Raw genomic sequence first — 43,419 nt, 5'->3', positions numbered from 1 at the left:
CGGTTTAATTTACTTGCTGGCATATACAATTTAGATTGGGTGAAAGATAAACAATTAAATTGATTGAAAAATGATTTATGAAGGAAGTCTAGTTAAAACACTTAGAACTCTATGTAGTAGACGATGAAACTGACCTGAAGCATATCTTGCAACCTGACCCAAGTGCCTTGGCCGATGAAATCCTGGACGTATTTGATTTCGATGCGTCGCTATAGGAGTAAATGTGATGAAACGACCTGTCGAAGTTAAGTTTTATGATGGAATTCTCGCTGAAGCCCGTCGTGCCTGGATTGTGCCGGATCAGCAACAAGGAATTGCCTTGAAACTTGATGAGGATGTTCCAGCACAAGTTAGCGATGCAGATTTTTATTTTGCTTATCCGGACATGGCTTATATTGGGGGTGTCGGTGGTCGTAAACCGATTATTGAGTTGCCTGAAGAGCGTCGGATTGAGTTTTTAAGCAAAGCGCCGCATTGGCTCGGGATTAAACATAAAGATATTTATCATGCGATCTGGAAGTTTGAACGTTCACCAATCCTGATTTTCTTTTCCATGATCATCGTGATTAGTGTAGTAATTGTTATTTTAAAATGGGGGATTCCTTATAGCGCCAAACAACTGGCAAAACTTCTTCCGGAGCAGATTCTGGTTGAAGTAGGCAACCGGACAGAGCAGCAATTAATTGCCCAGACCCAGCCAAGTACACTTCCGGCAGAACAGCAGACACGATTAAAAACTTTGTATGAACAAAAGATTGCCGTTGGACCACCGGCAAAGATTATTTTCCGTCAAGGCGGATCAAGCATGGGCATGAATGCCGCAGCCATCCCGAATAACACCATTATTGTGACTGATGAACTGGTGAAAATCAGCGGTACCGATGAAGAAGTCCTTGCAGTACTGGCCCATGAACAAGGCCATCTGGTACAGAAGCACAGCATGCAAAAAGTGATTTCCAATCTGGGGGCGGCGGGACTGTTTGCCTTGGTGACCGGAGATTTAAGTGATGTGGTCACAGCCTCTGTAGTCGTGTTGACTGATGCTGGATACTCACAAGCGATTGAACTGGATGCCGATGACTATGCCATGCAGCATTTGCATCAACAGCAGATTTCCAGTATTCACTTGTCTAACTTTTTGCAGCGGGTGGAAAATGCCAGAATACTGGCAGAGGAATCGCAAACTATAAAAATGAAAAATTTCACTCTCAATATCGATGGAAAAGACCGACACCTGACAGAAACCGAACTGAAATGGATTCGCCTGATCGGGAAGTTTAAAAAATATCTGAAATCTCACCCCGAACTGGATAAAAGAATTGAGCGTATTCATGCCTTTAATGAACAGGCGAATCATCGTATTTAGTTTCTGATCATTGCTATGCCTTGATCATCAAGGCTTTTTAATACCTATCTTTGCCAGTTAGCAGTCAGATTTTCCTGTCCCATACGGATCAGATGATCCAGTACTACATTTTCAAGTTTATTCAGGTCAGTGGATTCATCATTACTTTGAATCGTTACGGTTAGATGATCCTGTTCAGGAGCCAATATCACTTCAGCATTTGGAAAATGAATCAGGAAATTTTGTTCGGCTTCATCAATATTAAATTTATGTTTCCAGTGATTGGCCAGGCGTTTGGCAATTCGTGAAGCTTGTTGCGTCTGGATATGGGCAATACTTTTCATCAGTCTTCTACACTATTCATCATTATCCTGCACTTTAAACCAGGCGGTGATGCCGGCATAAGCCTCAAAGCGTTACACAGCGTTTTAATCTTGCAACATCGAATCACAGTAGCCGGAGCGGATTTGATATAATGGGAAAAATCCAATTTCAACAAGCCAGGTTCTCCCATGTCCAAGCCTTATTTAATTGCCCCTTCTATTTTATCTGCTGACTTTGCCTGTTTAGGTGAAGAAGTCGAGAATGTGTTGGAAGCAGGTGCAGACGTTGTCCATTTTGATGTCATGGATAACCATTATGTACCGAATCTGACTTTTGGTGCGGGTGTTTGCAAGGCCTTGAAAAATTATGGGATTAAAGCACCCATTGATGTGCATCTGATGGTTAAGCCGGTAGATCGCATGATCGGAGATTTCCTTGAAGCGGGTGCTGATATTATTACTTTCCATCCGGAAGCGTCTGATCATATTGACCGTTCTTTACAGTTGATCAAATCAGGTGGTGCAAAAGCAGGTCTGGTATTTAACCCGGCAACGCCACTGCATTACCTGGACTATGTGCTGGATAAAGTCGATCAAATCCTGCTCATGAGCGTGAACCCGGGCTTTGGCGGACAGAAATTTATTCCCATGACTTTGGATAAATTACGTCAGGCACGCAAACTGATTGATGCCTCAGGTCGTGATATTCGTCTGGAAGTTGATGGCGGCGTTACACCAAGCAATATTCGTGAAATTGCCGAAGCGGGTGCCGATATGTTTGTGGCGGGTTCAGCTATTTTTGGCAAGCCAGATTATAAAGCTGTGATTGATGAAATGCGTGCAGAATTAGCGAGAGTGGGACAGGTTCAACTGTAATCGTTAAAAACTTATAAGTGCATAAATATGTGGATAACTTTATGGATAAGTGTGTAGATATCTATGTTGATAACCATATGGATATGTTGCATAAAATGTAATCATTTTTAGCTTGGTTGATTGCTATTTAAACAAAATTTGTATAAAAAGAACTCAAATTGGGTTCTTTTTTATCGCTTATAACCCTTGTGTTTGGTGGTTGTTTATTCACCACAGGTTAATAGTGGAACCAAGCAAAAAGTGATCAATGTCTCGCATATTTGTGTTTCATTATGTAATTTCTCCAGACAAAGTTTAAATTTAATTGATGTGTATAACTTAATATTCTGAGCTGATTCTCATGTAATTGTTGTGGATGAAGTGCCCGATTATTAGAACTATTTCTGACTTGGCATTTTCAACATCTACCATAACCAGAGTAGCCATGAATGTCGTGAAGATTTGAGTAAGGCAAAGTTAAGTTGTATCTCGAAAAGTCATGTTTTGTAAAAATAGCCAGATTGCTGCAACGCGGTTTTATAAAATTTTTACACCTAGGAGGAACGACCTCCCTTGTGAATTGCGTGTCGGAATTTACAGGAAAAATCGTCAGGACGGCCTGATTCTTATATAAAAAGGAGGAGGGCTGCATGGCCTGGATCGTACTTATTCTTGCGGGTATTTTTGAAATCGTTTGGGCATATTCGATGAAGCTGTCCGAAGGCTTTACCAGACTCACTCCAAGTATTATTACCATTGTTTTCATGGTACTGAGTTTTGCTTTGCTGGCTTATGCGATGCGTACTTTGCCGCTAGGGACAGCTTATACGATCTGGACCGGGATTGGTGCAGTGGGTTCATTTCTCATTGGTATTTGGGTTTTGGGTGAACCCGCTACAGCGTTGCGTATGCTGGCTGCTGTACTCATCATTTCCGGTCTGGTTTTGATGAAAGTATCCTCTTCATAATTTGTTTCTGCCTGTCTCGGTGAACTGGGTTAATATAGAAAATGAACTCCAGTGATTGGGACAGGGCGCCATCATGAACTTAAGTTATCTCTATATGGATTCTCCCGTAGGTCAGTTACGACTGGTCGCGAGTGAAACCGCGCTGGTGGCTATGCTTTGGGATTGTGAACAGCCGAATCGGGTGAAACTGGCGACCTTGGTTGAAGATCCGCAGCACCCGGTATTGATTGAAACCAGACGTCAGCTTCAGGAATATTTTGCTGGTCAGCGCAATGTTTTTGACCTGCCTTTGGACTTTGCCGGTACTGATTTTCAGAAAAAAGTCTGGCAGGCTTTACTGAACATTCCTTATGGACAGACGCGGAGCTATCGCGATATTGCTGAACAAATCGGCAATATCAAGGCGGTACGTGCCGTGGGTGCTGCCAATGGCAAAAACCCGATTTCGATTATTGTACCCTGTCATCGGGTGATTGGTCACAGTGGCAAGCTGGTAGGATTTGCCGGTGGTTTGGATAAAAAACAAATTCTGTTAAATATTGAGCGGACGCATTAATATTTAAGCACTTAAAATAAATGAAAATTAGAATATGGAAAATTCTATCATACAGATATTAGGCCCACTTTGGTCCAATTTAGGGTGGATTCTTCTGCTTTTCTTTGGCGTGATGATTTTTAAATTATTCAAGCCATTTTTAAAAGGGAAATTAGGAGAATTTGCGGTTGCTGCCCATGTCAAACTGTATTTAAAAGATCCTCAATATATTCTGCTCAATGATTTGACTCTTCTAGACAGGACGGGCGCGACCACGCAAATCGATTATCTGTTATTAAGTCCTTACGGAATATTTGTGATTGAGACCAAAAACTATAAAGGCTGGATATTTGGAAACGAGCGACAAAAAACCTGGACCCAGAAAATCTATAAAAACAGTTATAAATTTCAGAATCCAATTCATCAAAATTATAAGCACATCAAAGTCCTGGAACAATTTCTGGCAGATATCATGGAGCCAGATCTGCTGCATTCTGTGATTGTATTTATGCCGGATGCCGTGTTTAAAACACCGATGCCGAATCATGTATTTCGGGGTGCAGGTTGGACCGACTATGTAAAAAGTTTTGATCAGCAGATGGTTTCTGAAACGAAATTAAAACGGATACAACTGCGGCTAGAAAAAGAAGTTTTAGAAAAATCCTGGAAAACCAATCGGGAACATGTAGAAAATTTAAAACAGCGTAAGAAGTCATAAGCTTTTACGATCCCATAAAAAAGCCTTTGAATGACTCAAAGGCTTTTTGGTTTTAAATATTTGAAGCTTTCAGTTTTTCGGTAATCTCGGCCAGAACTTTAATCCGTTTGACTTCATCCCATAAGGCTTTGGCTTCAGGATAATGTTTTGACATCATGCCGAGCCACTGTTTGTAACGGCCAACCATGCCGATCTCGGTTTTGGCTGGGCCATTGATAAAACGAATTTGCAGTTGTAGCAGTTCATTCCAGTTCATCAAAGGTGCATCCGAATTTTGGCGGATACATTGGGTCAGGTCGGGTGTGGTCACTGCACCACGGCCTATCATCAGGTCTTCACAACCAGATTCCAGACGGCACTGTTTGGCATCAGCATTGTTCCAGATTTCACCATTGGCGATTACATTGATCTTGAGTGCTTCACGAATCGGTTGTAACTGATCCCAGAATGCGGGTGGAGTATAACCATCGGCTTTGGTGCGTGCATGCACGGTCACCCAGGAAGCTCCCGCATCTTCAATGGCATGGGCATTTTCCAACATGAAATTGCGGTCCATATAACCCAGACGCATTTTTGCGGAAACTGGAATATGCGCAGGCACTGCATCACGCACGGCTTTAACCAGCTCATGCACCACTTCAGGTTCATCTAAAAGGACTGAGCCACCACGATGACGGTTGACGGTTTTGGCCGGACAACCAAAGTTCATGTCAATTGCCGGTGCGCCCATTGCCACCACTTTGGCGGCATTCGCTGCCAGCATCTCCGGATTATTTCCCAGAAACTGCACATGTACCGGCGTACCTGCCGCCGTCTTGCCATCATTCAACAGTTCAGGGCAGTAAGTATGATAAACATGATCGGGTAGAAGGGAATCGGTGACACGGATAAACTCGGTCACGCACCAGTCAAAGCTACCTACGGATGTCAGCACATCACGCATAATCGGATCGGTTAAGCCTTCCATGGGAGCAAGCACAAGTTTCAACGGTGCACACCTGTAAATTTAAAACGGTGTTATACGTTTTTTTAGGCAGCATGTCTAGGCTGGATCTGAATTGAATGATGAGTACCTGAAAAGTGAATTTTTTGGGCTGATATAAAAAGGCCCTTAATGTGGATTAAAGGCCTTTAAAAGTGAAACTTAAGAAGGTTTATCGATATCCAGCCATTTTAGTCAGCCAATTTTTCGACTTTCATACTTTCACGATAATACTGACAGCCCTTGTACAACAGGAAGCAACCAATCAATCCAGCAATCGCATTGACGATCGAGATCGAGTTACCGACCATCAGAGTATTCTGGAAATATTTATCCGTGATTAACGCCACAGCAGTGGTTCCGACGCCTAAGGCAATCAGGTTTGAAACCAGCAGGAACTTGGCAGATACCTGTGCGCGTAGCTGATTCGGTGTCAGCATTTGCGTAGCAGCAGCCGATGCAGGAATCGGGAAAGTGGAGAAGAACATCGCCACAAAAATCAGCGCAAATGAAAGCTGCATATTATCGACCTGAGTAAACAGCACACTCGGAATAATCAGCGCCGCACAGCCAATGGCACCGGTACGAATTGCAGCATCGCTATAGCCACGTTTCGAGAAGAAGTCGATCAGCCAGCCACAGAACAAGGCGCCCGAAGTATTTGCGACCAAAATAATCGTACCAAGGATATAACCGGTTTGACTCGCATCCAGACCGAAATTACGCATGTAATAGGCAGGTGCCCAGCCTAGCAGCGAATACAGCATCATGGTGTAAAAAGAAAAGCCAATAAAATGACAGAAAAAGGTCTTTTTATGTGTCTTGATAAAACCGATCGAGTTTTTGAAAGATGCTTTAATGACCTGGCCATCCTGACCGACTTTCATACCCTTACGTGCAGGTTCACGCACCGTCAGCACCATGAGTAGGGCCAGCAATACGCCCGGTAGACCGACAATCATAAAGGTGAGTTGCCAGGTTTTTACTTCACCAATAAGCGGTAAAGCCACGAAGCTGACATCTTTGAGCAGGCCAATCACATAGCCGCCAATCAGGAAAGCTAAGCCCGAACCAATAAAGGCACCAATGGCATATACCCCGAGTGCACGACCTAATTTATCTTTCGGAAATAAATCGGCAACGATCGAATAAAAGGCAGGGGAAAGCGCAGCTTCGCCGGCACCCACACTCAGACGTGCAATAAACATTTGAATAAAGTTTTTACTGAGGCCGCAGGCTGCTGTGGCAAGACTCCAGAAAGCAATCCCGGTCGCAATGATTTTAATCCGGGACTTTTGATCCGCCAGTGCGGCAATGGGCAGGCCCATAATGGCATAAAACAAGGAGAAGGCCAGACCTTGTAATAGGCTGAACTGGGTGTCGCTCAGCATTAAATCGGCTTTAATCGGTTCAATCATGAGCGATAAAATTTGACGGTCTACAAATGACAGAATGTAAGCCCCCATACAAATGACCACCACATACCATTGGTAGGTGCTGCTTTCCGGTGGCGGTTCAATCTGTTCAGACAGCGGCACGGCCGATTCTGCTGGTGTAGGCTCAAAACTTTGATTTGGCGGTTGAATCGTCCTTTCAACCATTTCTAGGTTCAGCGATTTATCATTCATCATGCAACATCCTGTGCTGATCGTTTGAGATATTTATTTGATACTTTTAATTTGATTGTTATTTTTATATTGTATCGCATTTAATTAATCTAGAGGCTAAATGGATAGGCGTCAATCTGTTTTTAAGAATAGATACAAATAATTTTTAAAGACTAAAAAAAGGAATCATAATGATTCCTTTTTTTAGTGTGCATTTTTAGCCACGTTCAACCAGGGTTAAAATATCATAGGTTGCAACCAGTTCATCGCGCTGGTTTTTCACTTTAATATCCCAGACCACCACACCATGTGGCTTCTGTGCCGGATCGCGCAGTGCTTTTGGAGTTTTCTGCTTACAGGTCAGTTCTACCTGAATGGTGTCGCCAATTTTTACTGGCTCCACAAAGCGTAAGTTGTCCATGCCATAGTTGGCAATGACTGGACCCTGAGCGGCATCAACGAATAAACCGGCCGCAGCAGACACCACGAAATAGCCATGGGCAACACGCTCACCAAACAGCGATTCTGCTGCAGCAATCTTGTCCATATGCGCATAGAAATGATCACCGCTCAGGCAGCCGAAATTCACCAGATCTGCTTCGGTCACGCTACGTCGTGCAGTCAGTAAACGTTCACCGATACGCAATTCATCAAATGATTTTTTAAAAGGATGCACTCGGTCTTCAAAGACCTGAGCTCCGGCAGTCCAGCTATGGCCGACTTGGGTCATGACATTTGGCGAGCCTTGAATCGCAGTACGTTGCATATAATGTTTGACTGCGCGCAAGCCACCGAGTTCTTCACCACCACCGGCACGTCCTGGCCCACCATGCACCAGTAAGGGCAATGGCGAACCATGTCCGGTACTTTCTTTGGCACTTTCAGCATCCAGAATGTGTACACGACCATGCCATGGCGAAATTTTGCTGAGCAGTTGTTCAATATTTTCATCGGTATTGCGTACGATGGATGCCACCAGACTACCTTCGCCACGTGCCACCAGGTCAGCAAGTTGAGCCAGGTCAGTATATGGCATTAAAGTCACTACAGGTCCAAAGGCTTCAATCTTATGGATATTTTCTGCCTGAGCTGGCACTTTGCATACCAAAACTGTCGGTGGATAGCATGCAGACTTTTCAGCGTTTTGTACTTGAATCTTAAAGTCCTGACGCAAGTGGCTACCGAATACGATCTCTGCATCCTGGCTGAGCTGTTCAACTTTTGCCGCGACATCATATTTCTGTTTGACGCTGGCCAAAGCACCCATCGTCACGCCTTCCTGAGCCGGATCACCCACAACGACTTTTTTCAGTTTTTCAATTAGGCGACTCTGTACGGTGTCCAAAAGTTCAGCCGGAATGAATGCACGACGAATTGCGGTACATTTTTGTCCGGCTTTAGAGGTCATTTCACGGAAGACTTCACGGACAAATAAATCAATGCTTTCGTCATTGGCTTGTTCAGTCAAAATCGCGCTGTTGACTGAATCTGCCTCCATCGTGAATGGAATAGAGTAGGCATTGAGGTGCGGATGAGAACGGAGTTTTTGTCCTGTTGATGCTGAACCGGTAAAGGTGACCGTATCTTGAGGATTTAAATGATCAAATAAATCATAAATCTGACCGCAAATCAGCTGAAGTGAACCTTCTGGTAAAAAGCCGCTTTCATGAATAGCTTTGACCACGGCGTGGGTCAGCTCGGTACCTTCTGTTGCCGGTTTGACAATACAGGGTACGCCTGCTAGTAGCGTCGGTGCGATTTTCTCCAGCATGCCCCAGATCGGGAAGTTAAAGGCATTGATATGCACTGCGACACCGGCTTTAGGACTCAGTATATGTTTGGCGCCAAAGTTGCCTTGCTTGGATAGCGGAATCCATGCATCTTCAACCCATGCGGTTTCATCACTCAGTTCGCGACGCACCAAACTCGAATAGGCATATAAGGTCCCAATCCCGCCTTCAATATCAATCCAGGCATCTTTACGGGTACAGCCGGTTGCCTTGGCAAGTTCATAAAAGTCTTCTTTGCGTTCCATCAAATACTGTGCCACTTGCTTCAGTGCATTGGCACGTTGATGAAACGTCCATATGGCGATAGTCGCGCCTTTTTGTTTGGCATACTTCACTACGGCTTGAGTATCGATGCCCTGACTGCCGACCTGATAAACCGCTTCACCGCTAATGGCATGATAAACCCTACGTAAATCGGCTTGCGCTGTGTATTCCTGGCCGTACACCAGTGAAGCTAAGCTTTTGATGGCAATAGGATTATGGGTTGATGCAGTATCTTGATAATCCATTGTGCTTGAGCTGCTGTCTAACTCTAACATTGTAAAAACTCCATTTATGATACGTTTTGAGGGGTATTTTTAATTTTGATGTTTCATAATTTGTGTTGAAAAATTGAAAATGTCAATCATAAATCTGTGTTTAAAAATGAATAACAATAAAATAAAAAATATTAAATGATGTAAAACATATATTTACAAAAAATAAGGGATAAAAATTAAATGATACCAATAAATAGATATTGATTTTAATTACGTATCGTTTTAATTTGGGTGTATCAACACTTGGGATAAGTGAGGGAACAATGAATAACCAACAACAAATCTTCGATCAAAAGATTGAAAAGGATATTTCCATAGAGCCGAAGGACTGGATGCCGGATGCTTATCGTAAGACCTTGATTCGTCAGATCGGTCAGCATGCACACTCTGAAGTGGTGGGCATGTTGCCGGAAGGCAACTGGATTACCCGTGCACCGACCTTGAAGCGTAAAGCTGTGCTGATGGCAAAAGTTCAGGACGAAGCCGGTCATGCTTTGTATCTGTACAGTGCTGCAGAAACCTTGGGTGCGGATCGTGACGACATGATGGATAAACTGATTGCCGGTCGCATGAAATATTCTTCAATTTTCAACTATCCAACCCTGAGCTGGGCCGATGTTGCCGCGATTGGCTGGCTGGTAGATGGTGCAGCAATTGTCAATCAGGTTGCGCTGTGCCGTACATCTTATGGTCCTTATGCCCGCGCTATGGTGCGTGTGTGTAAGGAAGAAAGTTTCCATCAGCGTCAGGGCTTTGAAGCCATGATGGAACTGGCCAATGGTACGCCGGAACAAAAGCAGATGGCACAAGATGCAGTGAACCGTTTCTGGTGGCCGGCCCTAATGATGTTTGGTCCAAGTGACGATAATTCACCGAACAGTGCACAAAGCATGCAGTGGAAAATTAAATTATTCAGTAACGATGAGCTGCGTCAGAAATTTGTCGATAACACCGTGTCGCAAGTTTTGCAGCTGGGTTTAACCGTTCCAGATCCAGACCTCAAATTCAATGAAGCCACCGGACATTACGAATTTGGTGAAATCAATTGGGATGAGTTTTTTGCGATTCTTGCAGGCAAGGGGCCGTGTAACCATGAGCGTATTGAAGCACGCCGCAAAGCTTGGGAAGGCGGCAAGTGGGTACGTGATTCCGCAGCTGTCTATGCTCAAAAACAGCAGCAACAGTCAGCAGCACAAAAAGTCGCTTAAAAAATAGTTTGATCAATATAGGGAATTTTGCTCATGAATAACAAAAACAACTGGTCACTTTATGAAGTGTTTGTCCGGAGTAAACAGGGTCTGAGTCACCGTCATGTCGGCAGCCTACGCGCACCGGATGATGAAGTCGCACTACAAAATGCCCGTGATGTCTATACCCGCCGCAATGAAGGCATCAGTATCTGGGTGGTGAAGTCTGAATTGATTACTTCTTCACAACCAGATGAAAAAGCGGAATTTTTTGAACCTGCTTTGGACAAGGTTTATCGCCATCCGACCTTTTATAACATTCCAGCTGGCATCGAGCACATGTAAGGGAAGGATGAAGATGATGACAAATCAAGTATTGGCAGAATTTCTTTTACATGTGGGTGACAGTCAACTGATCCTGTCACATCGTTTGGCAGAGTGGTGTGGTCATGCACCTGAACTGGAGCTGGATATTGCCTTGGCCAATATCGGACTGGATTTATTGGGTCAGGCACGTACTGCCCTCAGTCTGGCAGGTGAAGTGGAAGAACAGGGCCGTGATGAAGACAGGCTGGCTTATTTCCGAACCGAGCGTGAATACCGCAATTTACTGCTGTGCGAACAGCCGAATGGTGACTTTGCCCAGACTCTGGTGCGCCAGTGGTTGATGGATCACTATCACGCTTTATTGTTTAGCGCCTTAAGTCAAAGTCAGCATGCTGAGTTGGCCGCCTTTGCAGTGAAGTCACTCAAAGAAGTGAAATATCACCAGCGTTTTTCCACCACCTGGATGGAGCGCCTAAGTTTAGGTACAGCAGAAGCCCACGAGAAAACCCAGCAAGGTTTAAACCAGTTATGGCGTTTTACCGAGGAACTTTTTGTCCTGACGGCTGATGAAAGACAGCTAGTCGATAGCGGTGTAATTCCAGATATTGAAAATTTAAAAGCACAGTGGCTGGAAACGATTACAGCCGAGTTAGCGCGATTTGAATTAAGCCTGCCAGAGCTGGGCGCTTATCGCAGTGGGGCTAAACAGGGTTTACATACAGAGCATCTCGGTTTTGTTTTGGCCGAACTGCAATATATGCAGCGCTCATATCCAAACATGAACTGGTAATTCGGCACAATCACAGGGAGTGAGTCGCATGAATCTGATTCGACACGTAGAAGATCAATGTTGGGACGTTTTGCAGCAGGTTTCTGATCCAGAGATTCCAGTATTATCGGTGATTGATCTGGGCATGATTCGTGGCGTCGAGCTGAATCAGCAGGATGAAATTGTGGTGCGACTCACGCCGACCTATAGCGGCTGTCCGGCCACGGATTTATTAAAAGCAGAAATTACCCAGGCTTTCGAGGCGAACGGTTTGACGCCAGTCAAAGTGATTGTCGATCTGTCTGAAGCCTGGACTACGGACTGGATGAGTGAATCGGGCAAACACAAATTACAGCAGTATGGTATTGCCCCGCCGCAAGGCCAGTCACATAGCTGTGGTACGCATGTGGCATTGACCGATGGCATCACCTGTCCACAGTGCTTAAGTCATAACAGCAAATTATTAAGTGAATTCGGTTCAACCGCCTGTAAAGCTTTATATCAATGTCGGGACTGCTTAGAAACTTTTGACTATTTCAAATGTATTTGATTGTAACGATTGCTCGGTGGTCAGGGTAAACCAATAACAAGCCTGAACACCGCCACCTAAAAGAAGGATTTTGCCATGAGCCAATTTATACCGTTAACCATTAAATCGATTCAGCCACAAACCGAGCAGGCGATCTGCATTGCCTTTGATCTCGCGCCTGAACAATTGGATGCTTTCCAATATCAGCCAGGTCAGCATCTCACCATCCGCCATTTAAGCGATGACGGCGAGCTGCGCCGCTGTTACTCCATTTGTAGTGATACTCAGGAAGATATGAGTATTGCAATTAAAAAAATTGATCAGGGTCAGTTCTCGATCTGGGCCAATGATCATTTGAAAGCAGGCGATGTTTTAGAAGTGATGCCGCCGCAAGGGGTGTTCTTTCAAAAAGCAGCCAAGGCAGGCGGTCAACATTATTTAGGTTTTGCAGCAGGCAGTGGCATTACCCCGATCTTATCCATTGTGAAGTCGGTTTTAAACCGTCAGTCGGAAGCCACCTTTACTTTGGTCTATGGCAATCGTTCTTGGAAACAGACCATGTTTTCTGAACAGATTATGGATCTGAAAGATCGTTTTAAAGAGCGTCTGCAACTGGTGAATATTTTTTCCCGTGAATTGAATGATAGCGAGATTTTTAACGGGCGTATCAACGCAGATAAATTGCAGCAGCTGTTTCAGGCCAATCTGATTTCTGCTGAAGCCGATCACTGTTTTGCCTGTGGCCCTGAAGAAATGATGACGGCGGTGGAAACGGTATTACCGACTTGGGGCATTCAGCGCAGCAAGATTCATACCGAACGTTTCAATACCGGGACTGCACCACGAGCAACCGCCCAGCAGATGGAAAGCCGCAGTGAAGAACGCGTCAATATCATCCTCGATGGTCGCGAGCTGATTGTTGAAGTCTCTAAACAGGATGACAGTATTTTAGATGCTGCGCTACGTGCCGGAGCGGACTTACCTTATGCCTGTAAGGGCGGTGTTTGTGCCACCTGTAAATGTAAGGTGCTGGAAGGTCAGGTTGAAATGGCGGTGAATTACAGTCTGGAAGAAGACGAAATCCAGAAAGGTTATGTGCTGAGCTGTCAGGCACGTCCGACCACAGCCAATGTACGTCTGAGTTTTGATGAATAAGTACGGAATCAATTGCTGAGCATAGCAGGAGTTCAAGGATGACTTACATTAAAACCAGCTCACCCAAGCCAGGTGTGGTACTGATTGAGCTGAATCGCCCGGAAAAGCGTAATGCCTTAAACAATGCCACCTTGCAAGACATTGCAGCCTGTTTACAAGACTTGGAAACAGATGCTGCTGTGAAAGCCGTGGTCATCACCGGAAATACACAATGCTTTGCTGCTGGTGCCGATTTAAATGAGCTGGCGCAGTTAGATGTGGTTAGCATCCAGCAGGATCAGCGGCCACTGCTGTGGAAAAAAATTGATGAATTTTCCAAGCCTTTAATCATGGCCGTAAATGGCTATGCTTTTGGTGCAGGTTTCGAATTGGCTTTGCATGGTGACATGGTGCTGACCGGAGAAAATGCCCAGTTTGCCTTGCCTGAAATTGGCTTAGGCATGTTGCCGGGTGCCGGTGGAACACAGCGTCTGGCCCGTCTGGTCGGTCAGCAATTGACGATGCGCTGGGCCATGACCGGTGAAATGATTTCGGCACAGACCGCATTGCAACATGGCATTAGCAGCCAGGTTTGTCCGGCAGAACTGACCGTGCAATACGCACTGGAGCTGGCAGAAAAAATTGCCAAGCAGGCACCGCTGGCTATTCGTGCCATCAAGCAATCCTTAAAGTCGATTCATGAAGTGACTTTAAGTCAGGGATTGAAGCTCGAGCGTCAACATTTTGTCTGGCTGGCGGCGACCCAAGATCGCCAGGAAGGCATCAATGCATTTTTAGAAAAAAGAAAACCAGAATTTAGAGGTGTGTAATGGATTATCAAACAATTATTGTCGAAGAAAAAAATGCAGTGGGCTACCTGACCTTTAACCGTCCAAAACAGCTCAACAGTTTTAATGAAACCATGCATCAGGAAGTGTCCAGTGTCATGAAAGCCTGGGCCAAAGACAGCCAGATTCGTGCAGTGGTGATTTCAGCCGAAGGGCGTGGTTTCTGTGCTGGTCAGGATCTGAATGATCGTGTGGTCGATCCGAATGCCGATGCACCGGACTTAGGCCTGTCAATTGAAAAATATTATAACCCTTTGATCAAACTGATTACCGAGATGCCAAAACCAGTGATCTGTGCGGTGAATGGCGTGGCAGCAGGTGCTGGCGCCAATATCGCCTTGGCTTGTGACATTGTGGTGGCAGCAAAATCGGCTTCTTTTATTCAGGCTTTTTGCCGTCTAGGTTTAGTGCCAGATTCAGGCGGTACCTGGTTCCTGCCGCGTCTGGTCGGGCGTGCCCAGGCGATGGGCTTAGCGATGCTGGGCGATAAAATTCCGGCTGAGCGCGCAGTACAACTGGGCATGATCTGGCAGGTGGTTGAAGATGAGCAACTGCAAGCAGAAGCGAAAAAACTGGCAGAGCATCTGGCGCAGCAACCGACCTATGGTCTGTCGCTGATTAAAAAAGCCATTCATGCCGCAGCTGACAACAATCTGGATGAGCAGCTGATTCTGGAGCGTGACCTGCAACGTCTGGCTGGACGTTCAAGCGATTATAAAGAAGGTGTGCAAGCCTTTATGCAGAAGCGCACCCCTGAATATAAAGGATGCTAAATCATGCAACAGATCAATTTAGAACAAGTCAAAGTTGCTGTGGTGGGTGCTGGGACCATGGGGATTGGTATTGCACAACTGGCAGCCATGCACGGGCATCCGACCTATGTATTTGATCTCGATCGCAGCAAGGTTCAGAGTGCCTTGACTGTTTTAGAGGCGCAGCTCAGCAAGCGCGTACAGAATGGCAAAATGAGCCAGCAACTGCTCGATAGCACTTTGGCCAATCTGATCGTGGCAGAGGACATTCAGCAGCTTGCCGATGTGGGCCTCATTATTGAAGCCATTGTCGAAAAGAAGGAAGTGAAGCAAACCCTGTTTCAGCAGCTGGCTACCATTTGCCCGGAACAGACGATTTTTGCGTCCAATACCTCATCGATTTCCATTACCGCAATTGCCTCGGCTATTCCGCATCCGGAGCGGGTGATTGGACTGCATTTCTTTAATCCGGCACCGGTAATGAAGCTGGTCGAGATTATCCACGGACTGAAAACCTCAGCAGTCCTTGCCGATGCAGTATTTGAGCTGATGAAGGATTGGAACAAAGTCCCGGTACGGGCCAAATCGACCCCCGGCTTTATCGTGAATCGTGTCGCGCGGCCTTATTATGCCGAAGCCTTTCGTGCCTTGCAGGAAAATGCCACCACCCCGGAACAGCTCGATTACATCATGCGCGAATGTGGCCGTTTTGCCATGGGACCGTGTGAACTCACGGACCTGATTGGTCAGGATGTGAATTTCTCGGTGACACAAAGTGTCTACCAGGAGTTTTTCTATGAACCACGCTACCGCCCGTCCTTGATTCAAAAAGAGCTGGTCGATGCTGGCTGTTATGGCCGAAAGTCCGGTCAGGGTTTTTATGATTATATGCAGGCCAAGCCTGCACCAGTGTATGAATTGCCAGTATGTTATGCCAAGTCGCTGAATAAGCTCAAAGTCACGGTAAAAGGTGAATGGCTGCATTCCTCAGCATTGATTGCACGCTTAAAACAGGCAGCCCATGTGGAACTGAGTTTTCAGGCAGCAGAACAGAATGAAATCCTGATTGGTGATCTTTCTCTGCGAATGTCGCTCGGTGAGTCGGTTGAACTGGCTTATCCGCATGAGCCTGTAGTGTTGATGGACTGGCATGCAGATTGGACAAATGCCGAGGCAATTCCAGTCGTTGCATCACCGGCGTGTAGTACTGAACAGCGCCAGGCAGTGGAGCTATTCTTCATAGGTATGGATATGATACCTATTTGGTCTAAGGATCATCCGGGTCTTTATGTTATACGTAGTATCGCCATGTTGGTGAATGAAGCCTGTGAAGCAGTATTGCATGATATTGCATCAGAGCAAGATATTGATTCTGCTATGAAATATGGAGTGAATTATCCTTGTGGTCCATTCGAATGGGCAGATAAAATTGGGTATTACACAATTTTACAAATTTTAGAAAATATGTATTGTATCTATGGTGAAGATCGCTATAGAACTAGTATATATTTAGCAAAGAAAGCGGTGCAGGGACATGCACAGAAAACTCAGCAGCAACCATTACGTGTTGCTGGCTAAAAGGAAGAATCATGGAACAGGTTTATATTTTTGATGGAATTCGCACCCCGATCGGACGCTATGCCGGTGGACTGAGCAGCATTCGTGCTGATGATCTGGCAGCGCTACCGATTCAATATCTGAAAGATCAGCATCCGGCCTTGCCATGGGCAGAACTGGATGAAGTGATCTTGGGCTGTGCCAATCAGGCCGGTGAAGATAACCGCAACGTGGCGCGTATGGCTGCTTTACTTGCAGGACTACCTGAATCTGTTCCAGCACTTACCGTAAACCGTTTATGTGCCTCAGGTCTGGATGCGATTGGACTGGCAGCCCGTGCCATCAAATCGGGTGAAGCCCAATTTGTTTTGGCTGGTGGCGTAGAATCTATGAGCCGAGCGCCTTTCGTGCAATCCAAACCTACAACTGCCTTTAGCCGTACCCCTGAAATTTATGACACCACCATTGGCTGGCGTTTTATCAACCCAAAATTTAAAGCGCAGTTTGGCATCGACAGCATGCCGGAAACAGCCGAAAACGTCGCTGAAAAGTATCAGATTAGCCGTGCAGACCAGGACCTGTTTGCCTATCACAGCCAGCAGAAAACTGCTGTAGCCCAGCAGAAGGGTATTTTTGCCGAAGAAATTCTGCCGGTAGAGGTCAAAGGTCCGAAGAAAACCACCCTCACCATTTCCCAGGATGAACACCCGCGTGCAGAGACAACGCTGGACAATCTGGCCGCCTTAAAAACCCCATTTCGTAAAGAAGGCGGTTCGGTCACTGCCGGCAATGCTTCAGGTGTCAATGACGGTGCAGCTTGCGTCTTGCTGGGCAATCAGCAGTTTGCCGAGCAGTATGGTTTGCGCCCGAAAGCCAAAGTGATCGGGATGGCCAGTTCTGGTGTTGAAGCCAAATATATGGGCATTGGTCCGGTGCCAGCCGTACATAAAGTGCTGAAACAGACTGGACTCAGTCTGGAACAGATGGATGTGATTGAGCTGAATGAAGCATTCGCAGCGCAATCGCTGGCTGTGATCCGTGAACTCGGTTTGCAAGACGATGATTCCAGAATTAACCCGAATGGCGGTGCCATCGCTTTGGGTCATCCGCTGGGTATGAGTGGCACCCGTTTAGTGATTACCGCCATGAAAGAATTAAAACGTCGTAATGGCAAATATGCACTCTGCACCATGTGTGTGGGTGTTGGTCAAGGTGTTGCACTGGTTTTAGAAAATATGGATTAAACACATCATTCAATCAATGAATTAAACCGTGGTCAGGAAGACTGCGTCAGGAGTAAGAATATGAATAACAATGCAATGGAAAAAATTGAAAAAGTATCGGTTGATGAGCTACGCAGTGTTCAGCTACAGCGTATGAAAAAGACGTTGCAACATGCTTATCAGAATAGCCCGGTTTATAAAAAGAAATTCGATGATGCTGGCGTGCATCCAGACGATTTTAACTCACTGGAAGACCTGGCCAAATTCCCGTTTACCACCAAACAGGATTTACGCGATAATTATCCGTTTGGCATGTTCGCTGTGCCACAGGAACAGATTGTACGTGTACACGCATCTTCTGGCACCACCGGTCAGCCGACCGTAGTTGGTTATACTCAAAATGATATTAATGTCTGGTCAGACGTGGTGGCGCGTTCATTACGCGCAGCCGGCTTGAGCAGTAAAGATATCATTCAGGTGTCTTATGGTTATGGTCTGTTCACGGGCGGTCTAGGCGCGCATTATGGCGTTGAACGCTTGGGTGCAACCGTGATCCCAATGTCTGGCGGACAAACCGATAAACAGGCGCAACTGATTCATGACTTTAAACCGACAGCACTGATGGTCACGCCATCTTATTGCCTGAATATTATTGAAGCGCTTGAAAAGAAATTTGGCACAGCCAAAAACTGTTCGATTAAAACCGGTGTGTTTGGTGCAGAGCCATGGACCAATGAAATGCGCAAGGAAATCGAAGAACGTCTGGGCATTGATGCGCTGGATATTTATGGTTTATCAGAAGTCATGGGGCCGGGTGTAGCGATGGAATGTCTGGAATCCAAAGATGGCCCAACCATTTGGGAAGATCATTTCTATCCTGAAATTATCCATCCGGAAACCGGCGAAGTGCTGCCAGATGGCGAACTGGGTGAACTTGTCTTCACCACCATTACCAAAGAAGGCATGCCGGTAATCCGTTACCGTACCCGTGATCTAACCCGTTTATTGCCAGGCACGGCACGCACCATGCGCCGTATGGACAAGATTGTCGGCCGCAGTGATGACATGATGATTATTCGTGGGGTCAATGTCTTCCCGTCGCAGATTGAAGAGCAGATTTTACAGATCCAGCAACTGATTCCGAACTACCAGATTCAGATTTGCAAACAGGGACATCTGGATACATTGCATATCCGTACCGAAATGCGTAAAGATAGCAGTGACATTATGGCGCACCAGCTGGCAACTCAGCTGAAAAGCCAGATTAAAACCATGGTCGGAATCACCGTAAGTGTCGAAGTGTTACCTGAAGGGAGTCTGCCACGCTCTGAAGGCAAGGCACAGCGCGTGTTTGATATCCGCAAGTCTGCATGAAGTACTATTGGATGATAGCCAAATGGTCTATCATCCAGTTTCTATAAGGTAAAGTTAAACGCAATGAATCCGAAATTAAAACAAATAATTGATGACTTTATTCAAACTGAAGCACTCAGCGGAACCTCATTAATCATGACCATCTTTGGTGACTGTATTTTTCACCGGGGTGGCATTATCAGTCTGGCCAGTCTAATTCAGCTCATGGATGTCTTCGGATTTAATGAACGATCGGTACGGACTGCCGTATTTCGTCTGGTCCAAAATGGCTGGCTGATGTCTGAGAAAATTGGTCGCACCAGTTATTATCGCGTAACCGAAAGCAGCCGCCAGCGTTTTATTATGGCGGATCAAAAAATTTACAGTTTTCAGCATACCGAATGGGATCAGAAGTGGGATCTGGTGCTGCTCAGTTCAGTGGAACTGGAAAATAAACTGGTTCTGAAAAAAGAACTGGAATGGCTGGGCTTTGCCAATATCGCCACTAATGTCATGGCCTATCCGGGCTGTGATCACCAGAAACTGCAAAACCTGCTGCTGAACCTGAAAATGACCGACCAAGTCGTGGTGTTTAAGGCCGAAACCTTGCAGCTCTGGCAGGAATCCTATCCAACCGTGAAACGCATGGTTGCCACCAACTGGCCGGTGCAGGAACTGCATCAGCGCTATGAAAAATTTATTGCGGATTTCCGGGAATTCTTTCATCTGGTGGAACAGGAAGATGAGCTGGATCCGGTTCAGGCCTTTCAGTTGCGTATTTTGCTGATTCATCAATTCCGCCGGATTTTATTAAAAGATCCAAATCTGCCTTTTGAATTATTGCCATCCAACTGGCTTTCCCTGAATGCCCGTAATCTGAGCAGTAATTTATATCAAACCGTGGTTGCGGCAGGGGATGAATTCTTTATGGAGATCGCCCGAACTTCGGAAGGTTCGATGCCGCCGGTACATCCACAATTTTATAAACGTTTTGGTGGTTTAAGGCTAGAAGAAACCAGCTAATCCAGACTCGCATGTTTAAAGGAATAAAATAATGCCGTGTTATGCCATTGATGGTGTGATTCCTGTGGTCAGCCTTCGTGCTTATGTACATCCACAAGCCGTTCTGATCGGGGATGTGGTGATTGAAGAGGGCGTATATATCGGGCCTTTCGCAACTTTAAGAGCCGACTTTGGCGGGATTCACATCCAGCAAAATGCCAATGTCCAGGATTCCTGCACCATTCATGGTTTCCCTGGCAGTGTCACGCTGGTCGAAGAATATGGTCATATCGGACATGGCGCGATTTTACATGGCTGTATCATTCGCAAAAATGTACTGGTGGGCATGAACAGCGTGATTCTGGATGAAGCCGAAATTGGTGAAAATACCATTATCGGTGCCAATAGTACGGTTAAAGCCAAGGCCCAAATTCCGGGAAATTCATTGGTACTCGGTAGTCCGGCGCGGGTCATCCGTCCCCTGGAAGCCAAAGAAATCGCCTGGAAAAGCAAAGGGACGCAAGAATATATTCAGCTGACCGAGCGCTGCTTGTCCTCAATGCAGGAGGTCAGTCCGTTAACAGAAGTCTCCGCAGACCGGCTGAGCTATAAAGCCTTCAAGGCAGAGTATCAGATCAAGCAGAATAGTCTGAATGATTAAGTCAGGAACATGATTCTATTCATTAGATGAATTCTGCATTTTAAAAACATGAAGTGACTGAAACCAAATTCCCACTGCATTTCCTGACCGTCTATTTAGACTGAAATAAAACTGGTCTGGAAAGCATATATGGAAAATAAGGAATTTAAGGATTACTTCTCCCAGCAGTCCCAGGATTATGCCTTGTTTCGTCCGCATTATCCGAATACATTGGGAAAGCTATTGGCAGAGCTGTCACCAGATACCAAATTGGCTGTAGATGTCGGCTGTGGTTCTGGACAGCTTTCAGAGGTTTTGGCGAATTACTTCGATCAGGTGATGGCAATTGATGCAAGTAGTGAACAGCTTGCCCAGGCCAAACCGCATCCAAAAATTCAGTATGGTCAGGCATTCGCTGAAGAGATCCCGTGTGCTGAGCAGAGTATTGATCTGATTGCGGTGGCTCAAGCAGCGCATTGGCTCGATCTGGAAAAGTTTTATGCAGAAGTTCGCCGTATTGCCCGGCCCAATGCCATTCTGGCTTTAATTAGCTATGGCGTGTTCAGTGTGGATGAGCCCCATCTGAATCATTACTTTAAGCATTTTTATGAGGTGACGCTTGCACCGTACTGGCCGCCTGAACGTCGCCATGTAGATGAAGGATATAAAAATCTACCATTTCCATTTCAGGAAATTGTGATTCAACCACCTGTATTAGAGGTTGAATGGAACTTTTATCAGTTAATTGGTTATATGAGTACTTTGTCGGCCGTGAAAGCTGCCACTAAAGCACTTGGACATAATCCACTGAATGTACTGGCAGATGCCTTATTGCCACAATGGGAAGGTCCAGAATTGCCTAGAGTCATTCGCTGGCCATTATCAGTGCGTGCGGGGCGTATAACCGTTTAAAGAATATTCAAGCTAAAGCCTGTTTATTGGACAATGGATTGAATATTTCAAGGCTCAGAATTATCGCCCTAGAATCATTTCCAGCACAAATTTAGACCCAATAAAACCCAGTGCCAGCAAGCCAAAACCGAGCAGAGTAAAGCGCACGGCTTTCTGGCCACGCCAGCCAAACTTCCAGTGTCCGATTAATAGTGAACCGTAAACCAGCCAGGAAATAATACTGAACGCAGTTTTATGTGCCAGATGTTGAGCAAAGAAATTGTCGATGGTAAAAAAGCCAAAGCCCAAAGCGAGGGTAAGTAAAACAAAACCGGTCATCAGCATATCAAACAGCAATGATTCCATGTCTTGATAAGAGGGTAGCAAACTGACCCAAACGCGGCGTTTTTGCTTCTTTTTCAGCTCACGATCCTGAAAGCGTAAAATTACGGCCTGAATGGTCGCCATGAGCAATACCGCATAAGCAGACAAAGACAGGATAATATGAATATCCAGACCCAAAGAGTTTTGTGTGATGATTTTTGCAGGCTGAGTAAACGCAAAGCCAAGAATTAATCCGGTCGCAGCCACCGGAATCCCGATCAGGTTCAGGGCAATAATCGGACGATAAGTGCTGTAAATAATGCTGAGTAACAGCATCAGACCAGAGGTAAAGGAAAACAGGGCAAAGACATCATAATTGATGCCCAGCGGGGTATGCATATCGCCATATAAAACCAGCGCATGCAAGCCCAGTCCAAGCAGTGCGGTTAGCGAGACAAACCATTGATTAGGAGCACGTTTAGACATTAAATGAATGAACAGATACCAGAAGGAAGCGGTATAAGCGACTAATGCTAAGATCGTATAAACCAAGGGGAGGCTAACCATGTCAAACCTTTTTAAGGGTGATGAATATTCATTTATATAAATTCGCTGCGAACTACAGTATCCTATAGCATTCTATGCATAAATTTTCTATTTTAAGAAACAATTTTTTGCTCATGGCTATTTTAAGCGGATTTTGCAATGTTTGATACCTTAACAGAACGACTCACGCAGAGTTTAAGAAATGTTACTGGCTCAGGGCAGCTAACCGAAGACAATATTAAAGATACGTTACGTGAAGTGCGTATGGCGCTTCTTGAGGCCGATGTTGCGTTACCTGTAACTCGTGAATTCATCGCGAAAGTTAAGGAAGAAGCATTGGGCCAGGAAGTGATGACTCAGTTATCTCCTGGGCAGGCTTTTGTCAAAATCGTTCATGACGAATTGACCAAAATGATGGGCGAGGCCAATGAAAGCCTCGACCTCGCTGCAAAACCACCTGTGGTTGTCCTGCTGGCAGGCTTGCAGGGTGCAGGTAAAACAACAACTGCAGCGAAACTTGCACGCTTCTTACAAGAACGTCAAAAGAAAAAAGTCGCGATGGTCTCTGCCGATGTGTATCGTCCGGCTGCGATCAAACAGCTACAGACTGTCGCAGGTGAAGTCGGTGCGATTTTCCTAGAATCCAGCGCAGACGAAAAACCGATTACGATTGTGAATCGCGCGATTGAACAGGCAAAAATCCAGTTTGCCGATGTACTGATTGTCGATACGGCAGGCCGTTTGCATATCGATGATGACATGATGGGTGAAATAAAAGAGCTGCATGCAGCGATTAACCCGACTGAAACCCTGTTCGTGGTCGATGCCATGACCGGTCAGGATGCGGCAAACACCGCCAAAGCATTCAACGATGCCTTGCCTTTAACTGGTGTGATCCTGACCAAAACTGATGGTGATGCGCGCGGTGGTGCAGCGCTTTCAGTACGCGCGATTACCGGCAAGCCAATCAAATTCCTGGGTATGGGTGAGAAACTCGATGCCCTGGAGCCATTCCATCCTGAGCGTGTTGCACAGCGTATTCTCGGTATGGGTGATGTACTTTCTTTGGTCGAAGAACTTGAACGCAAGGTCGACAAAGAAAAAGCCGAAAAAATGGCGAAAAAACTGCAAAAAGGCGGCAGCTTCAACTTTGAAGACATGCTGATGCAGTTTGAGCAGATGAACAAGATGGGCGGCATGATGGGCTTCCTGGACAAACTTCCTGGCATGAGCAATGCCGGTCTGCAAGATGCGTTGGCGCAAGCCAATCCTGAAAAGCAGGTCAAGAAAATGGAAGCGATTATCCAGTCGATGACCATCAAAGAGCGCCGTAACCCGGACTTGATGAACCCAAGCCGTAAAAAACGTATCGCAGCAGGTTGTGGTATGGAAGTGGCAGAAGTCAACAAGCTGATCAAGCAACATGCCCAAATGGCCAAGATGATGAAAAAATTTGCCAATCCATCCGGTATGGCAAAAATGATGAAGTCACTCGGCGGCTTGCAGAAACAGTTTGGCGGCGGCGGTGGTATGGGTCCATTGTTCGGCGGCAACGACAAGAAATAAGTTGTGTTTAAAAAAAAGGCGCAATATGCGCCTTTTTTTATTGCGAATAAATGGTCAAACTGGTTTAAACAAAACAACATTTACTTACCCAAAATAAAAATCCGATCAGGCAGACTCAGGAGCATGAGCACAAAATAAAGAGAAATTTCAAATGACCCAAGTGATTGTCGTACATGGTTATACTGCAAGCCCGGAAGAAAATTGGTATCCGTGGATTCAGGAAAAAGCCCAACAGGAAAACGTCAGTTTAAAAGTACTTCGGCTCGATCCATCGACCACACCAACACTGGACACCTGGGATCAGCAAATGCGTGAACAGATTGATGCAATTGACGAGGACAGTATCTTTATTGCACATAGCTTGGGAACTGTGGCCGCATTGCATTACTTATCCAGAGAATTAAAACAGCAGAAAATTCAGCAACTGGTATTGATCGCGGGATTTAATGGCCGGTTAGGTCGTCTGGATGAAGTAAACCCTTTTATTGATGCCGCTGATATCGATTTTGATTTACTCAAACAGCAGATTGCAGAACGTGTAGTGATCTATTCTGAAGGCGATGACCGGGTTGCACCAGAATTTAGTCTGGAACAGGCGGACAGTCTGGATGCCATTGTGGTGAATGCCAAGCATCACGGACATTTTATTGATTCTCAAGGCTGTACTGATTTGCCAGAACTCTGGAAAGTAATCGAACCTTATCTGATTAAATCTTAAATTTAGGCATGTTATTGTATTCGCTAAATTTTAAAATTTAACATGAGATGGTGTTCAAAAAGGCACTTGAATTCCATCTCCAGAATGGTTAAAACTTATTTTTTGTCGACGCAATTTGCGTTCAATGATAATAAGTAAATCACTATGAAAAATATAATAAAGAAAGTCTATATCGTGCCGGATTATCAGGCGACCTCCAATGATCACTGGTACCCGTGGCTGAGTCGCCAGCTTAAAAATGCCGGTTTTGAGTCTAAACGGATTATGCTGGCCAACCCCTTTCAGCCCAATTTAGAAGAATGGCAGCAGAACCTGAAATTGCACATTCCGCACATGGATGAACATACCTTTTTAGTTGCACATGGCCTGAGTTGCGTCAGTGTTTTAAACTTTTTACAGGAACATTATATTCAGCAGCAACGCAAGATCGGCGGGGTAATTCTGGTCTCAGCCTTTGATACGCCTTTGGTGGCCTGGTCAGAACTGAATAAAATACTGCAGGCTGTGCGACTCGATCTGAAAAACTTACCGTATAGCTATAAACGTGCGGTGATGCTGATCTCCAGTAATGATCCCTATGTGCCTGCACCGGTTTCCTTGCGTTTAGCCCATAGCTTAAATGCACAAATTTTTGAGATCAAAAAAGCCGGGCATTTTAACAAGGCTGATGGCTTTGCCGATTTCCCTCAGTTGCTGGACATTATCAGACAGTGTCTGGCAAATGAGCTGCAAAATGCTGCAGGCCTTTAAGCAAGAGATCAGGTTCAATCCGGGGCTGATACTGAGCGAGATGTTGCGCAAACAGCGGGGCATCTCCACCAGTTAAAACCAGCTGTGCAGGGAAATCATGCAGGACTTTTTCGATGGTGCTGAGCAGACCGAGCAGGATGCCATGATGTACCGCATCGATGGTATTGCGTCCGGGATTGAGTTCAGAAAAAGCGGCATCCGGAATTTTAATGCCTTTGGTATTCTGAATTAGGGAGTCACGTTGCAAGTACAGATTTGGCAGAATAAATCCACCCAAATGTTGTTGTCCTTGCGCCAGATCAATGGTCAGTGCTGTACCACAACTAATTACACAGTAATTTTCATGCGCTTGAGTCGCCACTGCAAGTACCTGTAACCAGCGGTCAATGCCCAGCTGAGAAGGTTCATCATAGCCACAGATCAGACCAGCATATTCCGCCTGTACCTGAGCAAAAATCACTGGAATATGCAGACTTTCTAAAATGCTGAGAATACGCTCATTACTGATTTTATCCTGGACCGAGGATAGACCCACCTGATGCAAGCCCAGTGTTTTAAAATGCTGGATCAGGCCAAGTAACAAATCAGCAGGAGACTGTAAATGTAATTCCGCTGCCTGTTCAATAATCTGATCATACTCGGTAATCCAGTATTTCAGCCTAGTATTGCCAATATCCAACCATAATTTTTTCATTGCTGTATGCCTGTTCATCCACCGTGTTGAAGGCGGAGCTGTCCCTGATAAAAGGTCTGGATTCCCTGATCGGTCAAAATCTTGACCGCACCATCGTCCTGAATCCCTAAAAAAGTACCGGAATATTGCCCTTGCACGTCAGTAAATTCAACTGCTTGTTGCATAAATGCAGCCGATCGATTAAAACGCGCCGCCAGATTCTGACTGCCATAATTGAACCATTGCCCGGCTTGTTGAATCGCCAGATATAACTGGGCAATTAGTTCGACTCTTGAAGTGCGAGATAAACCCAGCTCGCTCAGGGAACTGACCTGCTGATCTGGAAGTTCAGTGGGCAGAGGATCAATATTCAAACCGCCCCCCACCACCACCTGTGTGGATGAAATCGGCTCGACCAGAATACCGCCCCATTTTCCATGCAGGCTATACAGGTCATTCGGCCATTTCACCTGTAATTCCAGGCCTTTTAGACTCGGCATTTGCAGGATATTTAACGCAATTTCTAGCGCCAGACGACCATCAATGGGTTTTTGTGTATGCAGCAATGTGCTTAAATAGATGTTCCCTTCAGGTGAAATCCACTGACGTTGACGCTGTCCACGGCCTTGGGTCTGCACATGACTGCACACCAGAACCTGCTGTACCCCCTTCGTTGCCAATTCGCGTACATCATCATTGGTCGATGTAGTAATCGGTTTGATGAGTAATACTTCCGGGAGTTGGCCTGCATCGCTTAATCGTTGTTGCAGTTCACGAGTTTCTACATCCATTTGAATCTAAACGTGGTAAATATCGTTATGGAGTTAATCATATATTTATTGATTGGTGCAATTGCCGGATTCACAGCAGGCCTGTTTGGGGTCGGCGGTGGTTTGATTATTGTGCCCATCCTCTACATTGTTTTTACCCAGCTCCAGTACGATCCCAGCGTGATTATGCATATGGCGGTGGGCACTTCCTTGGCAACAATTATTGTGACTTCTATCAGCTCGGTTATGGCGCATCATCAACGAGGGGCAGTGCTATGGCCCGTATTTCGTAATCTGGCGCCAGGTCTGATCATTGGCTCTTTCTTGGGTGCGGGGATTGCCGACTATTTATCTGGTCAGGGTTTACAGTTACTGATTGGCTTCTTTGCGGTCTGGGTGGCATTTAGGATGTTCAGGGGGGCGCATATTCAAATTGATCCGAATCAAAAATTGCCTTCAACCCCGGTACAAATTGCTGCAGGTGGCGGGATCGGTGTGGCATCGGCCATCTTTGGGATTGGTGGGGGAAGTCTGACCGTCCCATTTCTGAATCGCTGCGGGATCGTAATGCAAAAAGCCGTAGCGACCTCTGCGGCTTGCGGTTTACCGATTGCAGTTGCAGGTGTGCTGGGGTTTATCTGGTTTGGTAAACAGGCGCAGGTCACCGTGCCAAATACTATTGGCTATATTCATATTTATGCCTTTATTGGGATCAGCATGATGAGTTTTTTCACGGCCAAGCTGGGGGCAAAAGTGGCACATCTGCTTTCACCGGCCGTATTAAAAAAATGTTTTGCTGCTCTACTGACCACCGTCGGCCTGTATTTTATTTATCAAGGTTTTATGGCCTGATTTAAATTTTTTAGGTTGGACTGATGTACCGTATTAGGAGAATAGCTCATTATTCTCCTTTTTTATGGGCCTAAGTTGGCTATATAGACATAAGATTGTCTGACAATGTCAAAGTATTTATGGATAAAAACCCGTTTAATAGCAACATAGTCCAAATAAAGGGCTAAACCAGTATCCATAAAAATAAAGACAGGAACGGTATGCCATTAGAACAAGCGCACAGTTTGTCTGAGCAGATTGCCAAGCACATTAGCGAACAGATTATTCGCGGTGAACTGGTCGAAGGCGAACGTATACAGGAGCTCAGGATTGCCTCGGAGCTCGATGTCAGTCGGGGTTCGGTTCGTGAAGCCCTGCTTTTGCTGGAACGCACCCAGCTGATTGAAATCTTTCCGCGCCGTGGGGCGATTGTCTCGGAAATGTCGGCCTTGCAGGTGCGTGCCTTATTTGATATGACCTCGTTATTGCTCGGGCAGATGGTGCATCGCATGGCGGAAACCTGGCGGGTGCATGAAGCTGAGCGTATTCAGCTATTATTAGAGCAATTGGAAGCAGAAACCCGCCAAGGACACACTGAAAAGTTTTATGATCTGATCTTTCAGGGCATGGCCCAGCAGCATGAGATGGTCGGGAATCCTTATCTGATGCGCTACTATCAGGAACTGCTGCCTTCTTTACGTCGGAGCTATTTTTTGACCCTGAATATTTCCAGACGCGAGTTACAGGAATCTTTTGACTTATTTAAACTGGTCACTGAAGCAATTTTGATACGAAAAAGCCATCAGGCCACTTTATTTATGGAAGATTTTTGTCGACACTTGCGCAACCTTGTGTTGGAATCTCTGACACGGATGAAACAAATTGAACTCGCGTGGGCCAGACGCTCACGACGTTAAATCAGGACATTATGCGTTTAAGCAGTTTAAAACTTTCAGGCTTTAAATCTTTTGCCGACAGTACCACTTTGCATTTTAAAGATAATCGTACTGCGGTCGTGGGACCGAATGGTTGTGGTAAATCTAACGTCATTGATGCCATACGCTGGGTCATGGGCGAGTCCAGTGCGCGCCAGCTGCGTGGTGGCAGCATGCAGGACGTCATCTTTACCGGAACTGCGAAACGTAAACCGGTGGGCATGGCCAGTGTAGAACTGCGCTTTGACAATACCTATGGCAAGCTGGGCGGTGCTTATAATGCCTATAATGAACTGGCAGTACGCCGTCAGGTCAACCGCGATGGCAAGTCCGAATATTTCCTGAATGGCAGCAAATGCCGTCGTCGTGATATTACCGATATTTTCCTTGGTACCGGTCTTGGGCCACGTTCTTATGCGATTATCGAGCAGGGCATGATCAACCGTCTGGTCGATGCCAAGCCAGATGAAATGCGGGTTTATATTGAAGAAGCCGCGGGTGTATCACGCTATCAGGCGCGTCGCCGTGAAACGATGCTGCATCTGGATCACACCACACAAAACCTGTCGCGTCTGGGAGATATCGCCTCCGAACTGAAATCCCAGTTAAAAACCTTGAAACGTCAGTCGGAAAGTGCAATTCAATATAAAGAACTGGAAGGACAGATCCGTACGATTAAGATCGAAATTCTGTCTTTTCAATGTGAGCAGAGCCAGCGCTTACAGGAAGAATATACCCTTGAGATGAATACGCTCGGGGAAAACTTTAAGCTGGTACGTTCCGAACTGACCAGCGTTGAACATGATTTGGGCAGCACCAGTGAACTGTTCCAGCGTCTGATTCAGCAATCCACTCCTTTGCAAAGTGAATGGCAACAGGCCGAGAAAAAACTGGCTGAACTGGAAATGACCCTGCAACAAAAGCAGTCTTTGCTAGAGCAGAATTCCAGCAGTCTGATCAAGCTGGAACAGCAAAAAGCCCAAACCAAAGAGCGTTTGCAGTTGATTGAACTGCAACTCGATACTTTACAGCAGCAATTTGAAGATCAGCAGGCGCAATTGCAGCAGCAAGATGGCCAGAGTCAGGCGCAAAGCCAGAATCTGAGTGAGCTCAAATCCCAGCAGAGTTCAGTAGCAGCGCAATTCGCACAGATTAAAACTCAGGTCGAACAGCAGCAACAGCGTAAATTGCAAATGCTGGCTCAAAGCGAGCAACTGGCAAAGAATATTGAACGGATTGAACAACAGAAACAGACACTCCAACAGCAAAGTGCACAGATTCAGCAACAGGCGCAGCAAGATGAGCTGGAGCAGTATCAGGCAGACAAAGCCCAAGTTGAACAGCAAATCGTTGGCTATGAAATTCAATTAACAGATTTAAGAACTCAATTCGAGCAGATTCAGGAAGAGCAGGCGAGTCGTCAACAACAGCTGATGCAGCTCAAATCTGAAATTCAGGTACTTCATTCAGAAAAGAAAAACCTGAGCCAATTACTGACCAAAGCCAACCCAAATGCCAAGAGTAATGCGATACAGTTAATGCATGTACTTAAGCTCAATGATGCAGGCAAGGTACATGCCAGCCTGATCGAAAAGTTTTTGGCTAAGTGGCTGTCTGCCCAGATTTTGACAGAGGGCGAGCACTTCCTTGAAGATTGTGCGCGTCAGTTAAAGCAACAGGCTGTTCAGAATAAAATTCAGATTGCCAATACGATGTGTCTGGCCGATTGGATTGAATCTCCACATTATTCACTGTGGCAACAAGTCGCGGTCGTAGATACATTAGCGCAAGCATTGCCTCTTCAAACTGAGTTATTACAAGGCCAGACATTACTGAGTTTAGATGGCTACCATGTTGGTGCGGATTGGATGATTGCACTGGACTATGATGAAGCTAGTCAGGCCGGACAAGGTGCATTGAGTCATCGAATCCGTCTGGATGAAATCGAGCAGCAACTTGCAGAACTTGAACCTAAGTTTATGCAGTTGGAGCAGCAGTTACCTGAACTCACCGATCAGGTTAAAGCTTTGCAAAGCCGGATTCAAAGCATCAGTGAGCAGCACAAGCATACCCAAAAGCAGCTGCAGCAACTCGATGTCAATATTGCCAAAGTACAAAGTAGTGCTCAGGCTTTCGCATTGCAAAAGCAGCAATTACAGCATCAGTTACAACAACTGGATGAGCAGCTTGAAGAAGATGCCATGCAGAAAGATGATCTGGAAATTGATCTGCATGCCTTGAATATCAAACTGGAACAGGCGCTACCAAATTATAAAACCCTGCAATTCCAGCTAGAAGAATTGAGTGCTCAGCTGGATGACTCACAGCAGCTCAATCAGCAAGCGCAGCAGGAACTGGAAGTGTTGCGCCGGCAAAATGTGCAAAGCCAGCAGCAGATTGAATTACTGGAAAAAGATCAGGTTTTCCTAAAAGAACAGTCTCAGCAAATTACTGCACAAATCGAACAAGCCAAAAAGTTTGTCGATCCGGTACAGCTGGAATTACCTGCTTTACAGAGCCAGTTCAATGAACAGGCGCAGATCACTGAAAAGCTGCAAAAGACTTGGGCTGACTGGCAGATTGAATTAAATCAGGTGCAGAACAAACAGCAGCAGCTGACCGAACAGCGTCACAGTTTTCAGCAGCAGGATGAAAAACTCCGTACTACACTGGAAGAAAAACGTCTGGCCTGGCAGGCAGCCAAATCTGATTTGCAGCATTATTCTGAACAACTGAAAGAATTGAATAGTGAAGTAATTTCCGGGCTAGATATTGATATCAAAGCTCATCAGGCGAAGCTGGAAAAAGCTCAGGCCCAGTTTGATAAACTCGGTGCAGTCAATCTGGCGGCTTCCGAAGAATATGAAGAAGTGTCAAAACGTTATGAGGAACTGAGTCACCAGATGCAGGATCTGGAAAATACGGTTGAACAGCTACAGGCTGCGATGAAGAGTATTGATCAGGAAACCCGTAAACTGTTTATGCACACGTTTGACCAGGTCAATGCTGAACTGCAAAACCTGTTCCCGAAAGTGTTTGAAGGCGGTGAGGCGAGTTTAAGCCTTGAAGATGGCTGGCAGTCGGGTGTAAAACTCATGGCCCGACCACCAGGTAAGCGAAACAGCTCATTGGCCTTACTCTCGGGTGGAGAAAAGGCTTTAACTGCATTAGCATTGGTATTCGCGATTTTTCGCTTAAATCCGGCACCATTTTGTGTACTGGATGAAGTCGATGCACCGCTGGATGATGCCAATGTGGGACGCTTTTGTAATTTAGTTAAAGAGCTTTCTGAACACGTGCAATTTATTTATATTACCCATAACAAACTTGCAATGATGATGGCGACTGATCTTTTAGGTGTAACCATGCCTGAACCGGGAACATCAAAATTAGTGACAGTTAATTTGGAACAGGCAAAAGAATACGGCCTAGCTGCGGAGGTATAATATGGAAATCACCACCATTATCGGGATTGTTATCGCAATTGTGATTATGCTGTTTGGTATAAGAATGCTGTTCAAAAAACCTGTAGAGGCTGTACCTTCACTGGATGCCAACCTGCATATCGACCCGGATAGCCAGACCCCGATCATTCCAAGGCATGTACGTTCTCAGTTGGCACAACAGGATGTCGAATCTGATCGTATCGAGCCAAGCTTGGGTATAGATGAACCGGCTCCTGAAAAGCCTTCCGCCTTTCGCAAGGCTGAATCAACTCCGGTTGAGCCAAAAGCAGTCGAAACTCCTGTAGCTGCCCCGTCAACAGAAGCTGAAGTAGTGGAAAAGTCGGTAGTCACGGCAGCAGATGTTCAACAGGTAGAAGCGGAACAGAAGAATAGCCAGATTGAAACCAAGGAAGAAATGCCTGAATTCAGCCTGAACAGCAACATCGAAAAAGCAGAAATTTCTGAATTTAATGATGAAAGTAGTATTCTGGATGCACATCTGCATGAGCAAAAAATAGTGGATGAAGAAAGTGCTTTGTCCAATGCTGAAACCATTATTTCTTTGCATATCTATCCGCAAGCCCGTGTACTTTCGGGTGATAAAACCTTGAAGGTTTTATTGAAATATGGCCTGCGTTATGGTGAATTGGCCTGTTTCCACCGTTATAGTGAAGATGGTTCAAAACTGCTGTTTTCAGTATTGCAAATGACCGATACCGGAATGGAAGGCTTTGATCTGGAAACCTTATCAACGCAGGAAGTGAAAGGTTTGGCATTCTTCCTGGCTTTACCGCATAGCGATGTACAAAATGCGTTTGATACCATGGACAGTATTTCACGTCTGATTGCCCGTGAAGTGGACGGTCTGGTCTATGACCAGAATCAACAGGAATTTACTCCACAATTACGTGAATTCTGGCGCCATCAGGCAATTGATTATCGTGCTGGACAAGGTACGGAAGTTTAAGGCTGCTTTGTTCAATCTCCAAGTTGAATCTGTAGACTGCAATTTTTATAATAGCCAAAAGCTGAATATTCTACAGGGCGGATTTTCCGCCCTTTTTTATGGTGAAATTATGACCCAAGATGCCACTGTCATTGCGCAAATGCGTCAACTGATTCAACTGCTTGCCAAGCATAACCATGCTTATTATGTGATGGATCAACCGAGCATTGAAGACAGTGAATATGATCAGCTCTTTCATCAGCTCAAAGCCTTAGAACAACAATATCCTGATCTGATCCAGTCTGATAGCCCAACCGATAAAGTGGGTGGGCAGGCGCTTTCAAAATTTGTGACCGTAACACACGCCGTGCCGATGCTGTCATTAGGCAATGTCTTTAATCAGGAAGATTTGCTGGCTTTTGCCCGCCGTATTGAAGAACGTTTGCCAAATCAAAAAATTGAATATGATGTTGAACTGAAATTTGATGGTCTGGCCATTTCACTCTGGTATGAGCATGGCGTATTGACGCGTGGAGTGACGCGCGGCGATGGAGAAACCGGTGAAGACATCACCCAGAATGTCAGAACCATTCGCAACCTGCCGAAACTTTTATCTCCGGTGAATGGTATCATTCCCGATTTGCTGGAAGTACGCGGCGAAGTGCTAATGCCGAAATCCGGTTTTGAAAAATTGAACGCTGCCAATGCTGCCAAAGGTGAAAAGACCTTTGCCAATCCGCGTAATGCTGCGGCAGGAAGTTTGCGTCAGCTGGATCCGAACATTGCTGCCTCGCGGCCATTGGCTTTTTATGCTTATGGGATTGCACAGTGTGTACCGCATCATGGTCAAACCACCATGTCTGCCAGTCTGGAATGGTTACATCAGTTCGGTTTTGCGGTTGGCGAGCGTCACTTTATCTGTGACAGTATTCAGGACGTGCAAAAGGTCTATGAACAGATTATTGATGAGCGTGCCAGTCTCAGTGTCGAAATCGATGGCATGGTAATCAAGGTCAATGACCTGAAACAGCAACAACAGCTTGGTTTCCTGAGCCGTGAACCGCGTTGGGCCACCGCCTATAAATTTCCGGCAGTTGCAGCACTGACTACGGTAGAAAATATTAATTGGCAAGTCGGTCGTACTGGAACATTAACTCCAGTCGCGCGTTTGAATCCAGTCGCTGTCGGCGGAGTAACAGTATCTAATGTAACCCTGCACAATATTGGCGAAATTCACCGTCTGGATGTGCGTATTGGCGATACAGTTAGTGTTTATCGTAGTGGCGATGTGATTCCTAAAGTTGAAAAAGTCTGGCCGGAATTTCGCCCGGTTGATGCAGTTGAAGTGCATTTGCCTGAGCAATGTCCAGTCTGTGATTCACCCGTGGTGATGCCGGAAGGTGAAGCATTGGCCCGTTGCTCTGGCGAACTCTATTGTGCTGCGCAGCGGATCGAAACCATTCGTCACTTTGTGTCGCGTAAGGCCATGGATATCGAAGGGCTGGGTGATCGCTGGGTAGAGTCACTGCTACATCTAAATCTTTTAAAAGATGTCTCAGATATTTACCATCTGCATGAACATCGTGAGACTTTGCTTGGTATTGAAAAGATGGGCGCCAAATCGGTTCAGAATCTTTTGGATGCCATTGAAAACAGTAAAAAGACCACACTGGCTGCTTTTATCTATGCACTCGGTATTCGTGGGGTGGGTGAAACTACGGCGCGGATGCTGGCCAATACTTTCCAGACGCTGGATGCCTTGCGTCAGGCCGATCTGGAGGCTTTAAAGAAAACTCCGGATGTAGGTGATATCACTGCGGAATGGATTCTGGATTTCTTTCAGGCACCGCATAATCTGGAAGTTCTGGATCGTTTACTGGCTGCCGGTATTCACTGGGATGCACCGATCGCACCGACTCGTCAGCCGTTAAACGGCGAAAGCTGGGTGGTCACCGGGACTTTAAGCAGTATGGGACGAGATGATGCAACCCAGTTATTGCAAGCCTTAGGTGCACGAGTCAGTGGCAGTGTATCCAGCAAAACCAAATGTGTGGTTGCGGGTGAAAAAGCTGGCTCAAAACTGGATAAAGCAGAAAAACTTGGTATTCCAGTGATCAATGAACAACAGTTTATTGGCTTGATGCAAGACTATGGTCAGCTTGAAGCCTAAATCTCTGCACATTTCATGAAAGAATAAGAGTTAAAAAAGCCACCTTCGGGTGGCTTTTTGCATAAAAAGATTAAGGAATATATTTTTTCACAACACCATCATCGAGTAGCTGCTGGAAATGTTCAACCAGACTTTCTTTCACCGGACGATACTCAATGCCGAGCTCATCTTTACTTTTTTGCGCATTAAAGAAAATTGGATAACCCATATTCAGCTCTACAAATTTACGGCTAAAACCTGCTACAGGCCCGAACATTTTAAAGGCTGCCTTCGGCAATTGATTGCGCGGGAAGGGAAACTTATTGCCAAAATGTGCCCGCAGAATTTGGCCCATTTCCAGCAGGCTCAAGCTTTCACTACAAATGATATAACGGCCATGCGCTTGCGGATTAAACGCAGCACGGATATGCGCTTCAGCGACATCTTGAACATCGACCACGCCATTCCACATCGGTGGAACGCCAAGCAAAGTCATGCCATTGGCAAACTGTTGCAGAACTTCCACACTACCGGATTGGGTATTTGGCGTTAAGGATTGACCAAAAACCAGTGCAGGATTGATACAGACCAGATCCCAGCGATTCTGTGCTTCAGCCATTTCCCAGGCTTTGCGCTCTGCCATGACTTTGGAATAAGGATAAGGCTGATGTGTGGCCGAACTGGTGGTATTCCAGTGGGATTCATCAAAACTGTTATTCTCAGTTTGTAGAATATCAATGGCATCGCCATAAGTGGATGCGATACTCGATGTGACGATTACGCGTTTCACTGATTCAGTCTGATTGACACTATTCAGTACATTTTCAGTGCCTAATACCGCAGGTTCGATAATATCTTTGACTGCATCTTTATAGTTGGTGACCACAAAAGGTGAGGCCATATGAAAGACAATTTCACAACCTTGCATCGCCTGATCAAAAGAACCCGGGCTTAATAAATTGGCCTGAAATAACTTGAGAGTTCCCGGTGTGCTGTCGGCAATTTTTTCTAAATGGGCAAAGCTTTTACTTTTATTTAGGTCACGTACCGTGGCATGTACAGTATAGCCTTGCGTGAGTAATTTCTGGATGACCCAGCTGGCAATATAACCCGATGCACCGGTAACCAGAACAGGCGCTGTTGTTTGTGGATGTGTCATATCGGAACCGTTGTTGTTTTAAATTTGTGTGAATGATAAGCGAAATTTAAGCATGAAGTACGCCAATGCAGTGATGTTTATACAAAAAGAATGAATCTGTCTGGTCAAAATTAAGATTTACAAATTTTAACGCATGTGTTTATTTGCCGGTTTTAGGTTATTGGCAAGCGTAATGAAAATGCAAAGTGTTGTTTTATAAATGGGATTTCATTAAGAACGAAGTGTAAATGCAAGTACTTCTCATTTTAATTATATAAAAATCAAATATTTAACCATGGTTAAGCTTTGCAAATTCAATTGCTTTTCGCCATAATAGCAAAATACAGGTAGGGAGTTATTCAAATGCGCGGAAATCCAGAAGTCGTAGATTATTTAAATATGTTGATCGGTGGCGAACTGGCTGCTCGTGACCAATACTTGATTCACTCTCGTATGTATGAAGATTGGGGATTGACCAAAATCTTTGAACGTATCGATCACGAAATGCAAGAAGAGTCCCAGCATGCGGATGCGATTATCCGTCGTGTTCTGTTCCTTGAAGGAACGCCAAACATGCAGCGCGATGACGTTGAGATTGGCGAGGATGTGGTGAGCTGCCTGAAAGCCGATCTAAAACTTGAATATCATGTGCGGGAAAAACTGGCGCAGGGCATCAAACTGTGCGAAGAGAAAGGTGACTATATCAGCCGTGATATGTTACGCCAGCAAATGTCGGATACCGAAGAAGACCATACTTACTGGTTAGAAAAACAATTGCGCTTAATCGAACTGATTGGTCTGCAAAATTATATTCAGTCACAGATGTAAAACCGGATGAATAAAAAACCCAGCACATGCTGGGTTTTTTATATCTTGAAAATGCTTAGTTGTTGTTACTCATAATGCCAATTTTTTTGACTTCCAGTCGTTGAGCCGCCGCCATGACCATCGCAATATGCTTGTATTCAGTGGCACGATCTGCTTTGATTTTAATCTGATCCTGATCCGCTTTTTGCGCTACTGTCTTGAATAAATTTTCCAGAGCCTGGGTATTTTCTACTGGTTGATCATTCCAGAAAATCTTACCTTGTGCATCCAGACGTAATTCCACCAGCTCCGGCGGTTTTTCATCGGTTACAGGAGGCGTGCCATTTGGCAGGTCAATATTAATCGAGTTATTTGGTAATGGAATCGTGATAATAAACATAATCAGCAAGACCAGCATGACATCAATCAGTGGCGTCATGTTGACATCTAACATCACATCATCATCTTGATTTGAACCAACATTCATACCCATAAACTTAATCCCTCTTTGTGCTTAAGGTGTAGCGGGCGGAGTGGTGACAAAAGCAATTTTGCCGATACCGGCCTGTTGGGTGGTACTAATCACCTGATCAATTGCTTCATAAGGCGTTATCTGATCACCACGGATATGCACTTCAGGCTGCGGACGTTTTTGGGCTTCTGCCTGTAAACGGGTCAGTAAAACTGATTTATCTGCGATATAGATTTCGTTCCAGAAAATATCGCCAGTTTTATTGACGGCCAGCTGAACATTTTCTGGCTTGGTTTCATACGGGACATTACGTTCTTCTGGCAGATCGACTGGTACGGTATGAATGGCAACCGGTACAGTAATCAGGAAGATAATGAGCAGAACCAGCATAATATCAACCAAAGGTGTGGTATTAATGGTTCCAATTACCTCATCATCGCTGTCGTTTGAATTGACCATCATTCCCATGGCTGATACCTCACTCTTACTTCACGTCACGATTAACAGGATTATTGGTTGTAATTTCACCGCTGAGTAATACTGCGTGTAAATCAGAACCAAAGGTACGTACTTCTTCCATGACCGCTTTATTACGGCGAGTCAACCAGTTGTAGCCGAGTACCGCAGGAACTGCGACTGCCAGACCGATCGCTGTCATGATTAGTGCTTCACCCACTGGACCTGCTACTTTATCAATCGAAGCCTGACCAGAAACACCAATCGCGGTAAGTGCGTGATAGATACCCCAAACCGTACCAAACAGGCCAACAAAGGGCGCAGTAGAACCTACTGTCGCAAGGAAGGCTAAACCGCCACTCAGATGGTTCTGGATTTTGTCGATTGCACGGGAAATCGAAATGGTGACCCAGGTATTGAAATCAATACGCTCAAGTAATGTGCCACCATGATTTTTGGTTGACTTGATACCTTTTTCCGCAATAAAACGGTAGACGCTGGCTTCATCCAGATTCTCGGTTGCATTATCTAGAGAAGATGATTCCCAGAAAGTATTTTCAGCTTGCTTAGCCTGTTTGCGAATCTTGCCTTGTTGTAGGCATTTGCTGATCATGATGTACCAGGTGCCGATCGACATAATGACCAGAATGAACAGGGTGACTTTAGAAACAATATCACCTTCTTTCCACATGGCTTCCAGACCATAAGGATTGTGAGCAGGTTCTTCAGCCGCAGCAGGTGCTGGAGGCGTCGGTTCAACCGCTGTCGCTGGTGTTGCCGCTGTTTCCGTTACGGTACTGGTTGGCGTAGCAGGCGATTCGGCAAAAACTGCTTGCAGGGGCAATAAAGTGCTCATGGCAATCAGACCAGCAGCAGTCATATTTTTTAAAGGTTTTAGTGATTTTTTCATTGTGGATCTCCTGATTTTTCTTTATCTTTTGTATCTGTTAGTCAAGGACAAATTCATATGGAATGTCATACCAAGATTCTTGCGGCTCGCCATTTTTCATTGCTGGCTTGAAGGTACATAAACTGAAGGCCTTGGATGCTGCACGATCCAGCGCACGACTACCGCTCGACTTTTTCACTTTGGCATCTTGGACCTTGCCGGTGGTATTTACATATACAGAGATCAGCACTTCACCTTGCTCTTCATTCATCAGTGCATCACGTGGATAGTCTGGGCGTTTACAACCTGCTTCACCTTGTGAAACACCACGAGTGACACCAGCGGGTGGAGGAGCTGGTGCTGGAGCGGCTGCGACTACTGGAGCCGGTGCTGCTACCGGACTTGGTGAAGGACTCGCTGCAACGGGAGTAGGTACTGCAGCAGTTGTCGGTTGGGTTGGCGTTGGAAGTGTTTTCTGTACAGGAACTACTTTTTCAACCGGTTTCACCTCAGGCACTTGTGCCACTTTTTCCACGATTTTTGGTGGTTCAGGTGGTGTTTCTTTTGGTGGCTCAGGTTCAGGCGGCTTAATATCTTGAATAATCATTAGCTCAACCGGCTGTTCCGTCGGTTTAATAATGTCTTTTGCCATACCAGCCATGAGTACTAGGCCAACCAGGATATGCAAAAAAACAACGACCCCAATACCAGTCAGTTTTTTGGCGGAGTTTTTTTCTAAGTCTTCAAACTTTGTGCCCATCATGACTCCTAGAATTTAAGACAAACAGGAAATAGTGCACTGATGAGAAATTTTTTTGATTACAGGCAGCATTATTTTTTGTTTGGCTAAAATTAAACGGGGGAAAACTGCAAACACCGCTTGGCAGCAGTGTTTGCGAAGTAATTAATTAAAAGAATTTATAGGTACCACGTAAGAAGTAAGCACGGCCTGTTGGATCGCTATAACGTGGGTCATAACCGTATTGGAAGTTATCCATTACGTCAGAGGCAGGTGGTTCTGCATCGAACATATTTTTAATACCGGCAGTTAGCTCCAGATTTTTAAATCCTTTGTAAGTGCCAGAAATGTTGTATACGGTGTAGTCAGCAACATCGCGTTCTTCTGAATAGTCTTCATAACCACGAACGAACTGTTGTTCAAACACCATTCTCCAGTTTTCATAAGACCAGTTCATGTTTGCAGTATGTTTCCAGCGAACCACTGCTGGGTCATCATAAACACCGACATAACCTTCCCACTCGCCGCCTGGTTCGCTTTGGTAATCCATTTTGATCACATAAGTACCGTCAATACCAAAACCGAAGCGGCCAGTTGCCGTCATTGGAGAAAGATAGTTCAAACTCAAATCAATCCCCTGGGTTTTCAAGCCACCGGAGTTAATCAAGTTAGTTGAGATATGATCGATACGACCTTCTGCATTACGAACAAAGTATTGAGCATACTTTTCTGGATCACCAAAAATTGATGCTTCACCAATCGTTCCCACTAAGTTTTCAATTTCGATATTGTAGTAATCGGCAGTGAAAACTAAGTTTTTGATCGGTTCAAAGACAAAACCAGCCATGTAAGATGTTGACTCTTCTGGACCTAGTTCAGAATTGCCGCCTTGTGTACGGATAAACTGGGTATTACATTCAGTTTGGTATCTGGTTTCAGTTGGTGTACCACCCGGGCAAAGAATCGGGTCATTATATCTTGCACCAGTCCAAGTTCTGACCGAAGGAGCATTGACCTCATATAAGCTTGGTGCACGGAAACCAGTACTGTAAGAAGTACGGAACATGAGTTCTTTAGCTGGTTCCCAACGTAAAGCCACTTTAGGATTAAAGGTGTCACCAAAATCGCTATAGTCATCATAACGAGCAGCCAACTGTAATTCCAGGTTGGTCAATAAAGGTACTTGGAGTTCAGTAAATACTGCACTAATGTCACGATCGCCTGAGCTTTTTGGTTTATTTGGATCAATACCACTGCCTGGAACTTGAGCAACAATTTCAGAATTTACAGTTGCTTCCCAGTCTTGTTTGGAGAAACTGCCACCGAGTGCAAAACCGACATCACCTGCAGGCAGTGTGTAGATTGGACGACTCACGGTAAAGTCAATTGTAGTGGATTCTAAAGATGCCTGATTGGTATCGCCTTTGACATCAAAAGTGTTCCATAAGCCGGCATTGGCTGCTGCTTGTGGGCCAAATGGGTTTAAAGTTCCATTATCAAGTGCAGCCTGAACTCTACTGCGGTTTAAATAACCACTTACGAAACTGTCAGTCGCATCACTTTTTGCATAAGTAACACCACCATTCATATCCCAACCGTATGCTTCACCTTCAATCCCTGCAAAGATACGGTTCGATTCGTTAATTGACTTAGAAACACGGTTACCGCCTTGTGAACGTAGATACAGTTGTAATGTGTTAGTCGCCAAGCCATCAACTGCTGGAGTAATACCTTTGCCAGGGTAATATTGACTGGCATAAGGCAAGGTCACACTACGGCTATAAACATCAGGCGCAATTGAAGTGGTTACTTCATCACGTGCATAGATATACTCACCAATCGCATTAAAGTTATCTGACAATTTGAAAGTTGCGCGACCTAACGCAGAAAGATTCTCTTGTTCAGGCACAATACCAATAACAGTTTGGGTATTTAAATAACAGAAACCATCTTCAGCAACAGTATCTTTGGTATTTAAACAATTATCCCCATAAGGGTTACCCAAAATACCTGTGATAGGATCGTAGAAGTTTGCAGGGAAAGCATTTGCTGAACTGCCATCAATTCCTAATTCAGGAAGTACCCCACCACGGCGGCTGACTTTACGGTCTTTTGCCCAAATCGTATCTTGTTTTCGGTAATCGATCACACCGTAGACATTAAAACCTTGTTCATCTAGATCGCCATATCCCCCAAAAATCGAAACGTCAATTTTTTCGCCGCCTTTTTCTTCAGGAATTTGACCACCTAAAGTAATGCCCACGCCTTCATATTGCTTTTTCGTAATAAAGTTGATTACACCACCCACTGCATCTGCACCATAGACTGCAGATGCGCCGTCACGTAAGACTTCAATGCGCTCTACCAATGCGAGAGGGATGTTGTTTAAGTTGGTTGAATCGGTACCAAATGCACTGCTTGCAACACGGCGACCATTAATTAAAACTAAAGTTTTATCCGAACCAAGACCACGTAAATTTGCTGTTGAACCACTGGTATTACTGGCACCGACATTTTGTGCTGTGACATAACTTGCTTGGTTGGCACTGACTTTCATCAATGCTTCTTCTACAGTGGTTACCCCCTGATTCACCAGATCTTCACCTTTAATAATCGTGATTGGTGAGGCGCTTTGTGCGGCTACACCTTTAATAGATGATCCAGTAACTCGCACTTTCTCAACCTTGGTAGGTTGTGCAGCGGAGTTTTCTGGTTCATCTGCTGCATGTGCCAGCGAAAGACACATCATGCTTAAGCTTAACGCGCTTAATTTGATGAGTTTTTTGCCAACGGTTGGAGCCCCCATAGATCCGACCAATTTGTTTTTTTTCATCGTAATTTTCACCCTTTTGTTATGTGAAGTAGTGCTGGGAGGACTTAAGCAAAGCGAATGCCAACTTATAAATTATTAATTTTAAAAAATATTAAGTGATTGAAAAAATTATATTTAATTTGATTTTTTTGGAGGTGTACTAAGTTCTGATGAAGAAATATTAAGAGAGTAGGGTTTAAAATCTGAAGAAAGTCTCTATAGGAAACCATGAGAAAGTAAAAAATAAATATTTAATGAATAAGAATGGAATCTAAAATTGAAAGGGAAATTGAATAAAGTTTAATCATGGTGCATGATTTTTACATAAAATATACAATAATTTAATAAGATAATAATTATATATTTCATTTGCTTATGTATGTATTTTCTTAGGTTGAAGTAGTGGGAGGATGCAATAATATGAAACAGGTCTGGTTTATTTTTGTGCAGACTAGGCTTGGAGCTAGATTTTAAGAATAAATATTAAATTAATAGACTTCCGTCATAAATCAAAAAACGTACAATTTATTTGATCTTAAATTAATCAGCAAAATTATTTAATTCAAGAGATAATCCTT

Annotated in this window: 40 protein-coding genes; 27 read left to right on the top strand and 13 right to left on the bottom strand. The window is 45.1% G+C overall.

Features of this window, described 5'->3' with window-relative positions; all coding sequences use genetic code 11:
• The first annotated feature begins 226 nt into the window (after positions 1–226).
• Positions 227–1,366 (top strand): M48 family metallopeptidase, encoded by a 1,140-nt coding sequence (locus tag NI469_RS09915; RefSeq protein WP_005247172.1) that lies wholly within the window; start codon positions 227–229, stop codon positions 1,364–1,366.
• Between the two features lie 44 nt (positions 1,367–1,410).
• Here the strand turns inward: NI469_RS09915 and NI469_RS09910 are convergent, their stop codons facing one another.
• The gene (locus NI469_RS09910) at positions 1,411–1,689 is read right to left on the bottom strand and encodes a DUF2218 domain-containing protein (RefSeq protein ID WP_253175031.1); all 279 of its coding nucleotides are present in this window, start codon (positions 1,687–1,689) and stop codon (positions 1,411–1,413) included.
• A 168-nt stretch (positions 1,690–1,857) separates the two neighbouring features.
• Here NI469_RS09910 and rpe point away from each other — a divergent pair, with 168 nt between their 5' ends.
• The 4 genes from rpe (at position 1,858) to NI469_RS09890 (ending at position 4,744) form a co-directional block, all read left to right on the top strand.
• Entirely contained in the window at positions 1,858–2,544 is a 687-nt protein-coding gene (gene rpe, locus NI469_RS09905) for a ribulose-phosphate 3-epimerase (RefSeq protein WP_253175030.1), read from the top strand.
• Positions 2,545–3,173: 629 nt separating this feature from the next.
• Complete coding sequence (locus NI469_RS09900; RefSeq protein WP_004279177.1) at positions 3,174–3,491, top strand: DMT family transporter; 318 nt, start codon at positions 3,174–3,176, stop codon at positions 3,489–3,491.
• A 73-nt stretch (positions 3,492–3,564) separates the two neighbouring features.
• A complete protein-coding gene (locus tag NI469_RS09895; RefSeq protein WP_253175028.1) occupies positions 3,565–4,047 on the top strand; it encodes a methylated-DNA--[protein]-cysteine S-methyltransferase in 483 nt (160 codons plus the stop codon).
• A 34-nt stretch (positions 4,048–4,081) separates the two neighbouring features.
• The gene (locus NI469_RS09890; RefSeq protein ID WP_253175026.1) at positions 4,082–4,744 is read left to right on the top strand and encodes a nuclease-related domain-containing protein; all 663 of its coding nucleotides are present in this window, start codon (positions 4,082–4,084) and stop codon (positions 4,742–4,744) included.
• Between the two features lie 52 nt (positions 4,745–4,796).
• Here the strand turns inward: NI469_RS09890 and NI469_RS09885 are convergent, their stop codons facing one another.
• From NI469_RS09885 to paaZ, 3 genes are all read right to left on the bottom strand, one after another.
• Positions 4,797–5,732, bottom strand: a complete 936-nt coding sequence (locus tag NI469_RS09885; protein WP_253175024.1) for a tRNA dihydrouridine synthase — start codon at positions 5,730–5,732, stop codon at positions 4,797–4,799.
• Between the two features lie 185 nt (positions 5,733–5,917).
• The gene (locus NI469_RS09880; RefSeq protein WP_005262550.1) at positions 5,918–7,357 is read right to left on the bottom strand and encodes a spinster family MFS transporter; all 1,440 of its coding nucleotides are present in this window, start codon (positions 7,355–7,357) and stop codon (positions 5,918–5,920) included.
• 193 nt (positions 7,358–7,550) lie between these two features.
• The gene (paaZ, locus tag NI469_RS09875) at positions 7,551–9,662 is read right to left on the bottom strand and encodes a phenylacetic acid degradation bifunctional protein PaaZ (protein WP_253175023.1); all 2,112 of its coding nucleotides are present in this window, start codon (positions 9,660–9,662) and stop codon (positions 7,551–7,553) included.
• Positions 9,663–9,925: 263 nt separating this feature from the next.
• Here paaZ and paaA point away from each other — a divergent pair, with 263 nt between their 5' ends.
• From paaA to NI469_RS09810, 13 genes are all read left to right on the top strand, one after another.
• Complete coding sequence (gene paaA / locus NI469_RS09870) at positions 9,926–10,870, top strand: 1,2-phenylacetyl-CoA epoxidase subunit PaaA (RefSeq protein WP_004646055.1); 945 nt, start codon at positions 9,926–9,928, stop codon at positions 10,868–10,870.
• Positions 10,871–10,903: 33 nt separating this feature from the next.
• Complete coding sequence (gene paaB, locus NI469_RS09865; protein ID WP_004646056.1) at positions 10,904–11,194, top strand: 1,2-phenylacetyl-CoA epoxidase subunit PaaB; 291 nt, start codon at positions 10,904–10,906, stop codon at positions 11,192–11,194.
• A gap of 16 nt (positions 11,195–11,210) precedes the next feature.
• Positions 11,211–11,966: a 1,2-phenylacetyl-CoA epoxidase subunit PaaC gene (gene paaC / locus NI469_RS09860; protein WP_026055746.1), complete on the top strand. Its 756-nt coding sequence runs from the start codon at positions 11,211–11,213 to the stop codon at positions 11,964–11,966.
• Positions 11,967–11,994: 28 nt separating this feature from the next.
• Entirely contained in the window at positions 11,995–12,495 is a 501-nt protein-coding gene (paaD, locus tag NI469_RS09855) for a 1,2-phenylacetyl-CoA epoxidase subunit PaaD (protein WP_004646058.1), read from the top strand.
• A 75-nt stretch (positions 12,496–12,570) separates the two neighbouring features.
• Complete coding sequence (paaE, locus tag NI469_RS09850; RefSeq protein WP_004646059.1) at positions 12,571–13,629, top strand: 1,2-phenylacetyl-CoA epoxidase subunit PaaE; 1,059 nt, start codon at positions 12,571–12,573, stop codon at positions 13,627–13,629.
• A gap of 38 nt (positions 13,630–13,667) precedes the next feature.
• Positions 13,668–14,438, top strand: coding sequence for an enoyl-CoA hydratase-related protein (locus NI469_RS09845; RefSeq protein ID WP_004646060.1), 771 nt, complete (start codon positions 13,668–13,670; stop codon positions 14,436–14,438).
• Positions 14,438–15,229 carry a 2-(1,2-epoxy-1,2-dihydrophenyl)acetyl-CoA isomerase PaaG gene (gene paaG, locus NI469_RS09840; protein WP_004646061.1) on the top strand — a complete coding sequence of 264 codons (792 nt, stop codon included), beginning with the start codon at positions 14,438–14,440 and terminating at the stop codon, positions 15,227–15,229. Before NI469_RS09845 ends, paaG begins: the two co-directional genes overlap by 1 nt.
• Before the next feature lie 3 nt (positions 15,230–15,232).
• Complete coding sequence (locus NI469_RS09835; RefSeq protein ID WP_253175022.1) at positions 15,233–16,786, top strand: 3-hydroxyacyl-CoA dehydrogenase; 1,554 nt, start codon at positions 15,233–15,235, stop codon at positions 16,784–16,786.
• Positions 16,787–16,797: 11 nt separating this feature from the next.
• Positions 16,798–18,009 carry a 3-oxoadipyl-CoA thiolase gene (pcaF, locus tag NI469_RS09830; RefSeq protein WP_253175020.1) on the top strand — a complete coding sequence of 404 codons (1,212 nt, stop codon included), beginning with the start codon at positions 16,798–16,800 and terminating at the stop codon, positions 18,007–18,009.
• Positions 18,010–18,069: 60 nt separating this feature from the next.
• Positions 18,070–19,362: a phenylacetate--CoA ligase PaaK gene (paaK, locus tag NI469_RS09825; protein WP_004279191.1), complete on the top strand. Its 1,293-nt coding sequence runs from the start codon at positions 18,070–18,072 to the stop codon at positions 19,360–19,362.
• A 63-nt stretch (positions 19,363–19,425) separates the two neighbouring features.
• A complete protein-coding gene (paaX, locus tag NI469_RS09820; RefSeq protein WP_253175018.1) occupies positions 19,426–20,364 on the top strand; it encodes a phenylacetic acid degradation operon negative regulatory protein PaaX in 939 nt (312 codons plus the stop codon).
• 31 nt (positions 20,365–20,395) lie between these two features.
• Complete coding sequence (locus NI469_RS09815) at positions 20,396–21,004, top strand: DapH/DapD/GlmU-related protein (RefSeq protein ID WP_253175017.1); 609 nt, start codon at positions 20,396–20,398, stop codon at positions 21,002–21,004.
• 129 nt (positions 21,005–21,133) lie between these two features.
• The gene (locus NI469_RS09810; RefSeq protein WP_253175015.1) at positions 21,134–21,895 is read left to right on the top strand and encodes a class I SAM-dependent methyltransferase; all 762 of its coding nucleotides are present in this window, start codon (positions 21,134–21,136) and stop codon (positions 21,893–21,895) included.
• 60 nt (positions 21,896–21,955) lie between these two features.
• Here the strand turns inward: NI469_RS09810 and NI469_RS09805 are convergent, their stop codons facing one another.
• Positions 21,956–22,765, bottom strand: coding sequence for a cytochrome C assembly family protein (locus NI469_RS09805; RefSeq protein WP_004730673.1), 810 nt, complete (start codon positions 22,763–22,765; stop codon positions 21,956–21,958).
• A 138-nt stretch (positions 22,766–22,903) separates the two neighbouring features.
• Here NI469_RS09805 and ffh point away from each other — a divergent pair, with 138 nt between their 5' ends.
• The 3 genes from ffh (at position 22,904) to NI469_RS09790 (ending at position 25,778) form a co-directional block, all read left to right on the top strand.
• A complete protein-coding gene (ffh, locus tag NI469_RS09800) occupies positions 22,904–24,310 on the top strand; it encodes a signal recognition particle protein (RefSeq protein ID WP_004279196.1) in 1,407 nt (468 codons plus the stop codon).
• Between the two features lie 151 nt (positions 24,311–24,461).
• Positions 24,462–25,028, top strand: a complete 567-nt coding sequence (locus tag NI469_RS09795) for an RBBP9/YdeN family alpha/beta hydrolase (protein ID WP_005262538.1) — start codon at positions 24,462–24,464, stop codon at positions 25,026–25,028.
• A 144-nt stretch (positions 25,029–25,172) separates the two neighbouring features.
• Complete coding sequence (locus NI469_RS09790; RefSeq protein WP_153566707.1) at positions 25,173–25,778, top strand: RBBP9/YdeN family alpha/beta hydrolase; 606 nt, start codon at positions 25,173–25,175, stop codon at positions 25,776–25,778.
• On the opposite strand, the gene NI469_RS09785 is transcribed toward NI469_RS09790, so the two are convergent.
• Both NI469_RS09785 and NI469_RS09780 read right to left on the bottom strand, forming a co-directional pair.
• Positions 25,732–26,472, bottom strand: coding sequence for a type III pantothenate kinase (locus tag NI469_RS09785; protein WP_253175014.1), 741 nt, complete (start codon positions 26,470–26,472; stop codon positions 25,732–25,734). The genes NI469_RS09790 and NI469_RS09785 overlap by 47 nt on opposite strands.
• 14 nt (positions 26,473–26,486) lie before the next feature.
• Positions 26,487–27,242 carry a biotin--[acetyl-CoA-carboxylase] ligase gene (locus NI469_RS09780; protein WP_253175012.1) on the bottom strand — a complete coding sequence of 252 codons (756 nt, stop codon included), beginning with the start codon at positions 27,240–27,242 and terminating at the stop codon, positions 26,487–26,489.
• 27 nt (positions 27,243–27,269) lie between these two features.
• Between NI469_RS09780 and NI469_RS09775 the strand changes: the two genes are divergently transcribed.
• The 5 genes from NI469_RS09775 (at position 27,270) to ligA (ending at position 35,549) form a co-directional block, all read left to right on the top strand.
• A complete protein-coding gene (locus tag NI469_RS09775; RefSeq protein ID WP_253175009.1) occupies positions 27,270–28,073 on the top strand; it encodes a sulfite exporter TauE/SafE family protein in 804 nt (267 codons plus the stop codon).
• A gap of 200 nt (positions 28,074–28,273) precedes the next feature.
• Positions 28,274–28,969 carry a GntR family transcriptional regulator gene (locus NI469_RS09770; RefSeq protein ID WP_005262529.1) on the top strand — a complete coding sequence of 232 codons (696 nt, stop codon included), beginning with the start codon at positions 28,274–28,276 and terminating at the stop codon, positions 28,967–28,969.
• A gap of 11 nt (positions 28,970–28,980) precedes the next feature.
• Positions 28,981–32,433, top strand: a complete 3,453-nt coding sequence (gene smc / locus NI469_RS09765; RefSeq protein ID WP_253175033.1) for a chromosome segregation protein SMC — start codon at positions 28,981–28,983, stop codon at positions 32,431–32,433.
• Between the two features lies 1 nt (position 32,434).
• The gene (locus tag NI469_RS09760) at positions 32,435–33,400 is read left to right on the top strand and encodes a cell division protein ZipA C-terminal FtsZ-binding domain-containing protein (protein WP_253175007.1); all 966 of its coding nucleotides are present in this window, start codon (positions 32,435–32,437) and stop codon (positions 33,398–33,400) included.
• Between the two features lie 109 nt (positions 33,401–33,509).
• Positions 33,510–35,549 carry an NAD-dependent DNA ligase LigA gene (ligA, locus tag NI469_RS09755; RefSeq protein WP_071851490.1) on the top strand — a complete coding sequence of 680 codons (2,040 nt, stop codon included), beginning with the start codon at positions 33,510–33,512 and terminating at the stop codon, positions 35,547–35,549.
• Between the two features lie 70 nt (positions 35,550–35,619).
• Here ligA and NI469_RS09750 read toward each other — a convergent pair whose 3' ends face one another.
• Positions 35,620–36,687, bottom strand: coding sequence for an SDR family oxidoreductase (locus tag NI469_RS09750; protein WP_253175006.1), 1,068 nt, complete (start codon positions 36,685–36,687; stop codon positions 35,620–35,622).
• Between the two features lie 342 nt (positions 36,688–37,029).
• Here NI469_RS09750 and ftn point away from each other — a divergent pair, with 342 nt between their 5' ends.
• Positions 37,030–37,494 (top strand): heteropolymeric bacterioferritin subunit Ftn, encoded by a 465-nt coding sequence (gene ftn, locus NI469_RS09745; RefSeq protein ID WP_004279207.1) that lies wholly within the window; start codon positions 37,030–37,032, stop codon positions 37,492–37,494.
• A 55-nt stretch (positions 37,495–37,549) separates the two neighbouring features.
• Here ftn and NI469_RS09740 read toward each other — a convergent pair whose 3' ends face one another.
• From NI469_RS09740 to NI469_RS09720, 5 genes are all read right to left on the bottom strand, one after another.
• A complete protein-coding gene (locus tag NI469_RS09740) occupies positions 37,550–37,966 on the bottom strand; it encodes an ExbD/TolR family protein (RefSeq protein ID WP_153566852.1) in 417 nt (138 codons plus the stop codon).
• Between the two features lie 21 nt (positions 37,967–37,987).
• Positions 37,988–38,413: an ExbD/TolR family protein gene (locus NI469_RS09735; protein WP_253175004.1), complete on the bottom strand. Its 426-nt coding sequence runs from the start codon at positions 38,411–38,413 to the stop codon at positions 37,988–37,990.
• Positions 38,414–38,429: 16 nt separating this feature from the next.
• Positions 38,430–39,311, bottom strand: coding sequence for a MotA/TolQ/ExbB proton channel family protein (locus NI469_RS09730; RefSeq protein WP_253175002.1), 882 nt, complete (start codon positions 39,309–39,311; stop codon positions 38,430–38,432).
• 37 nt (positions 39,312–39,348) lie between these two features.
• The gene (locus NI469_RS09725) at positions 39,349–40,050 is read right to left on the bottom strand and encodes an energy transducer TonB (RefSeq protein WP_253175000.1); all 702 of its coding nucleotides are present in this window, start codon (positions 40,048–40,050) and stop codon (positions 39,349–39,351) included.
• 148 nt (positions 40,051–40,198) lie between these two features.
• Positions 40,199–42,862: a TonB-dependent receptor gene (locus NI469_RS09720; RefSeq protein ID WP_153566855.1), complete on the bottom strand. Its 2,664-nt coding sequence runs from the start codon at positions 42,860–42,862 to the stop codon at positions 40,199–40,201.
• Positions 42,863–43,419: the final 557 nt, after the last annotated feature.

It is taken from the genome of Acinetobacter lwoffii, from assembly GCF_024129735.1.
GTDB classification, from domain to species: Bacteria; Pseudomonadota; Gammaproteobacteria; order Pseudomonadales; family Moraxellaceae; genus Acinetobacter; species Acinetobacter lwoffii_H.
The sequence above is the reverse complement of the archived record's forward strand: the minus strand, read 5'-3'. Positions and strand labels throughout refer to the sequence as shown.

What these genes read in the sequence shown, in the direction of transcription:
- NI469_RS09890 (WP_253175026.1), top strand. Translation starts at nt 4,082, where the DNA reads ATGGAAAATTCTATCATACAGATATTAGGCCCACTTTGGTCCAATTTA.
- NI469_RS09785 (WP_253175014.1), bottom strand. Translation starts at nt 26,472, where the DNA reads ATGAAAAAATTATGGTTGGATATTGGCAATACTAGGCTGAAATACTGG.
- NI469_RS09725 (WP_253175000.1), bottom strand. Translation starts at nt 40,050, where the DNA reads ATGGGCACAAAGTTTGAAGACTTAGAAAAAAACTCCGCCAAAAAACTG.
- NI469_RS09740 (WP_153566852.1), bottom strand. Translation starts at nt 37,966, where the DNA reads ATGGGTATGAATGTTGGTTCAAATCAAGATGATGATGTGATGTTAGAT.
- NI469_RS09770 (WP_005262529.1), top strand. Translation starts at nt 28,274, where the DNA reads ATGCCATTAGAACAAGCGCACAGTTTGTCTGAGCAGATTGCCAAGCAC.
- NI469_RS09720 (WP_153566855.1), bottom strand. Translation starts at nt 42,862, where the DNA reads ATGAAAAAAAACAAATTGGTCGGATCTATGGGGGCTCCAACCGTTGGC.
- paaK (WP_004279191.1), top strand. Translation starts at nt 18,070, where the DNA reads ATGAATAACAATGCAATGGAAAAAATTGAAAAAGTATCGGTTGATGAG.
- ligA (WP_071851490.1), top strand. Translation starts at nt 33,510, where the DNA reads ATGACCCAAGATGCCACTGTCATTGCGCAAATGCGTCAACTGATTCAA.
- paaE (WP_004646059.1), top strand. Translation starts at nt 12,571, where the DNA reads ATGAGCCAATTTATACCGTTAACCATTAAATCGATTCAGCCACAAACC.
- paaG (WP_004646061.1), top strand. Translation starts at nt 14,438, where the DNA reads ATGGATTATCAAACAATTATTGTCGAAGAAAAAAATGCAGTGGGCTAC.
- NI469_RS09780 (WP_253175012.1), bottom strand. Translation starts at nt 27,242, where the DNA reads ATGGATGTAGAAACTCGTGAACTGCAACAACGATTAAGCGATGCAGGC.
- NI469_RS09915 (WP_005247172.1), top strand. Translation starts at nt 227, where the DNA reads ATGAAACGACCTGTCGAAGTTAAGTTTTATGATGGAATTCTCGCTGAA.
- NI469_RS09910 (WP_253175031.1), bottom strand. Translation starts at nt 1,689, where the DNA reads ATGAAAAGTATTGCCCATATCCAGACGCAACAAGCTTCACGAATTGCC.
- paaD (WP_004646058.1), top strand. Translation starts at nt 11,995, where the DNA reads ATGAATCTGATTCGACACGTAGAAGATCAATGTTGGGACGTTTTGCAG.
- rpe (WP_253175030.1), top strand. Translation starts at nt 1,858, where the DNA reads ATGTCCAAGCCTTATTTAATTGCCCCTTCTATTTTATCTGCTGACTTT.
- smc (WP_253175033.1), top strand. Translation starts at nt 28,981, where the DNA reads ATGCGTTTAAGCAGTTTAAAACTTTCAGGCTTTAAATCTTTTGCCGAC.
- NI469_RS09775 (WP_253175009.1), top strand. Translation starts at nt 27,270, where the DNA reads ATGGAGTTAATCATATATTTATTGATTGGTGCAATTGCCGGATTCACA.
- paaC (WP_026055746.1), top strand. Translation starts at nt 11,211, where the DNA reads ATGACAAATCAAGTATTGGCAGAATTTCTTTTACATGTGGGTGACAGT.
- NI469_RS09815 (WP_253175017.1), top strand. Translation starts at nt 20,396, where the DNA reads ATGCCGTGTTATGCCATTGATGGTGTGATTCCTGTGGTCAGCCTTCGT.
- NI469_RS09795 (WP_005262538.1), top strand. Translation starts at nt 24,462, where the DNA reads ATGACCCAAGTGATTGTCGTACATGGTTATACTGCAAGCCCGGAAGAA.
- paaX (WP_253175018.1), top strand. Translation starts at nt 19,426, where the DNA reads ATGAATCCGAAATTAAAACAAATAATTGATGACTTTATTCAAACTGAA.
- NI469_RS09735 (WP_253175004.1), bottom strand. Translation starts at nt 38,413, where the DNA reads ATGGGAATGATGGTCAATTCAAACGACAGCGATGATGAGGTAATTGGA.
- NI469_RS09760 (WP_253175007.1), top strand. Translation starts at nt 32,435, where the DNA reads ATGGAAATCACCACCATTATCGGGATTGTTATCGCAATTGTGATTATG.
- NI469_RS09810 (WP_253175015.1), top strand. Translation starts at nt 21,134, where the DNA reads ATGGAAAATAAGGAATTTAAGGATTACTTCTCCCAGCAGTCCCAGGAT.
- paaB (WP_004646056.1), top strand. Translation starts at nt 10,904, where the DNA reads ATGAATAACAAAAACAACTGGTCACTTTATGAAGTGTTTGTCCGGAGT.
- NI469_RS09880 (WP_005262550.1), bottom strand. Translation starts at nt 7,357, where the DNA reads ATGATGAATGATAAATCGCTGAACCTAGAAATGGTTGAAAGGACGATT.
- ffh (WP_004279196.1), top strand. Translation starts at nt 22,904, where the DNA reads ATGTTTGATACCTTAACAGAACGACTCACGCAGAGTTTAAGAAATGTT.
- paaZ (WP_253175023.1), bottom strand. Translation starts at nt 9,662, where the DNA reads ATGTTAGAGTTAGACAGCAGCTCAAGCACAATGGATTATCAAGATACT.
- NI469_RS09805 (WP_004730673.1), bottom strand. Translation starts at nt 22,765, where the DNA reads ATGGTTAGCCTCCCCTTGGTTTATACGATCTTAGCATTAGTCGCTTAT.
- NI469_RS09895 (WP_253175028.1), top strand. Translation starts at nt 3,565, where the DNA reads ATGAACTTAAGTTATCTCTATATGGATTCTCCCGTAGGTCAGTTACGA.
- ftn (WP_004279207.1), top strand. Translation starts at nt 37,030, where the DNA reads ATGCGCGGAAATCCAGAAGTCGTAGATTATTTAAATATGTTGATCGGT.
- NI469_RS09750 (WP_253175006.1), bottom strand. Translation starts at nt 36,687, where the DNA reads ATGACACATCCACAAACAACAGCGCCTGTTCTGGTTACCGGTGCATCG.
- NI469_RS09845 (WP_004646060.1), top strand. Translation starts at nt 13,668, where the DNA reads ATGACTTACATTAAAACCAGCTCACCCAAGCCAGGTGTGGTACTGATT.
- NI469_RS09790 (WP_153566707.1), top strand. Translation starts at nt 25,173, where the DNA reads ATGAAAAATATAATAAAGAAAGTCTATATCGTGCCGGATTATCAGGCG.
- pcaF (WP_253175020.1), top strand. Translation starts at nt 16,798, where the DNA reads ATGGAACAGGTTTATATTTTTGATGGAATTCGCACCCCGATCGGACGC.
- NI469_RS09835 (WP_253175022.1), top strand. Translation starts at nt 15,233, where the DNA reads ATGCAACAGATCAATTTAGAACAAGTCAAAGTTGCTGTGGTGGGTGCT.
- paaA (WP_004646055.1), top strand. Translation starts at nt 9,926, where the DNA reads ATGAATAACCAACAACAAATCTTCGATCAAAAGATTGAAAAGGATATT.
- NI469_RS09730 (WP_253175002.1), bottom strand. Translation starts at nt 39,311, where the DNA reads ATGAAAAAATCACTAAAACCTTTAAAAAATATGACTGCTGCTGGTCTG.
- NI469_RS09900 (WP_004279177.1), top strand. Translation starts at nt 3,174, where the DNA reads ATGGCCTGGATCGTACTTATTCTTGCGGGTATTTTTGAAATCGTTTGG.